Here is a 57,671-nt window from a genome sequence, read left to right as displayed (position 1 = left end):
TCGAATTACTGTGGCAGCAGAAAAAACAGATTTATCTGCCGGTACTTCATCCTTTCTGCTCCGGCCATTTGTTGTTTCTCCACTATCGTCCTGATAGCCAGCTCATTCGTAATCGCCTGAACATTCTGGAGCCTCAATTAGATGTGCGCGATGTCTTGCCATTGAAACGACTGGATGTAGTGATAACGCCGCTGGTGGCGTTTGATGAAGATGGACAACGTTTAGGTATGGGGGGCGGATTCTATGACCGTACGTTGCAAAACTGGCAGCAGAGTGGCCCCTATCCTATTGGTTTAGCTCATGATTGTCAGCAGGTAGAGCACTTACCGAGTGAACATTGGGATGTGCCGTTACCAGAGATTGTGACACCGACAAAGGTGTGGCGGTGGTGAGAAGGCCTACGCAACGGTATAAAAAATAACAAAAAACCCAGCATCAGCAGATACCGGGTTGTCAGTTACTATCCACGCTACCAATACAATAAATATTAGTACAATAGGCGCGAGCGGATAGTCCCCGGAATCGCTTTCATTGCCTGTAAGGCTTTTTCTGCGTTTTCCGCATCATCAGTCTCAACGTCGATAACGACATAACCAATATCAGCGCTGGTTTGCAAATACTGTGCGGCAATGTTGACGTTCTGCTCAGCAAAGATTTTGTTGATGCTAGTCAGGATGCCTGGGCGGTTCTCATGGATATGCAGCAGGCGGCGAGTGTTATCACCGTGAGCTGGCAGAGAAACTTCCGGGAAGTTAACCGCAGACAGCGTAGAGCCGTTGTCGGAATACTTCGCCAGTTTACCAGCGACTTCATCACCGATATTTTCCTGCGCTTCTTGGGTTGAACCACCAATATGCGGGGTCAATAGCACATTATCAAACTCGCATAATGGTGAATTGAACGGGTCTTTATTGGACGCTGGTTCTTCAGGGAAAACATCGATTGCCGCCCCCGCCAAATGATTGCTTGCCAGCGCATCACAAAGTGCTGGGATATCAACCACCGTTCCGCGTGAGGCATTGATCAACATCGCGCCCGGTTTCATCAGAGCCAACTGCTCAGAGCCAATCATATTTTTGGTGGAGTGGTTCTCTGGCACATGCAAGCTAATCACATCACTCATATTCAGCAAGTCAGACAGATGACGTACCTGCTGTGCATTCCCCAGCGACAGTTTATTTTCAATGTCATAGAAGAATACTTTCATGCCGACACTTTCAGCCAAAATACCTAACTGAGTCCCGATATGGCCATAGCCGATAATGCCCAGTTTTTTACCGCGGGCTTCATAGGAACCGACTGCTAGTTTGTTCCACTCGCCACGGTGCGCTTTGGCATTGGCGGATGGTATACCGCGAAACATCAGCAATAACTCGCCCAGTACCATTTCGGCTACCGAACGGGTATTGGAGAAAGGTGCATTGAATACCGGCACACCACGTTTAGTCGCCGCTTTTAAATCAACCTGATTGGTACCGATACAGAAACAACCTACTGCAACCAACTTTTCTGCGGCTGCAAAGACTTCTTCGGACAGATGCGTGCGCGATCGAATGCCGATGAAGTGGGCATCACGAATAGATTCTTTCAGTGATTCGGTGTCTAAGGCACCTTTATGATATTCAATATTGCTATAACCGGCTGCACGCAGATTATCAACCGTGCTCTGGTGCACCCCTTCCACTAACAGAAACTTAATTCTGTCTTTCTCCAGTGATACTTTTGCCATGTCCCCGACCCTATTTTCAGACTTCAGATGTGGCTGCCGATATCGAATGAATCCGGTCAGCACCCAGTCAACATAACAAATATTTCGCCGGCAGCAATACAAACGATTGCCTGGCTATCAGCATAACAAACAGTGAAAATGTTAATTTACGGAATAAAAAACCAGCAGAAAGTGAGTTAATGGCAGGTTAAGAAAATGAAATGAGAAAATGTGATATATATCACTAAATTTAACCATTTTAAGAAAAGATATTTAAAAGCAAAAATTATCAGGATGAAGCAACCAAACCTCATCCTGAATACAGATTAGCTGATCACTTGAGTTCTACGGTTTTAACACCATCAGCAGTGCCAATTAGTGCAACATCAGCACCTCGATTGGCAAATAACCCCACAGTGACAACACCGGCAATATTATTAATTTTATTTTCAAGCGCAATGGCATCCAAAATAGTCAGATTATGGACATCCAAAATAACATTGCCGTTATCAGTCAAAACATTCTGGCGATATTCAGGTAATCCGCCTAATTTCACCAGTTCGCGAGCGACATAAGAACGCGCCATCGGGATAACCTCGACCGGCAGCGGAAATTTACCCAGCACATCAACCTGCTTGGAAGCATCGGCAATACAGATAAATTTACGTGCAATGGCCGCAATGATTTTCTCGCGGGTCAGAGCCGCGCCGCCGCCTTTAATCATCTGCATTTGGCCGTTAATTTCATCAGCTCCATCGACATAAATGTCCAACTCGTCGACTTCGTTGCAATCAAACACCTGAATGCCATAACTTTTCAGTTTAGCGGTAGAGGCATCAGAGCTAGAGACAGCTCCCTCGATCTGGCCTTTGATGGAAGCGAGAGCATCGATAAAATGTGCCGCAGTTGAGCCAGTACCGACCCCAACGATAGTGCCAGGTTTGACATACTGTAATGCTGCCCAGCCCACTGCTTTTTTAAGTTCATCCTGAGTCATGGTAAGTTCACGCCTTGATGTGAAAGAAAACCTGACGTCATTATAGAGCATATAAGTGATAAAACGTCGCAATAAAGCCAACTCATGTGATGGTTAATTTTAGCTGGATCACAGTCATGTTGGTTTATTTGTGGCGAGCCCTATGGCATTCCAACGTAGATAAATGATCAAAATGTGGCATAGTGCGGTATTAACTTAATATTTGGAGAGATGACTCCGATGAAACGCCCAGACTACCGTACGCTACAAGCGCTGGACGCGGTGATCCGTGAACGCGGCTTTGAACGCGCTGCACAAAAACTTTGCATCACCCAATCGGCGGTATCTCAACGCATTAAGCAGTTGGAGAATCTGTTCGGTCAACCACTGTTGGTGCGCACTGTGCCCCCCCGGCCAACGGAGCAAGGGCAGAAATTACTCGCCTTGCTGCATCAAGTCGAATTGCTGGAAGAAGAGTGGCTCGGCAATGATAACGGTGGTGATACACCGCTGCTACTATCATTGGCAGTCAACGCCGACAGCCTGGCAACCTGGCTCCTGCCAGCATTAAAACCGGTATTGGCAGACTCGCCTATCCGGCTGAATTTACAAGTCGAAGATGAAACCCGAACTCAAGAACGGTTACGCCGTGGCGAAGTGGTGGGTGCGGTCAGTATCCAGCCGCAACCGCTGCCAAGTTGCCTGGTCGATCAGCTCGGCGCACTGGATTACCTGTTTGTTGCCTCAAAACCCTTTGCAGAACGTTATTTCCCCAATGGGGTGACCCGCTCGGCATTGCTGAAAGCACCTGCGGTCGCCTTTGACCATCTGGATGATATGCATCAGGCGTTTTTACAGCAGAATTTCGATTTGTCGCCGGGCAGCGTGCCCTGCCACATCGTTAACTCATCAGAAGCGTTTGTACAGTTGGCAAGACAAGGCACCACCTGCTGTATGATCCCGCATCTGCAAATTGAAAAAGAGTTAGCATCCGGTGAGTTGATTAATCTGACGCCGGGATTATTGCAACGGCGGATGCTGTTCTGGCATCGATTCGCGCCAGAAAGTCGGACGATGAGAAAGGTAACTGACGCCCTGTTATCTTACGGGCGTCAGGTATTACGGCAAGACTAGCTTATTTGGCAGCAGAGGCTGGCGTGTTAGAGTTAGTTTTCAGCTCAAATACCACATCAACCTGATCATCGAAATGAATAGTCTGCTGTTCGTAAGTTTGGGCAGCATCAGTGGCTGGTGCTGCTTCAGCACTTTTGAACATACGCGCTACCGGCATTGGCTGGTAGTTAGCAACATGGTAGCGAATGCTGTATACCGGCCCTAATTTCACCTTAAATCCATCAGCCAATGCACCCGCCTGACTAATGGCATTTTCAATGGCTTTTTTACGCGCCTGTTCACGGTAAGTGTCCGGGTTGGCAACACCCAGTTCCACGGCACGAATCTCATTCAGGCCTGATTTTAACGCGCCATCCAGTAACTCATTTAACTTATCCAGTTGGCGCAGTGTCACCTGAACCTGCCGTACCGCACGATAACCCTTCAATACGGCTTCACCGGTTTTTTGGTAATCGTATTCAGGCTGGGTGCGAATATTAGCAGCATTGATATCTTTTTTCTCAATACCACTCTTACGCAGAAAATCAAAATATTGTGCGACGCGGATATCTGCCTGTTTTTTGGCATCTGCGGCATCTTTGGCTGAAACACTCACTTCAATGTCAATAGTAGCGATATCCGGTGTTGCATCAACACTGGCGGTGCCGGAGGTAACAACATGCGGCCCTTCTGGCACTTCGGCGGCCTGAACTTGTAGCGCCAAAGGTAACGTCCCTAATCCCATCATTGCGGCCAAAGCCAATGTCTTCAACTTCACGGAAGCCTCCTAAGATAATCATAATAAAACTATAAACTAAATAATTCGAGTTGCATGAAGGCGGCAACTGAGCGAATCCCCAAGAGCTTACACAAGTCAGTAACTGGGGTGAACGAAGGCAGCCAACACACATGCAGCTTGAAGTATGACGGGTATAAGACAACCGTAGCATATCTTACTGAATTAGGGATTCGGATTAATGATAAAACTTACAGGTTCAATCCTTGTCGTGCTAACTGAAAAGCGATAAACCACATCACTCCGCCCACCAACAAATTGATTATCCGCTGTGAGGTAGGCCGATTAAGCCACGGCGATAGCCACGCAGCCAGTAATGCCAGAGCAAAAAACCAGGCAACTGAGGCGCTTACGGCACCAAAAGCAAACCAAGGCCGAACATCCGGCAATAACTGGCCTCCCAAGCTCCCCAGCACCACAAAGGTATCCAGATAGACATGCGGGTTAAGCCAAGTCACTGCCAATAATGTCACGATAATGCGCCAGCGCCCTTGAGCACCAGCGGCAACTGCAGCAGATGAGCTATCTCCACGCCATGCGGCCATCAGCGCCCCCCAGCCATACCATAACAAAAACGCCACGCCGCCCCAGGTGACCAGAGCCAGCAGCAAGGGAGAGCGGTTCAGTAAGGCGCTACCGCCAAAAATACCGGCGCAAATCAAGATGATGTCACTAAGGGCGCACAGTGATGCACTCATCAAATGATGTTGCCGCTTAATTCCCTGATTCATCACAAAAGCATTTTGCGGCCCAAGGGGGAGGATCATGGCTGCACTCAGGGCAAAACCTTGCAAAAATACGGCTAACATACTGTTACCTTTAAATAATACTCAAGACTGGTTGAGATAATTGGAGAGGAATTAGCAGCATAGTACGGGGATAAAACCATCAGAGGAAATTGATATTTCTTATCTACTATAAGTAAAACTAATAATTAATAAACTGAAGCTCGCACGGGAGAAAAATAAATGAAAAAGAGAAAAAACGGGCTAAAAATAGCCCGTATTGACCGCTGGCCAAGTCAACTGAAGGGGAATCGTACCGTTGGGGTCGTAGCGACAGCGTCGCCGGAGCGCCCCTAGGTACGGTAACCCCTTCACTCACTGGCTATCAGCAGCTATGCTGTCGGAGCAGATTCTGCTTTATTAACCTGATGCAAATGCACGTCCATCTGTGGATATGGAATGCCGATTTTGTGAGCATCCAATGCACGTTTGAAGTTTTCCATCAGATCCCAATACACTTCCGTGGCATCGCCATTAGTGGTCCAGACTCGCACGGTAAAGTTTAATGACGAGGCAGCCATCTCATTCAGACGCACGGTAACCCCTTTGTCATGCATAATGCGTGAATCGGCTGCAATAATGTCACCCAGCACTTTCTTCACCACATCAATATCAGCATCGTAGGAAACACCGATAACCATATCTGTACGACGGTTCGGTTCACGGCTGGTATTGATTATATTGTTGGCGATAATTTTACCGTTCGGTACAACAATGATTTTGTCATCAACCGTCCGTAGCGTGGTTGAGAAAATCTGTACCTGCACCACGGTACCTGCTACACCACCCAGATCGACGTACTCACCCGCTTTAAAGGGACGGAAGGCCACCAGCAACACACCTGCGGCAAAGTTGGACAGAGAGCCTTGTAGCGCCAAACCAACGGCTAAACCCGCCGCACCGATGACCGCAATCACTGATGCGGTTTGCACCCCAAGACGCCCTAGAACCGCCACGATTGTGAAAGCCAGAATGCTGTAACGCACCATTGCTGCCAAAAAATCCGCAACAGTGATATCAATTCCGCGCAATTTCATCACTCGGCCAAGCATGCCAGAAACCACTTTGGCAATGATCGAACCCACAATCAGAATCAATAAGGCTGCGATTAGATTAACCGCATACTGAATCAGTAACTCCTGATTATTCACCAACCAGGTACTCGCTTCATTGATTCCATCAACTACGTTTAATTCTTCCATTTAAACCACCCTACAAAAAAGCCCCCGCTGGGGAGATTAAGCAAAAATTACCGCCATTGTTAACCAATATGACAGCCATGCCTGTTTAGGGTAACCAACAATAGGTCGTGTTGCCAATTTTGATCGCAGGCAAACGAACGAAAATAGATACCCACTATCACTTCGTCATTATCTCTATGCAGCCAGCGCAATAAACGAAAAAAGGCCCCGCAGGGCCTTTTCAATCAGTCAAAGTGAGACTGAATTACAGTACGTCGATTGCGTTCAGTTCTTTGAATGCCAGTTCCAGACGGGCAATCATTGAAGTCTGAGCAGCACGCAGCCATACGCGTGGATCGTAGTATTTCTTGTTCGGCTTATCAGCACCTTCTGGGTTACCCAGTTGGCCTTGCAGATAGCCTTCGTTCTTTTTGTAGTAGTTCAGAATACCTTCCCATGTTGCCCATTGGGTATCGGTGTCGATATTCATTTTCACTACGCCGTAGCTAACTGCTTCTTTGATTTCAGCAGCAGTTGAACCTGAACCACCGTGGAACACGAAGTTCAGGCTGTTGTGTGGCAGATTGTGTTTCTTAGAAACATAATCCTGAGAATCACGCAGAATAGTTGGGGTCAGTTTCACGTTACCTGGTTTGTAAACACCGTGCACGTTACCGAAAGAGGCCGCAATAGTGAAACGCGGGCTGATTGCGTTCAGTTTTTCGTACGCGTAATCAACATCTTGTGGCTGAGTGTACAGAGAAGAAGCGTCCATGTGGCTGTTGTCCACGCCATCTTCTTCACCGCCGGTGCAACCCAGTTCGATTTCCAGCGTCATACCCAGTTTTGACATACGAGTCAGGTACTTGCTACAAATTTCGATGTTTTCTTCCAGGGACTCTTCAGACAGGTCGATCATGTGAGAAGAGAACAGTGGTTTGCCGGTTGCAGCGAAGTGTTTTTCGCCCGCATCCAACAAGCCGTCTAACCACGGTAGCAATTTCTTGGCGCAATGGTCGGTATGCAGAATGACTGGAACACCGTAGTGTTCAGCCATCTGATGCACATGGTGCGCACCAGAGATAGCGCCCAAGATTGCCGCACCTTGTGGTACGTCAGTCTTAACGCCTTTACCTGCGATAAATGCTGCACCACCGTTAGAGAACTGAACGATAACTGGCGCACCCACTTTGGCTGCTGTTTCCAGCACTGCGTTGATAGAGTCGGTGCCTACACAGTTAACCGCTGGCAGAGCAAATTTGTTTTCTTTTGCTACTGCGAACACTTTCTGAACGTCATCACCTGTGATGACACCTGGTTTTACGAAATCAAAAATTTTAGACATGTACGTTGTCCTGTTTCGTCGACTGAAGATAGCAGCTATCCGAAAGGATAGGCCCTAAATGTAAATCGGTTTTCGCCAGCCTAAAGCCCACGAGCTTCATTAGCTAAAAGCGAAACATTGGCTAAAAACGAAACGGGCGGCTCTCGCCCCCCGTTATCTAAATTACTGCTTAGCGCGCTCTTCCAGCATCACAACTGCTGGTAGTTTTTTCCCTTCTACGAACTCAAGGAAAGCACCACCGCCGGTGGAGATGTAGGAGATTTTGTCAGCAATACCGAACAGATCGATAGCTGCCAGAGTGTCACCACCGCCCGCGATTGAGAATGCTTCGCTCTCTGCGATGGCGCGAGCCACTATCTCGGTCCCTTTACGGAAGTTAGGGAACTCGAACACACCAACTGGGCCATTCCACAGAATAGTTTTGGCATTTTTCAAGATCTCAGCCAGACGCTCTGCAGATTCGTCGCCCAAGTCCAGAATTTGTTCGTCATCTTTGATTTGGTTAGCTGGTTTCAGCGTTGCAGTGGCAGTTTCAGAGAACTCGGTCGCAACACGCACATCTGTAGGTACTGGGATATCACAAGTTTCCAGCAGACGTTTTGCTTCTGGAATCAGGTCTGCTTCATACAGAGATTTACCGACGTTGTTGCCTTGAGCGGCAACGAAGGTATTGGCGATACCGCCACCAACAATCAGTTGGTCTGCAATTTTAGACAGAGCACCCAATACAGTCAGCTTGGTTGAAACTTTAGAACCACCTACGATGGCAACCATTGGACGCGCTGGGTTACCCAGTGCTTTGCCCAAGGCTTCAAGTTCTGCTGATAACAGCGGGCCAGCACACGCGATAGGGGCAAATTTACCTACGCCGTGAGTAGAAGCCTGTGCGCGGTGAGCAGTACCAAAAGCATCCATCACATAGACATCACACAGTGCTGCATATTTCTTGGACAGCGTTTCGTCGTCTTTCTTTTCGCCTTTGTTAAAGCGAACGTTTTCCAGAACAACCAACTCGCCAGCTGCAATTTCAACGCCGTCCAGATAGTCTTTCGCCAAACGTACCGGAGCAGACAATTTGTCTTTCAGGTAATTAACCACTGGCAGCAAGGAGAACTCTTCGTTGTACTCGCCTTCGGTCGGACGACCCAAGTGAGAGGTAACCATTACTTTAGCGCCTTGCTTCAATGCCGCTTCAATTGTCGGCAGAGATGCACGGATACGCGCATCAGAAGTCACTTTGCCATCTTTTACCGGAACATTGAGGTCCGCACGGATCAGCACGCGTTTGCCAGCCAGATCCAGATCGGTCATCTTAATTACAGACATGGTGAATCCTCTTGTTGATTCTCTTTAAAGTTGCATAAGCTGCACATCAACGTTGATAAAACCGCAGTAAAACACGGAAAAAACAATACGTTAGCATGCCATACTAGAAACCACTTCTGGCCATCGCCAATGTCGTATCCAACATTCTATTGGCGAAACCCCATTCGTTATCGCACCATACCAACGTCTTAATCAGGTGCTGCCCACTAACCCGCGTCTGGGTGCAATCGACAATCGCACTGTGCGGATCATGGTTAAAATCGGTCGACACCAATGGTAATTCCGTATAGTCAACTATACCACGAAATGAACCTCTTGCTGCCTTTTGCAAAAGCTGGTTAACCTCGCTCACACCAACCGGGCTTGTAACGCTGACGCTTAAATCGATAGCCGTTACATTGATCGTTGGCACTCGTACCGAGATAGCTTCAAACCTGTCACAAAACTTCGGAAAAATACGGGTAATCCCTGCCGCCAGTTTGGTATCAACGGGGATAATGGACTGGCTTGCTGCTCGGGTACGGCGTAAATCCTGATGATAAGCATCAATAACAGGCTGGTCATTCATTGATGAATGAATGGTGGTGACAGTGCCGGATTCGATGCCAAAGGCTACATCCAACAACTGAATAATAGGAATAATACAGTTCGTAGTACAGGAGGCGTTGGAAACAATTCGGTGGTCCGCCTGTAAGTCCTGATGGTTAACACCATAAACCACTGTAGCGTCCAAATCATGTCCACCGGGATGAGCAAACAGTACCTTTTTGGCACCGGAGGTTAAATGCGCCTCGCCATCTGCACGGCTACCATAAACACCGCTACAATCCAGAACTACATCAATTCCTAACTCACCCCAGGGTAACTGCCCTATTTCTGGCTGATGTATCAGCCGGATAATATCGTCCCCGACGTATAATTTGTCACATTCCTGACGAACATCCCAGGCAAACCGGCCATGGCTAGAGTCATACTTCAGCAGATGGGCCATCCCTTCTGCATTAGCTAACTCATTAATTGCAACGACTGAAATCTCGGCCCGACGACCTGACTCATACAATGCGCGTAAAACGCTACGACCAATACGGCCAAAGCCATTTATCGCTATGCGGATTGTCATGTTACTTCCTATTTCTGGTTATTATCATGCAACCCCATAGCGTACTTCAGCGCACCCTTAGATGTTAATCGTCTTATCACAATTCAGCCAGAATACTCCCGGCTTTTTCCTCAGCGAAATCGTCTGAAATGGAAAATGAATCATGACTGAAACGCTTCAGCCAGAATAAACCAAACTAATCATAAAAGGAATATCTGCCTGATAAAGGGCACAATTCATCCATCAACTGGTGAAAAAAAAGACCGCCGAAGCGGTCTTTTAACAGGTGCATTACTGAGATTCTCATCACCATTTACAGTGATTCATCGCATTGGTAACGTCATGCTGTTTGAGCAAAAACTATTTCAACAACGCCTGAGCTTTGGCCACTACGTTTTCTACGGTGAAACCAAACTCTTTGAACAACAATTCAGCTGGAGCAGACTCACCAAAGCTGTGCATCCCCACCACTGCGCCATTCAGACCGACGTATTTGTACCAGTAATCAGCAATGCCCGCTTCAACTGCAACGCGCGCGCTAACCGCAGATGGCAATACAGATTCACGGTAAGCCGCATCTTGTTTGTCGAATGCATCTGTCGATGGCATAGACACAACCCGCACTTTACGACCAGCAGCAGTCAGTTGATCAGCAGCAGCAACCGCCAATTCAACTTCAGAACCAGTGGCAATAAAGATCAGTTCAGGCTGGCCCGCACAATCTTTCAGCACATATGCGCCTTTAGATATATTGGCTAACTGCTCAGCAGTACGTGGCTGTTGTGCCAGATTCTGACGAGAGAAGATAAGTGCGCTTGGGCCGTCTTTACGCTCCAGTGCATATTGCCATGCTACCGCAGACTCAACCTGGTCACATGGACGCCAAGTGCTCATATTGGGTGTCACACGCAAGCTTGCCATCTGCTCAACTGGCTGATGGGTTGGGCCATCTTCGCCCAGACCGATAGAGTCATGGGTGTAAACAAAGATGCTGCGGATTTTCATCAGCGCGGCCATGCGTACTGCGTTACGGGCATATTCCACAAACATCAGGAAGGTTGCGCCGTAAGGGATGAAACCACCGTGTAGAGCAATACCATTCATAATGGCGGACATACCAAACTCACGCACACCGTAGTGAATGTAGTTACCCGCTTGGTCATCGCTCAGAGATTTAGAGCCAGACCAGATAGTCAGGTTACTTGGAGCCAGGTCAGCAGAGCCACCGAGGAACTCAGGCAACACTTTACCGAAAGCTTCCAGCGCATTTTGCGATGCTTTACGACTAGCAATTTTGGCAGGATTGGCTTGTAACTCTTCGATAAATTTCTTGGATTCAGTCGCCCAGTTAGCTGGCAGCTCACCGCTGACGCGGCGTTTGAATTCAGCAGCCAGTTCCGGATACGCTTTAGCGTAAGCGGCGAACTTCTCATTCCAGGCAGCTTCTTTTGCTTTACCAGCTTCTTTAGCATCCCACGCGGCATAGATATCCTGTGGAATTTCGAATGCTGCGTATTTCCAACCCAATGCTTCACGGGTCGCGGCAACTTCATCAGCACCTAATGGTGCACCATGTGAATCATGGGTGCCGGCTTTCTTCGGTGAACCAAAACCGATAATGGTTTTGCACATCAGCAGTGATGGTTTGTCGGTCACTTTGTGTGCTTCTTCGATAGCCGCCTTGATGGAATCAGCGTTATGACCATCAACACCACGAACCACATGCCAGCCGTAAGCTTCGAAACGAGCAGCGGTGTCATCGGTGAACCAGCCTTCAACATGGCCGTCGATAGAGATACCGTTGTCATCATAGAATGCAGTCAGTTTACCCAGCTTCATGGTACCAGCCAGTGAGCAAACTTCATGAGAGATGCCTTCCATCATGCAGCCATCACCCATAAAGGCATAAGTGTGGTGATTGACGATGTCATGGCCTGGGCGGTTAAACTGTGCACCCAGTGTGCGTTCTGCAATCGCAAAACCCACCGCGTTGGCAATGCCCTGACCCAATGGGCCAGTGGTGGTTTCTACGCCAGCGGTATAACCATATTCAGGGTGACCTGGCGTTTTAGAGTGTAACTGACGGAAGTTTTTCAGTTCTTCCATTGGCAGATCATAACCAGTGAGATGCAGCAAGCTATAGATCAACATGGAGCCGTGACCATTCGACAAGACGAAACGGTCGCGGTCAGCCCAGTGCGGATTAGTTGGATTATGGTTCAGGTAATCACGCCACAGAACTTCGGCAATATCTGCCATGCCCATAGGGGCGCCGGGGTGGCCAGAATTCGCTTTTTGCACTGCGTCCATGCTTAGTGCGCGGATCGCGTTGGCAAGCTCTTTACGAGAGGACATGTTTTACTCCAGGTCGGATTAAAAAAATCGTTCAAGGTTACCATTTTCTCAGACTCAGCATTGAAACGGCAATCACTAAAACCAAATGAGCTATAACTTCCATATTTATAACCAATGGAATCTGCTGATTTTCAGAATAAAGCTATAGTACTCACGCTGACAGAGCATTAATCTCCACTACCCATTGTCAGTCATAGTGCGCAAGAGTAGTAGAAGTCGCGCTGACACAATAGCTATTAATGCAATTGCTGTAATGTAGCAATAAATACCACATAACCACAGGAAGAAAGTGTTATGAAAATTCGTACATCAATGATTGTACTGAGCCTTACCGCATTACTTAGCGGCTGCCAAAATATGAATACCGACGGCTTGATGCAGTCGGGTGCTCAGGCCTTTCAGGCGGCAACCCTGAGTGATGCTGATGTCAAAAACCTCAGTGAGAAATCATGTGCGGAAATGGATCAAAAGGCCCAGATAGCCTCCGCTGATAGTGCCTACGGCAAACGTCTGGCTAAAATCTCAGCCGCATTGGGTGATAATATCAATGGCACCCCAGCAAACTATAAGGTTTACGTCACTAAAGATGTGAACGCCTGGGCGATGGCAAATGGCTGTATCCGTGTTTACAGCGGCCTGATGGACATGATGACCGACAATGAAGTGGAAGGCGTACTCGGCCATGAAATGGGTCATGTAGCATTAGGCCATACCCGCAAAGCCATGCAAGTGGCCTACGGTACAACAGCACTACGCACAGCAGCTGCATCCGCGGGTGGGGTTGCAGGGCAACTGTCGCAGTCTCAGTTGGCTGACATTGGCGAGAAACTGGTGAATGCTCAATTCTCGCAAAAACAAGAAAGCGAAGCGGATGATTACTCATTCGATCTGCTGAAAAAACGCGGTATCGATCCAAACGGTTTAGTCACCAGCTTCGAAAAATTGGCGACCATGGAGGCAGGCCGTACTAGCAGCATGTTTGACGATCACCCATCCTCACAGGCCCGAGCCGACCATATCCGCCAACGCATTGCCACTGAAAAATAAGAGTTACCGCCATATAAATACGCACGTCCCACAACAGGGGCGTGCGTCCTATAATTCGTATATGAAAACGGCTACTCGTTATCCCCAGTCAGATTAATCTCGATCTGATCACCCTTGATCCGTACAGGATAGGTGTTCAAATCGCGATCCCCCGGCTCACGTAAGCATTGTCCGGTTCGAATATCAAACAGTGCGCCGTGCAATGGGCACTCGATAGTTTCACCATCCATGAAACCCTGACTTAACAATGCATTGGCGTGGGGGCAAATGTCTTCCATTGCGAAATATTCCCCCTCCACCAGATAGATACCTATCCTTTTACCCTCAGCCTGAGCAGAGAAAGGAAAGTCCGGCTTGACGTAATTGACCTTACAAACAGTTAACCACCCCATTGAATAGCCTCCACCAGCACAGTACAGATAAAATCACTTATATCAGTGTGGTTGAGATTGAGCCAATCGCCAGTAGGTGTAGCAACAAAAAGGGCAAACCTGAGTTTGCCCTTAAAGTGATGTTAATCAGCAGCTAATATCTATTCATCTTCAAGATAAGTATAACCATACAGACCGGCTTCAAACTCTTCCATAAACTGAGCTTGTAACTCGGCATCTAGATCGGTTTTTTCCACTTGACCACGGAATTGCTTCAGCAATTTCGCTGGATTCAATTGCACGTATTCCAGCATATCTGCGACGGTATCACCTTCGTCGGTCTGTTCAAACTCAACCGTGCCATCAGGGAAGACAAACACATCGACTGCCGCGGTATCGCCGAACAAGTTGTGCATATTACCCAGGATTTCCTGATAGGCTCCGACCATAAAGAAGCCCAGCAGTGGTGGGTTTTCTGCATCATACGGTGGCATCGGCATAGTCGTTGCCACACCATCGCCATCGATATAATGATCGATAGTCCCGTCGGAGTCACAGGTGATATCCAACAAGACAGCACGGCGCTCAGGTGGCTTATCTAAGCCCTCCAATGGCAACACCGGGAAGAGTTGATCGATACCCCACGCATCCGGCATTGACTGGAACAGCGAGAAATTCACATATAGCTTGTCAGCCATACGTTCTTGCAGCTCATCAATGATTGGTCGGTGTGCTCGGTTGCTCGGATCCAACTGCTTTTGGATCTCGTTGCAAATACTCAAATACAGTTCTTCAGCCCACGCCCGTTGCGTCAGTTCCAACATGCCGTGAGCATACTGGGTATGAACATCGTGCAAGTCCATCTGGCTATCGTGAAGCCATTCGCGCAGAGAGCGACGATTTTCTGGTTCTTGCATTTCCAACCAGGTGTCCCACAAGCTTTCCAGGGCGCGTGGCGCATCGGCTGCTGGCGGTTGTGGCTCATTGAACTCATTACGTTCCACGCCGATAACATTGGAAACCAGCACGGTATGATGTGCGGTAACTGCACGGCCCGACTCAGTAATTACAGTTGGGTGCGGCAAACCATGTTCATTACAAGCATCACCAATCCCCCAAATAACGTTATTGGCATATTCATTCAAGCCATAGTTAACTGAGCAATCTGATTGGGAACGGGTCCCTTCGTAATCCACGCCTAAACCACCGCCGACATCGAAACACTGAATATTGACGCCCAGTTTGTGGAGTTCCACATAGAAACGGGCAGATTCACGTACGCCAGTGGAGATATCACGGATGTTGGACAGTTGAGAGCCTAAATGGAAATGCAGCAGTTGCAGGCTTTCCAGACTATTGGCTTCACGTAGCATATCAACCAACTGCAACACTTGGGTCGCGGACAAACCGAATTTGGATTTCTCACCACCGCTCGCCTGCCATTTGCCGGAGCCTTGTGAAGCCAGACGCGCGCGAACACCCAAGCGCGGGACGACGTTCAGGCGCTCGGCTTCTTCCAGTACCATTTTGATTTCTGACATCTTTTCGATGACCAGATAAACCTTATGGCCCAGTTTTTCACCGATCAATGCCAAGCGGATATATTCACGGTCTTTATAGCCATTACAGACGATGACTGAGCGAGTCATACCAGCATGCGCCAGAACTGCCATCATTTCGGCTTTAGAACCCGCTTCCAGCCCTAACGGCTCACCAGAATTGACCAGTGACTCAATAACCCGGCGATGCTGATTGACCTTAATTGGGTAAACCAGGAAGTAATCGCCTTCATAACCAAACGACTCACGAGCACGTTTAAATGCATCATTAATTGAGCGTAGGCGATGTTGTAAAATTTGCGGGAAACAGAATAACGCAGGCAGGCGTTGCCCCTGCTCAAGCTGCATCTTTTTGACCAATTCAGCTAGATCGACACGTGCCTCACGGACATCCGGATCAGGACAAACACTGATATGACCGAGCTCATTGACGTCATAGTAGTTGCCACCCCAGTAGGCGACGTTATACGTGCTCAGCATCTTGCTGGCATTACGATCATTCATGGCAACCTCCTGCATGGAGCGTAAAGAAACATGTGCGCCCGCAGCTGACGGACGGCCAATCAAGTTATCATCAGACATAATTCGCCTCTATTGCGATACTGACGATAAAGTCAGCCACTATCGCAGCTACAACCAACAAGGACAACCCGCGTGAATGCCAAATTGGCAGAATATTACGCTGGAAAGCGCGATCCACGAGCGGTTTATCTCAGCTATTCATTACCCAAAACAGGGTAAAACACGTTTAAATGTAAAATACGTTTGACTGTAAATACGTATTGAGATTTTGTGAATCGGATTAGCCGCAAAGTCCTTAAGCTAGCCAGACTCAGTGCTGTAGGCGGTAATTAACCGGCCCGCGAATCCTGCGTCGCACCCATATGGGTGTAACATCGCCTTGATGGTGTACAAGAAAGGGAGGTTGCAAGGGGGGATTGAACGTCAGAACGACGCAGCTGTTGATGTGCAGCAACCAGTAGACAACGGATCATTAATCCAACCACCTCCACGCATGCCGTTCGTGATGAACGAACAAGACTCAATATAATAGACATAAGTAACAGTACGATGACGCCGCCATTTTAGTGGTCATTGTGATGATGCGCTCACAAGATTGAGTGCCCATCACTAAGCGCTAAACACTAAAAATCCCACAATGCGCTAATGTCATCTTCTGCCATCTTCATCATTGCGTATCAAATAAGCTGCGCGCGCAGTTTATACCTATTACACGAACAAAATGCAAAATGAAAATGGCCTGTATACCCTAAATAATTCGAGTTGCAGGAAGGCGGCAAGCAAGATAATCCCGATGAGCTTACCGTCGTAAGTGATTCGGGTTATTGAGTGTAGCCAACGTACATGCAGCTTGAAGTAGGATGGGCATAACTGTACCAAGCGGTAAATAAATCAAGTAACAACCAAAGTAAGAAATATCTTGATGCAAAAAGGGCTGGCATTAATATCAAAAGCTGACCTAAAATAGACGTCCAGATGTTAATACATCCATCCATTTTAATTGCTAGAATGTCTGTGTCGTTACAATAATTATGACGGACTTCTAAAGGGATAGACTGCTAAAGGCTTTGCCTAAAGGTGCGTTGTAAAGCGCAATGCAACAAAAAGCCCATTAAAACAACGGCTTTGGTTGCTTGACTTCAATGCTATGCAGTGACATTTCACTTGTATTCAAGGTAAAGAAAACAATGGCTAAACACCTATTTACGTCGGAATCGGTTTCCGAAGGGCACCCTGACAAAGTTGCCGATCAGATTTCCGATGCCGTACTTGACGCAATTCTTGAACAAGATCCAAAAGCACGTGTTGCCTGCGAGACCTATGTCAAAACGGGTATGGTATTAGTTGGCGGTGAAGTTACCACTAACGCGTGGGTAGATATCGAAGAGATCACCCGCCGTACTGTGCGCGAAATCGGTTATGTTAATTCTGAGATGGGTTTTGACGCTAACTCTTGTGCCGTTTTGAGCGCAATTGGTAAACAGTCTCCTGATATCAACCAGGGTGTTGACCGTGCCGATCCACTGGAGCAAGGCGCAGGTGACCAAGGTTTAATGTTCGGTTACGCTACCAACGAAACCAGCGTTTTAATGCCAGCGCCAATTACTTATGCTCATCGTTTGGTCGAGCGCCAGGCTGCTGTACGTAAAAATGGCACTTTGCCGTGGCTACGCCCAGATGCAAAGAGCCAGATTACCTTCCAATATGATGACGGTAAAATTGTTGGCATTGATGCGGTGGTTCTGTCAACTCAGCATTCAGATGATATTAGCCTGACAGATTTACAAGAAGCGGTGATGGAAGAAATCATCAAGCCGGTTCTGCCAGCAGAGTGGCTCATCAAAGAGACCAAATATCATATTAACCCAACCGGTCGTTTTGTTATCGGTGGCCCAATGGGTGACTGTGGTCTGACCGGTCGTAAAATTATCGTTGATACCTACGGCGGCATGGCACGTCATGGTGGCGGCGCGTTTTCGGGTAAAGATCCATCTAAAGTTGATCGTTCTGCTGCCTATGCTGCTCGCTATGTGGCAAAAAATATCGTTGCGGCTGGTTTGGCTGATCGTTGCGAAATTCAGGTTTCTTACGCTATCGGTGTTGCAGAGCCAACTTCTATCATGGTGGAAACATTTGGTACCGGCAAGATAGCGGAAGATAGATTGGTCGCACTGGTGCGTGAGTTCTTCGAACTGCGCCCTTATGGCCTGATTCAAATGCTGGATCTGTTGCATCCGATCTATCGCAAAACCGCCGCATATGGTCACTTTGGCCGTGAAGAATTCCCTTGGGAAAAAACTGACAAAGCGGCTTTGTTGCGTGATGCTGCTGGCCTGAAATAACTTTCAGTCGGTAAGATCTCAATCACAAAAACCCCGTCAGCCGGGGTTTTTTTATGCTTGATTTTTATGACTGCCGATAACGCTCAATCAAGCTGAATATAACCATTCCTGCCACCATCGCGGCGGCAAAGATAATACCTTTGTACATCCCCGCGCCCAGTAATACCAACGCCGGCCCTGGACATATCCCCGCCAGCCCCCAGCCAATACCAAATAACATACTGCCACCTATTAAACGGCGATCAATACGGGTGGATGTTGGTAATTGGAGAGGATATCCAAGCAAACTGGTTTTGCGCTTTTTCGCCCAACCAAAACCGAGAATCGCGACCCCCACTGCGGCGGCCATCACCAGCGCCAATGATGGGTCCCACAAGCCGCCAATATCCAAAAAACCAAGTACCTTAGCGGGATTCGCCATACCTGCGACTATCAATCCCAGACCAAAAACCAGCCCGGCAAGCAATGAAAAAAATAAATTCATATTCCCTTCCTAACGCCTAAGCGAACAGATTTCGAACCAGCCACACGGTTGCAAAACCGGTAAGCATAAAGCTCAGTGTCGCCAGCAATGAACGCGGTGAGAAACGCGCTAAGCCACAGACACCATGCCCACTGGTGCAACCAGCCCCGTAACGAGTCCCGATCCCGACCAATAATCCGGCCACTATCAGAACCGGCAAACCAGCATCAATCTGGATCACCGGCAGGGTCGTAAATAATGAATAAATGATAGGAGCCATAATCAAACCAAGGAGGAAAGCAACGCGCCAAGAAATATTCCCCGCTTTTGGCGGCAATAATCCACCTAAAATGCCACTAATACCGGCAATACGGCCAGTACAAAGCCATAAAATTGTCACGGCAATGCCTAATAGCGCGCCACCCGTCAGTGCACTGAGGGGAGTGAAATTAGCCCAATCGATAGTCATGCGCCCTCCTTCTCTTGTGGGCAATAAAGCTGATACAGCACCTCAAGCAGTGCCAATACTTTACTATCAGCGATCGAATAAAATATACGTTTCCCCTCTCGGCGCGTGTTCACCAGCCCATCACTACGTAGCACAGCAAGTTGTTGCGAGAGCGTCGGTTGGTGAATACCCAGAGCCTCTTCCAGTTCGCCGACCGCCTTTTCTCCCTGACTCAGTTGGCACAACAACAACAACCGATCTTCATTTGCTAATATTCTCAGCACATCGCAAGCCTGCCCTGCCGCATATCTCATCAGATCCATACTGATGATTTTATCGTTATTCATATGCCTCTCTAATGTTTCCGCTTCATTATATATTTTTATATTATATATATTTGCATAATGATCAATTGAAAATTGTCCGACCTAGTGGCTTGCATCTGGCTATCTGCCGTTTTATTCTTCCGCGATATGAGTTCATTAAGAATCCCCATCGCGCTACAGCAAGCAGTCATGCGCTGTTTGCGCCATAAATTACAGCTGGCTAATCAGCACCTTGGCACCGATTATCCGGAGCCGAAAATCAATTATCATCAACGTGGTACCAGCGCGGGCAGCGCTTATCTACAATCCTTCGAAATTCGTCTCAACCCAGTCTTATTACTGGAAAATCAACAGCCTTTTATTGATGAAGTTGTGCCTCACGAATTGGCCCACTTGCTGGTTTATCGCCAATTTGGCCGCGTTCCTCCGCATGGTAAAGAGTGGCGTTGGATGATGGAGCATGTCCTGCAAGTCCCAGCCAGCCGTACGCATCAGTTTGAAGTCACCTCTGTGCGCAGTAAGACTTTTAATTATCAGTGCAAATGCCAGCAACACGCCTTAACTATTCGCCGCCACAATAAAGTTCAGCGCGGTGAGAGCGAATACCGCTGTCGCGAATGCGGTGAAAAACTGCAATTCATCGCGAAAAAAGCGGTTAGAAATTAATGTTAGTTGTTATAAAACAGCAGGTTAATTTGCCATTTATAGCTATTATCTATAACCTGCCTGTTTTTCATTATCGGGCTGTTTTGAGATATGTTACGCAAACTTCTATTCCTGCTGGTTTTGTCCTCGCCACTATTTCCACTCTCCAGTTACAGCCAAAGCATCAATAACTTTTCTCAGGCCAAAGCCGTTGCTGCGAAAATTAATCAGGATGCACCCGGCAGCTTTTATTGTGGTTGCAAAATTGACTGGCAAGGTAAAAAAGGGGTTCCGGATCTGAGAAGTTGCGGCTATCAACCTCGTAAAAATGCTCAACGCGCCGCACGGATTGAATGGGAGCATGTCGTCCCAGCGTGGCAATTTGGCCACCAGCGCCAGTGCTGGCAGCAAGGCGGGCGTAAAAATTGCACCAAAGATCCGGTCTATCGCCAAATAGAAACTGACCTGCATAATCTGCAACCTGCTATTGGTGAGGTGAATGGTGACCGCAATAACTTCATGTATTCCCAGTGGAATGGCGGCAACGGTCAATATGGTCAGTGCGAGATGAAAGTCGACTTCAAAAATAAGCTGGCTGAACCCCCTGCGCGCTCACGTGGTGCAATTGCCCGTACCTACTTTTATATGCGCGACCAATATCAACTTCGGCTTTCCAGCCAACAAAGCAAACTGTTCGAGGTGTGGAATCGTCAATATCCGGTGACAAACTGGGAATGTCTGCGTGATGAACGGGTAGCAAAAGCACAAGGGAATCATAACCCTTATGTACAACACGCTTGCCAGCAGCAAAAAGGCTAATCTAGTATACTGGTCAAAGTTTTCGTTTCAGGGCTCAAACAACTCATGCGCATACCTCGCATTTATCACCCGCAGCCTTTGCAGGCAAATACCGAATTGGCGCTCAGTGATGAAGCAGCCAATCATGTCGGCCGCGTGCTGCGAATGACTGAAGGCCAAAGTCTGCAATTATTTGATGGCAGTAATCAGGTTTTTGCAGCTGAAATTATCCGTGTGGATAAAAAAAACCTGATTGTCCGGTTGGCCGAAGGGCAGTTGGAAGATCGTGAATCACCCTTGAATCTACATTTAGGCCAGGTCATTTCCCGTGGGGAAAAAATGGAGTTTACGGTTCAGAAATCCATTGAACTGGGTGTCAATGTGATTACTCCGCTATTTTCCGAGCGCTGCGGCGTTAAGCTAGATGGTGAACGTCTGGCAAAGAAAATTCAGCAGTGGCAGAAGATTGCTATTGCGGCCTGCGAACAATGCGGGCGCAATAAGATCCCGGAGATCCGCGAAGCAATGCAGCTATCTGAATGGTGTGCAGAGCAAGATGACAGCCTTAAGTTGAATCTGCATCCTCGAGCCAACAACAGCATTAACACCCTCCCCTCGTCACTCAACAAAGTGCGTCTGTTGATAGGCCCAGAAGGCGGCCTTTCTGCTGATGAAATTGCCATGACCTCACGCCTTGGATTTACTGATATCCTGCTAGGGCCGCGAGTGCTGCGTACTGAAACTACCGCTCTTACCGCAATCACTGCTTTGCAGGTGCGGTTTGGCGATCTGGGATAAAATTCGTTCCCGTTAGGAGAGAAGAATGATCAAGCTCGGCATCGTAATGGACCCAATCTCGTCCATCAATATCAAGAAAGACTCCAGCTTCGCTATGCTGTTGGAAGCACAGCGCCGTGGTTGGGAACTGCATTATATGGAGATGGGTGATCTTTATCTGCGTGGTGGTGATGGACGTGCCCGTACCCGCCTGCTAAGTGTGAAACAGGATAAAGACGACTGGTTCAGTTTTGGTACAGAGCAAGACATCCCGCTGCATGATCTTGATGTCATTCTGATGCGTAAAGATCCGCCGTTTGATACTGAGTTCATCTACGCTACCTATATTCTGGAACGTGCGGAAGATAAAGGCACGCTGGTGGTGAATAAACCACAGAGCCTACGCGACTGTAACGAAAAGCTGTTTACTGCGTGGTTCCCTGAATTAACGCCAGATACACTGGTCAGCCGTAGCAAAGACCACATCCGCAAGTTCCATCAGGAACATGGCGATATCATCCTAAAACCTCTGGATGGTATGGGCGGCACCTCAATATTCCGCGTGAAACAGGATGACCCTAACTTGTCGGTTATTATTGAAACACTGACCGAGTTGGGCAGCCGATTCTGTATGGCGCAAAACTTCCTGCCAGCGATTAAAGAAGGCGATAAACGCGTGTTAGTGGTGGATGGTGAACCCGTGCCTTACTGCCTGGCGCGTATTCCGGCTCAAGGTGAAACTCGCGGTAACCTGGTAGCCGGTGGACGTGGCGAAGCCCGTCCACTGAGTGAAAGCGATTGGAAAATTGCCCGCGCTGTTGCACCGGTACTGAAGCAAAAAGGCTTGGTTTTTGTCGGTTTGGATATCATCGGCGATCGCCTGACTGAAATTAACGTTACTAGCCCGACCTGTATACGTGAAATTGAAGCCGCTTTCCCAGATGTATCAATTACCGGCATGTTGATGGATGCCATTGAAGCTCGGTTAGCAAATAAATAACCTAAAAATGACTTGAACGCTGCTTACAGCGGCCTCATAGACGTAAGGCCCAGGGATCTGGGCCGAGTCATGAGCGCAACTAACACCCCTGCGGCTTCAAGGACGAAGGGGAGCCGTGACTTTATTCGCATTTATCCGCATACTGACAAGAGTTCATCCCTTAACTCAGCGAATCCTCTATATAACATAATGAATTTACAGCATCATTTTCTTATAGCTATGCCTTCACTTCAGGACCCACACTTTATGCGCTCAGTTATCTATATCTGTGAGCATAATAAAGAGGGTGCCATGGGTTTGGTGATTAACAAGCCGATGGAACAGTTCACTGTAGAAACTGTACTGAAAAAACTAAAAATCAGCCCAACACCACGAGATCCCTCCATTCGACTGGATAAGGCGGTATTGGCTGGTGGCCCGCTAGCAGAAGATCGTGGGTTTATCCTGCATTCGCCGCAGGAAGGTTTTGGCTCCAGTATTCCTATTTCACCAGAGACCATGATAACGACCTCTAAAGATGTACTGGAGACGTTAGGAACACCGGAGCAACCGAAAAACTTGTTGGTAGCCTTGGGCTATGCGGGTTGGCAGCAGGGGCAGTTAGAACAAGAACTGCTGGATAATGCCTGGCTGACCATTGAAGCAGATACGCATATCCTGTTTAACACCCCGATTGCTGAGCGCTGGCAAGCTGCGGCCAATAAACTGGGTATCAATATCTTTAATATCGCCCCGCAAGCAGGACACGCCTGATGGCTAATCGCACGATTGTCGCCTTTGATTTTGGTACTAAAAGTATCGGTGTCGCTATTGGTCAGGAAGTCACTGGCACCGCCCGAGCGCTAACCTCTTTTAAAGCTCAGGACGGCACGCCGGACTGGCAAAAAGTTGAAAAATTGCTGAAAGAGTGGCAACCAGATTTAGTCGTCGTTGGGCTACCACTGAATATGGATGGTACCGAACAGCCGCTAACGGCGCGCGCGCGCAGGTTTGCCAATCGACTGCATGGCCGTTTTGGTGTACAGATTGCCTTACAGGATGAACGTCTCAGTACTGTCGAGGCCCGCGCTAATTTGTTCGGCAGTGGCGGCTATCGCGCGCTGGACAAAGGCAGTGTCGACGCCGCCTCTGCGGTAATTATTCTGGAAAGTTGGTTTGATGAGCCAGCGGGCTAACTTCGCTGCGTGTGGCTTTCTGCAAGCAACTTCCTACGTTCTGTTTTCGCAATCCTACCCAGCATTACCTACGTGGCATGGCACCCATGCTTGCACAATTGTATACTAGATGGATGCCAATCAGCGGCTCAAAATATTGCACACCCTTCGCGGGTGTTTTTTACATTTATTGAGGTTTTCTCATGACAAAAGTAACTGTTGCTGCGACTCAAATGGCCTGTTCTTGGGACCTGCCTAAGAACATTGAAAATGCCGAGAAACTGGTACGTCAGGCTCATGCCAAGGGTGCACAAATCATCCTGATTCAAGAGCTGTTTGCCGCACCTTATTTCTGCATTGATCAAAGCCCCGAGCACTATGCACTGGCCCAAGAGCTGGATAATAGCCCACTTATCCAACATTTTTCCAAGCTAGCAGCCGAGCTGGAAGTGGTATTGCCATTGAGTTTCTTTGAGAAAGCCAACAATGCGTATTACAACTCACTGGTCATGATTGATGCTGATGGCTCTGTGTTAGATGTATACCGTAAAACCCACATTCCTAATGGCCCGGCTTATCAGGAAAAACAATTCTTTATCCCTGGTGATACCGGCTTTAAAGTCTGGCAGACCCGCTATGCCAAAGTTGGCGTCGGTATCTGTTGGGATCAGTGGTTCCCAGAAACTGCCCGTAGCCTGGCATTGCTGGGTGCAGAAATCATTTTCTATCCAACTGCTATTGGGTCTGAGCCTGCTTATCCTGATATCGACAGCCAGCCGCACTGGACTCGTGTTCAGCAAGGCCATGCAGCTGCGAACCTGGTACCCGTGATTGCTTCTAACCGCATTGGTACTGAGAAAAGTAAATATATCGATGGGTTGGAAATGACCTTCTACGGCTCTTCATTTATTGCAGACCAAACCGGCGCGCTGCTGGCTCAGGCCAACAAAACCGATGAAGCTGTGTTGGTTCACCAGTTCGATTTGCAGGAAATCGCTGCTCAGCGCGCGTCATGGGGCTTATTCCGCGATCGCCGTCCAGAAATGTATCAGGTACTTGCCACTTCTGACGGCAAAACCCGGAGATAATGTATGTCTGTTAAAAGCCCCGAGTTACAAAGCGCTGCGTCACAAGCCCTGCCGGGTACTCCGCAGCATGATGGTTTCTTTATGCCAGCCGAATGGGCCAAGCAAGATGCCGTCTGGATGTTATGGCCATATCGCCAAGATAACTGGCGCGGTAAGGGTATTCCCGCTCAGCAGACCTTTGCAAAAGTAGCGGAAGCCATCAGCCGCACAACTCCAGTATTTATGGGGGTTCCCGCCGAGTTTATGGCGCAGGCCAAAGCAACCCTATCAGCCAGTGTCACACGGGTAGAAATGGCAAGCGACGATGCCTGGATGCGTGATACTGGCCCGACTATGGTCATCAATGGTGCTGGCGAACGCCGCGCGGTTGACTGGCAGTTCAATGCCTGGGGCGGTCTTAACGGCGGTTTGTATGCCAATTGGCAGCAAGATGAAAAAATTGCCGTTCAAGTGAGTGACTTCTTGAATAATGCCCATTACAGCGCACCATTAGTACTGGAAGGTGGCTCTATTCATACCGATGGTGAAGGCACTTTACTGACTACCGCAGAGTGTTTGTTGAACCCTAACCGTAACCCGCACCTTAATCAGGCACAAATTGAACATCTGCTGCGTGAATATCTTGGCGTCACACATTTCATCTGGTTACAAGACGGCGTTTATAACGATGAGACCGATGGCCACATCGACAATATGTGCTGTTTTGTCCGCCCTGGTGAAGTCGCTCTGCATTGGACTGACGATCAGCAGGATCCGCAATACGCGCGTTCTGTTGCCGCCTTTGAAGTATTATCGAATGCCGTCGACGCCAAAGGCCGTAAGCTAAAAATCTGGAAGCTGCCCGCACCAGGTCCACTGTATAACACCGAAGCCGAGACTTTCGATGTGCTGTCTAGCGATGCCGTGCCACGCACCGCCGGTGAGCGGTTAGCCGGGTCTTACGTCAACTTCCTGATCAGCAATCAACAGATTATTTATCCGCTGTTGGATAGCCGCACTGATGGGCTGGCGCATGATCTGTTGCAGCAGATATTCCCTGACTATGCAATTGTTGGCGTCCCTGCTCGCGAGATTCTCTTAGGAGGCGGTAATATTCATTGTATTACCCAGCAGATCCCAGCCGCCTAGTTACAGTTGCCCTTCGTACTTGGAGCCGCAGCGGTGTTAGCGGCTCTCACTCACCCGAATCACTTACCAATGTAAGCTCATCGGGATGCATTCGTTTGCTGCCTTGCTGCAACATCAATTACTTTGGGTAACATCTTTTTAATGAGAGCCGCAGCGGTGTTAGCGGCTCTATCTCCACATTGACGATTAACATGCTTCATGGACTCACATGACGTTCAGCCAATACGCCCTGTTTTTGTCGCTGCGTCATGCCCTGCTCAAAAGTTTGCATCCCCCATTGTCTTCCGCTCTGTATCACCGAGGGGAGTTGGTAGGTTTTACCTTCACGAATCAAATGACTGGCCGCCGTGGTCTGTGTCAATATCTCAAATATGGCGATACGTCCACCTCCCACTTTATGACACAATTTCTGTGCAATAACTGCGCGCAAGCTGGCCGCTAATTGCGCCTGAATGACCGCCTTTTCTGCCACAGGAAAAACATCCACCAGCCGATCGATAGCTTGAGTCGCAGTGCGAGTGTGTAATGTCGCCAGTACCAAATGTCCGGTTTCAGCAGCAGTCAGTGCTAAACGAATCGTCTCTTGATCCCGCAACTCCCCCAATAAAATGATATCGGGATCTTGGCGCAATGCTCCAGTGAGCGCGCTACTGAAAGAATGAGTGTGACGGCCCAACTCCCGCTGCTGGATCAAACAGGATTTACTAATATGAATAAACTCGATCGGATCCTCTAGTGTGATGATATGGCGCGCCTGCTTCTGATTCATCGCACTGATCATCGCGCTCAATGTGGTGGATTTCCCACTACCTGTCGCTCCAGTCACCAGAATCAAACCATTATCTTGTTCGATGAGCTGATTAATAATGCTTGGAGTATCTAACTCATCTAGCGAGGGGCTAATTGCAGAAATCATACGGAAAGCTATCGATTTCCCCTGCTGTTGCTGAAAAATATTCGCCCGCAGCCGCTGCCCGGCACTCGTGGTACAAGCACAATCCACCTGCCCACTTTGCTGTAACTGCCGTTGTTGCACATCACTCAAGAAATATTGGCTTAAGCCGTTAAGCCAACTGGCATTGACGCGCGGCCAGTGAGTAAAGGTTTTCAGTTCACCATCAATGCGCAATACCGGATGATAACCAGTACAAAGGTGCAGATCCGATGCATTATGATTTACACTATCCGCCACCTTATTAGCGAAATCCTGTTCGTTGAAGCCACTATCGGCATGTTCAGGCTTTTCTAACGCAATGTATTTGGTGGAAACACCATTAAATTCAGGGTTATCCGAGTCTGTGTTTTTATCATCCAGACAAGTGAAATCCATATCAAACTCCTGGGTCCATATGAGCACAATTGAGCAGAATCTACAGGATGTCAGAGCGAAAATCGCAGCCGCTGCACGCAACTGCGGGCGCTCTCCAGAAGAAGTGACATTGCTTGCAGTCAGTAAAACCAAGCCTGTGACCGCTATCGAAGAAGCTATCGCCGTTGGACAATACGCTTTTGGCGAAAACTATGTGCAGGAAGGGGTAGATAAAATTCACTATTTCTCAGAAAGTGCCCATGCCTCGCAGCTTGAATGGCACTTTATCGGCCCGCTGCAATCCAATAAGAGCAGATTAGTCGCAGAGAATTTTGCCTGGTGCCATACCGTCGATAGGCTCAAGATTGCACAACGCCTAAGTGCTCAACGCCCGCCAGAAATGCCAGCACTGAATATCCTTATTCAGGTCAATATCAGTGATGAGCAGAGTAAGTCCGGTATTGTATTGGCGGAGCTACCCGCTTTGGCAGCCAGTATCAGTGAACTGCCTCATCTACATTTACGTGGGCTGATGGCCATTCCGGCACCTGAAACTGATTATCAACAGCAACTGGCGGTATTTGAGCAAATGAATCAGGCCTTCTTGACTTTAAAAACTAGCTACCCTCAGATGGATACACTTTCCATGGGGATGACGGATGATATGGCCGCAGCTATAGCGGCTGGCAGTACGTTGGTGCGCATTGGTACCGCGATTTTTGGCTCCCGCGCTTAACTCCCGGTGGCTTCAAATATAAAGAGGGCCCCAAAGTAGTTGGAGTCACGGTAAGGCAGCAAAGGAGCGACAAATCGGTCGAAGATCGGTTTGAACAGCATTTATGCTAGCCCGAAGGGTGAGCCTCAAAGAGGCTCATTAATCCCGATGAGCTTACTTATCTCTTAAGATCAAGACCAGTAAGTGATTCGGGTGAGTGAGAGATGCTAACACCGCTGTGGCTGCAAATACGCAGGGGATGAGGAGAACTGAATTAATGAAACATCGCAATATTACATTTATTGGTGCGGGCAATATGGCACGCGCAATTATCGCGGGCTTAGTGGCAGGTGGTTACCCCGCTAAAATGATCAGCGTTTGTGCACCTTCAACTAAAAACCGTGATGTACTTGCCGCCGAATTTGGCGTAATGAGTAGCGACGACAATATTACCGAAGCGAAAAAAGCAGAAGTCATTGTTCTAGCCGTTAAGCCGCAATTAATGGCTACGGTATGCCAACCCTTGCAGGAAAATATCGATTTCACCGGTAAGCTGGTGCTGTCTATTGCCGCAGGTGTACAGGTAGAGCGTTTCTATGCACTGTTGGGCGGTAATATCAATCTGGTGCGAATCATGCCCAACACACCATCGCTGGTGGGGAAAGGAATGAGCGGCCTTTATGCGCCTCAGCAAGTCTCGCAAGATGACCGTGATTTCACGGCTTCACTGATGAGCTCAGTGGGTAAAGTTTGTTGGGTAGATGATGAAAACGGCATTAATAACGTTATCGCCGCCGCAGGTAGCGCACCGGCCTATTTCTTCCTGTTTATGGAAGCGATGCAGCAAGAAGCCGAACGTTTAGGTTTTGACAGTGACACCGCCCGTATGCTGGTGCAGCAAGCGGCATCTGGTGCTACGGCATTAATGGAAGCCAACCCGCACTTACCACTTTCAACATTGCGTGAGCAGGTAACGTCTAAAGGGGGGACGACGGCCGAAGCAATCCGGGTATTTAACGAACAACACTTACCTCAAATTGTTTCCAGTGCCATGCAAGCTGCTATTGTGCGAGCAAAAGAAATGGAAAAGCTGTTCTAACAGCGGCAAAATTTACAAAACACGACACTGGTCCTGATACTTTCCCGTTAAGATAGGGGCCGAGAAAGTAGGCAAATAGGCGGTCTATTTACCTACACACCATATTGAATTAAGGATTAAGGCAACTCATGCTAACGCTGACTTTTCTGGCCAAAACGGTCATTGACCTGTATGTGATGGTACTGCTGTTGCGCATCTGGATGCAGTGGGTTCACAGCGATTTCTACAACCCATTCTCACAATTTGTGGTGAAAATAACCCAACCGATTGTCGGCCCGTTGCGCCGAGTCATCCCTTCTCTGGGGCCGATCGACAGTGCATCGCTGCTACTGGCATTCTTGCTGATGACCATCAAGTATCCGCTGCTAGTACTGATTCAGAGCGGTTCAATGTCACTCAGCTTATATAACTTGCTGTTTGGTATTATTTCATTAGTAAAAGCGGCCGGTTATCTGATTTTCTGGGTGATGATCATTCGTGCGCTAATGAGCTGGGTCAGTCAGGGCCGTAGCCCAATGGACTACCTGCTGTATCAGTTAACTGAACCTTTAATGGCACCGATTCGTCGTATTTTGCCCGCTATGGGCGGCATCGATTTCTCGGCGATGGTGGTTATTCTGATCCTGTATCTGATCAACTATTTAGGTATGGATCTGCTAGGCGAGCTTTGGTTCGTGCTGTGAGTGCAGTTACCCCATTGCTGGACGGGCTGGTTCTCAGGCTATATATTCAGCCGAAAGCCAGCCGTGACCAGATTGTCGGTTTACACGGCGATGAACTTAAAGTCGCCATTACCGCCCCACCGGTTGATGGTCAAGCTAATGCTCATTTGATCAAATTTATCGCTAAACAGTTCCGGGTAGCAAAAAGCCAAGTGATTATCGAAAAGGGCGAATTGGGGCGGCATAAACAGATCAAAATCGTTAACCCGCAACAGATCCCACCCGAAGTTGCGACACTGCTCGAATGATAAATACTTCCCGCTAGAATTGGGCGACAGATTGTCGACCTAAATGTAATTCAGGACTCTTCCATGCAAAAAGTAGTATTAGCCACCGGTAACCCCGGCAAAGTGCGTGAGCTGGCAACCTTGCTGGCCGATTTTGGTTTGAATGTTGTCGCGCAAACCGAACTGGGCGTCGAATCTGCCGAAGAGACCGGCTTAACCTTTATTGAAAATGCCATATTGAAAGCACGCCATGCCGCACAAGCCACCGGTCTACCGGCTATTGCTGATGACTCAGGCTTGGCCGTTGATGCTTTGGGTGGAGCGCCCGGGATTTATTCCGCCCGCTACGCCGGTGCTGATGCCAGTGATCAACAAAACCTTGAGAAACTGCTGGTCGCGTTGAAAGATATTCCTGATGAGCAGCGCGGTGCCCAATTCCATTGTGTACTGGTTTATATGCGCCATGCGGAAGATCCAACGCCGTTGGTGTTCCATGGGCAATGGCCAGGTGTGATTGCTCGCCAACCTTCTGGCACGGCTGGATTCGGTTATGACCCTATTTTTTATGTCTCGGAACTGGGTAAAACAGCCGCAGAGTTGACTCGTGAAGAAAAGCACGCGGTGTCCCATCGTGGTCAGGCACTGAAACTGATGTTGGATGCCCTGCGCAATGCTTAAATTACCCCCGCTTAGTCTCTACATTCACATTCCCTGGTGTGTACAGAAATGCCCTTACTGTGACTTTAATTCCCATGCACTGAAAGGCGATGTCCCACACCAGGAATATGTAGAACACTTGCTAGCGGATCTTGATGCCGACGTGCCTCTGGTCAAAGGTCGCGAGATTAGCACTATTTTTATTGGTGGTGGCACGCCAAGCTTACTCAGCGCCGAGGCGATGCAACAGTTACTTGATGGCGTTCGAGCCAAATTGCCACTGGCAATTGATGCTGAGATCACTATGGAAGCCAACCCCGGTGCCGTGGAAGCAGATCGCTTTAGCGGCTATCAGCGCGCCGGTATCAACCGTATCTCCATTGGGGTGCAAAGCTTCAGTGCCGAGAAATTAACACGGCTGGGGCGGATACATGGGCCGGATGAGGCCAAGCGTGCTGCAGAACTGGCAACCTCACTTGGGCTGCGCAGTTTTAATCTGGACCTAATGCACGGTTTGCCGGATCAGTCACTGGAAGAAGCACTGGATGATTTGCGCCAGGCCATTGCTTTAAATCCACCACACCTGTCTTGGTATCAGCTAACGATTGAGCCAAACACCGGCTTTAGTTCGCGCCCACCGACCCTGCCGGATGACGACGCACTGTGGGATATCTTCCAGCAAGGGCATCAGTTATTGAGTGCCGCCGGGTATCAGCAGTATGAAACCTCGGCCTATGCCAAACCGGGTTATCAATGTCAACATAACCTAAACTACTGGCGATTTGGCGATTATCTGGGCATTGGCTGTGGCGCGCACGGTAAAATCACTTTTCGTGATGGGCGAATATTACGCACGATAAAAACCAAACACCCGCGTGGTTTTATGCAGGGTAAATATCTCGATAAGCAGTACGAAGTAGAAGCAGCAGATCGGCCTTTTGAGTTCTTTATGAACCGTTTCCGCTTACTGGAAGCCGCACCACGGGCTGATTTCACCCATTTTACCGGATTAGCTGAAAGCACAATTCGCCCACAACTGGACGAGGCATTAGCGAAAGAATATTTAATCGAAACAGAGGAATACTGGCAGATTACCGAGAAAGGGAAGTTATTCCTTAACTCGCTGTTAGAACTGTTCTTGTAACGCTACCAGTTTTATAGAGATAAATGAGAAAAACGGGTTCAGACGACATCTTCCGTCTGAACCTGCCAAACCAAAATCACGTTATACCCAATAGATTTCGAGTTGCAGGTAGGCGGCAATAGAATGAACCCAAGGCGTTGAGATAACTCAATGACTTGGGTAAGTGATAGCGGCCAACAACCCTGCATCTTGAAAGATGACGGGGATATTAGTTTAATGCTTTGAGTAAATCCCTACGCTGCTGCTCCAGAGCCGTCACACGTCCACATACTTCGTGCCCAAATTGCTGGAAATCCTGTTCCTGATTATTCCATTCGTTTTGGATAGCCTGCTGCAGCCCACCCAGATTACCCATAATGGCCTGCAATGGATTATTACCGCCACTGCCGCTGGTCGCCTGCTTAACACCCATTTCATTGAGGCTGTCTTGCAACACACCCCCCATACTCTGTTGCACCAACTGACGACCGTCTTTTTCAACCTCATCAATAGCTTTATGATGGAAAGTTAAGCCGTCGCTGCGTTTCTCAATGATACGACTCATTTGTTGTTTAAGCTGTTCATTCAGCGTTGTCAGCCGGTTACGCACATTGCTGTTACTCCCCAATTGCTGAACAATCACTTTATCCAATGAAACCCGCGCTTTTTCCAGGCGCTGCTGCGCTCCCTGATCTATCCACGGTAAATCTTTGCGCAAGGCCGTCTGATAGCGGAAAGCCTGCTGGCGCTGCGCATCGGTCAGAGTTAATGTCTTACCATTACGTGTAACATCACCGTCGGGTGAAATCTGCAAATTACCGCTGGCACCCACCACCTGTACGGATTGCGGGCTGATAATTACATCATCCTGCGGCTTTACACTGCACTGATAATCAGCTTGTACCTGCCAGGCAGTCAGCATCAATACTGCGAGACCGACCGTTCGTAATGCTTTCAATTTAAGTAACATAAGACTCCTAAGAAGCTCTGTGCCATCGCGTATTTCTATGGCTTTATCGCTATTTATAACGTGCTAATCCCCACCCTGCCAGAATTTACTTTAGGCATGAAGGGGAGCTGTCCTAAAAAATAGAGCGGCCAATCCGCTGTGCCAATAGCTCTAAGGCGGCCGTTCCAGCCAGAGAGTTCCCCGCATGGTCTAATTCCGGTGACCAAACCGCAATACATAACTCATCAGGCACAATGGCGATAATTCCACCCCCGACCCCCGATTTACCCGGCATACCCACGCGGAAGGCAAACTCACCAGCACCATCATACATACCACTGGTAATCATCAGAGCATTGATTTGCCGCGCTTGCATTGGTGTGATAAGCGAGCCATGCCCACTAATACTGCGCCCCTGATTTGCCAGATAGACAAAGCAGCGAGCCAGTTCGACACAACTCATGCGCATGGCGCAATAGTGGAAATAGGTCTGAAGTACCGTCAGAACATCGTTGTTGAAATTACCAAACGACTTCATTAGATAGGCAATAGCAGCGTTGCGATCTGAATGTTCAAATTCCGAGCGCGCCACTCGCGGGTCGTAGCTAATGTTGTCGTCATTCACTAACTGACGCACCACTTCTAACATCCTTTGCTTTGGCGCACTCAGGCGGCTTTGTAGCATATCGCATACCACCAGCGCCCCGGGATTAATAAACGGGTTACGCGGCTTGCCCTTTTCTAACTCTAACTGCACCAGCGAGTTAAACGGCTGGCCTGATGGCTCTTTACCCACTCGCTGCCATATTTCCTGCTCCCCATAACGGGATAATGCCAGCGTCAAACTTAATACTTTTGAAATCGATTGAATAGAAAAGCGCTCATTAGCATCTCCGGCCTGATATATCGTGCCATCCAGTGTACAGACTGCGATACCCAATTTGTCAGCCGAAACTTCGGCCAAGGCTGGGATATAATCTGCCACTTTCCCTTGACCAATCAGCGGGCGCACCTGCTGCAAGATATCCAGCAGCAAGCTATTATCTAAACCTGTTGTTACCCCTAAAGCTGCTGCCACAACAATGCTCCCAATCAATTTCCGGTAACCGTTTCCGCTAACAGCTTCTGATAAAAACAAAGGCGCCTGCATTAGGCGCCCTTATCAATTATCTACCGTTAAAACGGAAGATCAATCCCACCAGATATCAAACAGCTCACTGGTTTCTACATTTTTCAATTTGCGAGCTTCCAGCCACTTAGTCACTAGTGCACGGTGTTCATCAGTGCAATGACCAATCTCTTGCAGGCAAATCAGACCTTCCCACTGCAAATAGCCGCTGCCATCAAATGCCAGGCCATTTGCCTCAATGACTTCATCGATAAAAGCATCGACAGTTTCATCAATAACATCAACACCAGTGCCTTCTGGGAAAGTCCACTGTACAGAAAAACCTAACTCCTGAAACTCGTCGATATGCATTTTTTTGCGTAAACGACGACTACGATTCTTAGCCATTATTCTTTCCTCTCAAACATCAGATCCCAAACGCCATGTCCCAGGCGCTGGCCGCGTAATTCAAATTTTGTCAGCGGACGTGAGTCCGGACGAGGCACATAATCATTCTGCTCTGAAAGATTGCGGTACCCGTTCGCACCTGACATCACCTCCAGCATATGTTCCGCATAATGCTGCCAGTCGGTCGCCATATGGAACACGCCACCTACTTTTAATTTACTTTTTACTAATTCGACAAAAGGTGCCTGGACGATACGACGTTTATTATGGCGCGCTTTGTGCCAAGGGTCAGGGAAAAACAGCTGAACCATGTCCAGTGAGGAATCCGGGATCATATTTTCCAGCACTTCGACCGCATCATGACACATAACCCGCAAGTTATTCAGGCCAGCTTCATTTGCTGAAGCCAGGCATGCGCCAACGCCCGGAGAATGTACTTCTATTCCGAGAAAATTCTGCTGTGGATTGGTGGCAGCCATAGTGACCAGCGAAGTTCCCATACCAAAGCCGATTTCCAATACCACTGGCGCTTCACGGCCAAACAAGGCAGTAAAATCAACAGGGGTCGGCTGATATTCTACGCCCATCACCGGCCAGTAGTTATCGAGCGCCAGTTGTTGGCCTTTGGTCAGGCGCCCCTGACGGCGGACAAAACTACGAATACGGCGCATCGCGCGACCGTTTTCATCAAATTCCGGAGATATGACGTCATTTATCATGGTGCTTTCTGTCTGTTGGTTGCGTATACGAACGCGCATTATGCAAAGATACGCCAGTTTATCAACTCTGGCGGCCATAAGTACAAAATTAAGCTGTAAATAACCTATTAATACGCATTAAAAGCAGCTAACACCGTTGTAGCGTCAGGAACGAAGGGGGTTTACAGTCTGAAGAGTCTATGCTGCAATCCAGCTCTAATTTATTTCTCTGCCGGATATCGATACCTGCTTATGATGCAAGCGCAACAATTCGCGCACGTGGTACTTGAGTGGTACCAACGCTTTGGCCGCAAAACATTGCCATGGCAATTGGATAAAACACCGTATCAAGTCTGGCTATCAGAAGTGATGTTGCAACAAACACAGGTTGCAACGGTCATTCCTTATTTCCAACGCTTTATGCTGCGTTTCCCTGATATTCGTGCTTTAGCCGCTGCTCCGTTGGATGAAGTTCTACATTTATGGACGGGTTTGGGTTACTACGCCCGCGCCAGAAATCTACATAAAGCTGCCCAAACGGTTGTTGAACGCCATCAAGGTGAATTCCCGACGACTTTTGACGAAATTCTCGCATTACCCGGCATAGGCCGATCCACGGCTGGTGCGATTTTATCGCTCTCTTTGGGGCAGCATTTCCCTATTTTGGACGGTAATGTTAAGCGAGTTCTGGCTCGTTGCTACGCCGTTGAGGGATGGCCGGGTAAAAAAGATGTCGAAGGGCGACTGTGGCAAATCAGTGAGGATGTGACCCCAGCAAAGGGAGTAGGCCAATTTAATCAGGCAATGATGGATTTAGGCGCTATTGTCTGCACACGCTCCAAGCCCAAGTGCGAACTTTGTCCATTGAATATAGGTTGTCTCGCTTATGCCAACCATAGTTGGGCGCGCTATCCAGGTAAGAAACCCAAGCAGACGATACCGGAAAAAACGGCCTATTTTCTGTTGCTGCAAAACGGCTCTCAGGTATGGCTCGAACAACGCCCACCCGTTGGGCTGTGGGGCGGGTTATTCTGTTTCCCACAGTTTGCCGAGCAAGATGATTTGGATAGTTGGTTGCAACAACGGGGTATGGCTGCCAGTAAGTTGCGGCAGTTAACCGCTTTTCGTCACACCTTCAGCCACTTCCATTTGGATATTGTTCCAATGTGGCTGGATACTGCATCAGCTCGTGGATACATGGATGATGGGGCAGGTCTCTGGTATAACTTAGCACAACCACCGTCGGTAGGATTGGCCGCCCCAGTTGAGCGTTTATTACTTCAGCTAGCAAAAGAAGAAATGGCAAAAACTAAGTTAGCAAAACCATAACGGGCAACACCGCCGTCTATCCAAACAGTTTTATTTGACGTCAGTCTTAGAAGAGGATTTAGCATGAGCAGAACGATTTTTTGCACCTTTTTAAAAAAGGAAGCTGAAGGACAAGATTTTCAGCTGTATCCAGGTGAAATTGGTAAACGTATCTATAACGAAATCTCGAAAGAAGCCTGGTCACAATGGATAACTAAACAAACCATGCTGATTAATGAGAAGAAGCTCAGCATGATGAATGTCGAAGACCGTAAATTGCTGGAACAGGAAATGGTCAATTTCCTGTTTGAAGGGCAGGATGTTCATATTGAAGGTTATACTCCGCCGAGTCAGTAATCACTCGGGGCCAACACACTGGTAACGTACCGTATGACGGGTATTACCCTAAATAGATCGAGTTACAAAAAGGCAGCTAACGCGCTGGTAACTTGATATATGACGGGTAAATTCCTCATCAAGATATGGCTTGTAAGATGAAGAAAATTTTAGCTTTGTTGGTCATTGCACCTTTGTTAGTGTCTTGCTCAGGCAATAAAAATCAGACAGATAACGAAGCCTTTATCAAAGACACGAACGGTTTCGAAATTTTAATGGGTCAGTTTGCCCATAACATTGAAAATATTTGGGGATTAAAAGAAGTCTTAATCGCGGGCCCCAAGGATTATGTTAAGTATACGGATCAATATCAAACCCGCAGCCATATCAACTTTGATGCCGGTACTATTACGGTTGAAACTATTGCCACGACTGATCCGGCCGCTCACTTACGTCAAGCCATCATTACCACATTATTAATGGGCGATGACCCAGGCTCTATCGATCTCTATTCTGATGCCAACGATATCCAAATCAGCAAAGAACCGTTCCTTTATGGACAGGTACTGGATAACAATGGTGAGCCTATTCGTTGGGAATGGAGGGCTGCACATTTTGCCGATTATTTACTGCAAAATAAAATGCAAAAACGCACGTCTGGTTTGCATGTTATCTGGTCGGTGACTTTGCAATTAGTCCCTAACCACTTGGATAAGCGAGCCCATAAATACCTGCCACTGGTACGGCAATCAGCCGAAAAATATGGTGTAGAAGAATCACTGATTCTGGCAATTATGCAAACAGAGTCGAGCTTCAACCCTTATGCAGTCAGTGGCTCTGATGCGCTAGGTCTGATGCAGGTTGTTCAGCATACTGCCGGGCGGGATGTGTTTAAAATGAAAGGTAAAAGTGGTCAACCTAGCCGCAGTTATCTATTTGATCCTGCTAATAATATCGATGCAGGCACAGCCTATCTATCCATTTTGCAAAATACCTATTTAGGCGGTATTCAAAATACCACTTCACGCCGTTATGCAGTTATTACTTCCTATAATGGCGGTGCTGGGAGCGTGTTGCGGGTATTCTCCAGCGACAAGAACCAGGCAGTAAATATTATTAACAATATGGCACCAGGTGATGTATTCCAAACGCTAACCACTAAACACCCATCAGGTGAATCTCGCCGTTATCTGGTGAAAGTGAATAGCGCTCAGAAGAGCTACCGCCGCCACTAATAACGCTGTAACCTTAGTCGAAAAGATATCTATGGCACAGTTCGCTGTGCCATTTTTTATGGCTAAAATTGTGATCAGCGGATAATTACGTACATTTGAATAGCAACCATTCGCAATAAAAAGATTATAGTATCGCTCACTATTTTCGATTCACTACTGGCAGATTGAACTAATGGACTTTGGACTTACCGCTTTTGAAATGGTGGCAATCTTCTCCACCATGGTCATTGCCTATATTATTTTTGGTATTACTGGTTTTGGTTCCGCGTTAATTGCCAGCCCGGTTTTAGCACTATTTATCCCCGTAGCAAAGATTGTCCCATTGTTAGCCATTATCGATATGGTTGCCGCAATCACCAACGTAGCGCGTCATAGCCGCCATGCAGATATTGCTGAGCTCAAGCGCCTGGTGCCATTGATGATTATTGGCAGCTTGATAGGAGCAACGGTACTTCTGCGAACCCGCCCCGATATTTTACTATTGGCGTTGGGCATATTTGTCATTCTATATGCAATTTATTCTCTCAGCCGACGCAAACCACAAAAGCAGTTCAAGCCTACAGCCGCCATTCCTCTTGGCTTAATTGGCGGTATCTTCAGTGCATTATTTGGTAGCGGCGGGTTTATCTATGCTATTTATTTATCTGGACGGATAGCCAGTAAAGACAATTTACGGATTACGCAGACGACACTTATTGGCCTAAGTACCCTGACCAGAGTGATTTTATTTGCGCTGGCCGGAGTTTATATGGACTTGTCAATTCTATGGATGGTATTGCTGTTAGCCCCTGGCATGTTAGTCGGATTGGCGATTGCCAATAAAATCAGCTTGGGGATCAGCCGCGAACAACTGATTAAGATCATAAACATCTTACTACTGCTTTCAGGTACTGTTTTATTGGTACGTTATTTCGGTTACTAATTATCCTTAGAGGGATAAGCTATAGTATGACAGCCGACATTCTCATCGGCTGTCTATTTGTTTTCAGATTACTGAGTAATGACATAACCCAAAATACGCCGCCGCTCCACATCACCTTTTTCGATATAAACACCCTGCAATTCCGGTGAGAAGCCCGGCAATAAATTGATCCCCTCCTCTAATGCAAGGAAATAGCGCTGCACCGCCCCACCCCACATTTCCCCCGGAACGACACACAACACGCCCGGCGGATAGGGCAATGCACCTTCAGCCGCAATACGCCCTTCCGCCTTAGCAATAGGGATCAGTTCAATATTGTCACGGATAAATTGAATATTGGCATCCTGAGGATTCATAACAACTTGCGGGAAGCTGGCTTTTCGGAACATATCCTTTTGCAGCTGCTTCACATCATAACGGGCATACAGGTCATGCATCTCTTGACATAACTGACGCAAGGTATAGCCGCGATAACGCTCTTCGTTTTTACGATAAATCGTCGGCAATACATCATACAGCAGTGCATCTTGCTCAATATAGCGCTCAAATTGCACTAACATATCAACCAGATGGGCCATTTTACTTGGGTTTTCCGCAGGCGTCAGCAGGAACAAGATCGAGTTCAGATCGCATTTTTCCGGCACAATGCCATTTTCTCGCAAGAAAGTCGCCAGTATCGCTGCTGGCACACCAAACTGGGTATATTGTCCAGTGCTGGCATCAATACCCGGCGTGGTCAGCAATAACTTACATGGGTCCACCAAATATTGGTCTTGGTTATATCCTTCAAACCCATGCCAGCTCTCGTTTGGCTCAAAATTAAAGAAGCTAGGATCATTGGCAATAATGTCCGTATCATAATCCTGCCAATTTACTCCCCTCACTGTAGGTGGAATAAATGGCCGCAACATTGAGCAACGCTCTAATAATAACTTTCGAGTCTCGATACCGAGTTTGACACAGTCCATCCACATACGGCGCCCACTATCGCCAGAGTGTATTTTGGCATTGACGTCCAATGCCGCAAATAAGGGATAAAACGGGCTGGTCGAGGCATGCAGCATAAATGCATTGTTAAAACGCTTATGGTTACAGTGGCGCTTTTGCCCTTTGATGTGGTTATCTTTTTTATGTACTTGCGAGGTTTGGGAAAAACCAGCCTGCTGCTTGTGTACCGACTGAGTCACAATAATCCCAGGATCGTTTTCATTGAGTTCCAGCAACAACGGCGAGAAATCTTTCATCATCGGGATAAATTGTTCATAACCCACCCACGCCGAATCAAACAAAATGTAATCACATAAATGACCAATACTATCAACCACCTGCCGTGCGTTATACACCGTGCCGTCATAGGTACCTAACTGAATGATAGCCAATCTGAATGGCCGTGCATCACCCGCACGTTCAGGAGCAATCTCACTTAATTGCTGGCGTAAATAACGTTCATCGAAACAGTGCGCATCGATACCGCCAATGAAACCAAACGGGTTACGGGCAGTTTCTAAGTAAACAGGCGTTGCCCCTGCTTGAATCAGTGCACCGTGGTGGTTAGATTTATGGTTATTTCGGTCAAATAACACCAAATCACCGCGGGTCAGTAAAGCATTAGTAACCACTTTATTGGCCGCTGAAGTCCCATTCAAAACAAAATAGGTTTTATCTGCATTAAAGACCTTAGCTGCATATTTCTGTGCCTCTTTTGCCGCACCTTCATGGATAAGCAGGTCGCCCAATTTGACATCAGCGTTACACATATCTGACCGGAAAATTGTCTCACCATAGAATTCAAAAAACTGACGACCAGCAGGGTGTTTACGGAAGAACTCACCGCCTTGATGGCCAGGGCAAGCAAAGGTCGAGTTTTTCATCTCGACATATTTCTTTAATGTTGAGAAGAAAGGCGGTAATAGATTTTTTTGATATTCGCTAGCGGCAACCTCTACCTGAGCATTATAAAATGCCTTATTTACCTCACCGAGTGTGATGACGCCTTTAATCAGGGGTAAATACTCCGCAGAAACCGTCTGTTCTGCTGTGACAGCAACAAAAATAGGAATAGCAAAGCCCAGGTCATATAGCTTTGACAATATACCGGCATTCGCATCTTCTATCGACATCACCACGGCGGCAACATCCGTAAAATCAGTCTGATTGAGATATACCATTCCGCGCTGACTTTCTATATAAGAAGCCAAACGAGCACTTGTTGCTATTTTTAATTGTGTCATGTCACTTACTCTCAAACGGTCAGGTATGAGGCTGCCACTTTGGCATATAGATAGCATCACATTGAGAAACTTTTGTGATACCGGCAAATTGATATCTTCGGTGTGCACTTCTCACAGCAAAAGAAAAGCCAGAATAGTGAATAAACTGGTATCAGCATCGACCAATAGACATCAGTAAAATCAGAGAGTTGGCTCTATTTTTAATAATGCCTAACAGTGAGCAACACGTAGCCTTACCGCATAGAAGGGATAATAGACTTAATAGAAATGGAGTAGAAGAAGTGGCTCGCGAGGCGCTGAATATGCATTAGATAGTGTGAAAATGCCATAACCGCCCCCTGCTTAAACTCTCAAAATGATATGGACTAGTCGAATGAATAGTAACGCTAAATTCGCGCAATAATTACATGTTTATGGGAGCGATTCAACCCTTAAAACTCAATAAAAATGCATATTTAGTGAATATCTAAGCCATTGTTATCTAACGACCTGAAAAATAAAAAAACTATAAATCAAACAGATGAAACAGTTCATTACGATGAAAAAATCATCGCACTAACATTTTTTAGCGAATTTCGCATGAAAAGAGAGCAACTGATCGCCTTTATATGAGAAACTCATTGACGATTTGGCGCCAATACGGTTTAATGCGCCCCGTAGCCCGGATAGCTCAGTCGGTAGAGCAGGGGATTGAAAATCCCCGTGTCCTTGGTTCGATTCCGAGTCCGGGCACCACTTTCACTTCTATGTACGTCTCCCAAACTCCACAAAACTCAAGTATAATCACTGCCATACATCATTTTCTGACATTTCGAACTCCACTGACCTCAACTCAACTCTCTCTAAATCAAGTTGCATCTGGGGGCTTTTCAGGGGGCTCTTCTTGTTCAATGAAATTTGAGGCCCCCATATGGCACTGACAGCCCGGCAGGTCGAGACCGCTAAGCCCAAAGAGAAGGACTATAAACTCTCTGACGAACGTGGTCTTTTTCTCCTGGTAACCACCACAGGAAAACGATACTGGCGTATGAAATACCGTATCGCCGGTAAAGAGAAAAAGTTATCTATTGGTGTTTACCCAGAGATATCCCTGGCTGATGCGCGTGTAAAACGTGATGAGGCCAGAAAGGTGATTGCTGAGGGTGGCGACCCGAGTGAGAAAAAGCAGCTCGAAAAACTCGCCAAAAAGATATCTGTCGTCAATACCTTCAGGGCGCTCGCTATGGAGTGGCACAAGCACAAGTGTATCTCATGGTCGGAAAGCTACGCTGAGAGCGTTATGGAAGCGCTGGAGAAGGATATCTTCCCACATGTGGGCAAACGTCCCGTTGCAGAGATCCTTCCTCTGGAGATGCTGGAGGTTTTACGCCTGATAGAAAAACGCGGTTCGCTGGAAAAATTACGTAAGGTCAGGCAGTACTGCAATCAGATCTTCCGCTACGCCATCGCAACAGGACGTGCGACGATTAACCCAGCAGCAGAACTGACCGGTACGCTGACCGCACCAAAAACCGAGCACTTCCCTCACCTACAGGCATCCGAGTTACCCGCATTTCTTGCCAGTCTGGCTGATTACCATGGCAGTTGCATTACACGCATGGCAACCAGCCTGCTGTTGCTCACAGGAGTGCGCACTATTGAACTACGCGCTGCAGAATGGCAAGAGTTTGATCTGGAGAATGCGTTATGGACAATCCCTGAAAGCCGCATGAAGAAGCGCCGTAAGCATCTGGTGCCTTTGTCAGGCCAGGTACTGGCGATACTGCAGGAGCTTCACACCTACACAGGTCAGTATCAACTGGTATTTCCTGGACGCTGCAATATCAACAAGCCGATGAGTGAAGCCAGTATTAACATGGTGATCAAACGTATCGGCTACGATGGCAAAGCTACCGGTCACGGTTTTCGGCACACGATGAGTACCATTTTGCATGAGCAGGGTTTTAATACAGCCTGGATCGAGATGCAGCTCGCTCATGTGGATAAAAACAGTATTCGTGGGACGTATAACCACGCTCAGTATTTGGATGGGAGGAGGGAGATGATGCAGTGGTATGCAAGCTACATCGACAGTCTTTATGCTCAGTAAAAGCGGATGACAAAATAGCCGATACTGACGAGGTACACCAGCTCAGCCTTTGTGGCTGGGCTGCCCGGCTATTTATTTTTTTGACAAAATATTGTCAGTGCAACCGTCTTTTTCGGAACGCAGCAGGATAATCGCATCTGAATCGATCACTGATTCGTTCGCATCACCATTGTAGTGATGTGATGAACACCCCTTCCTAAGGGCACTGTTCATTTTTTTGAAGAAATCACACAATGGTATTGTCCGATATGCATTACGACAATGAGTTTAAATACATAATCAACATACATGGAATATAAACGGACAAGAAAACAGCGCTTCGTTCGAAAACAGTAAGATGATTTCCTTTTTTAAAAAAGGAAATCAGGCCATTCAATCTAAAAAATACAATAATTTTATTGGCTGAACTCAATTTATTTACACATTCTTGAATTTTTATATAGATATACAGAGAAGCAATAAATGCCATAAGGATCGAAAATGCAGAGAGATGATAGTGTTCAAAGATCTCCCAACCACGGAATACAAACACTCCTTCCATAAAAATAAGAAATGAAAACCATCTTGTTTTTCTGTTATTCATGCATTTCCCTTATAAAACAACTGATAGTTCATAGTGTATATTAGGGGCTTACACACCGCGCCTTTATCTCTCAGGTGCATAAGCAGGACTCATATTTGAATACGTAACATCGTTATGGCCGAATATCAATAACAGTACCAGCCGGAACACGGGACCATATTTCCCGCATATCGCTTATTCACCGCAACACAACCATCTGTCCAGTCGAAATGCGGAAAGCAGGTCCGAGCCATCCCCAACCATTAGGCAGTCCGTAGATCATGATGTTTTCACCTGCCGGATAACGTTCTGCCTGACTGCATTGGATATCATGAGTATCAGGAGAGGAAATGTGCAAAACGAGCTACTTTTCTATGCTCTTTTATTACGGCCCTGGATTACAATTAATTCAACTAATCTTAATATGATTGGTTGATATTAATGGAGCCTCTAATTCGCTACACATGATTTGTATAGTGATGTTACCCTCTCCCTGAGATACAGGGATAACAGCAATACTTTCCAGGCTAATTTCTCTGGTATGAGGAAGTTTATGCTGTGCGATTTTTAGAATGTTATCATCTATATTCCCTGTGTTATTAGTATTGAGGAGTCGATTCAAATTTTTCAGCGATGAGAAAGGTCTTTCAATTTGATATGAGGATAAATGGCTATGTATACCGCCCAGCGCTGAAAATTGTGAGGAAATGCTCAGAAATTTATCACCGACAGAATTTTTCATCCGGTGTTTTTTTCGGGCCTTATCCACGGGCGATTCCAGCATGTCCATGCTAATATAGTTATAATCATCTATTTCATTTTTCCATATAACCTTCACAACATCAGGAAATGAAATCTTAATGTAAATGTCACTGGCTGGTTTTGTACCGTGGTTAAATACAATAGGTTTAATTAACAAAGAATTTTCTTTATTCTTAGCTATGTTATTATTATCCAACCATTCTTTGAATTTTTTATCACTTGGAAGTTTACTGTTATACTTATCAATCTCCTCTCTGGTAAGATACTCATGTAATTCACCGGGGATATCATTGAAATCGATCCATTCTGGACATTTAAAATGACGATCAGGAGTCCATGTCAAATTGATGTTGTCTTCATCAAAGATCTTGATCCCAAGATTTGGTGTACGATTGGAAAAGAGTTTTTCATATTCTGCAAGTTTTTGCTTTAATTTTCTGTTTTCTGCCGATAGCTCGGTAATCTCGGCCAGAACTTCAGGACCTGCTACTTCGCTTGCTCTCGCCCAGCCAGTTCTGGGAATACGTTTGAACGCTTTAGGTAAAGCAAGAGCAACCTGAGTTGCCAGCTCATCAGGTGTTGACCAGAAGTTGCACATTTTGTTAGCTTGCGCTTTGTTTATAAAATCATCAAGCTTTATTGCCAGTTCTGGATTAGTTTCCCTTTCTCCAGGTAATGTTGGGATATCCCGATTACGTATGAACGCAAGTACAGGAATACCTAATTCACGGGCATAATCATATTCTCTTTCGGTATAGCTGAACTCTTGCTCCGGAGACAACGAACCATATCTGTGCCCGATAATGACAACATAATAATCACTACCCTCTATAGTCTCCTTGATTACTTCCCATTGTTCAGCATCATCTGCGCCAAACATCTCCATCCCAACAGGAAAATGGTAAGCTACAAGTATTGTATCTATGACTTTTTTTCTGACTTCAACGAGATCTTTGTAGGTTGAACTGACAAAAATCTGATATTTTTTGGATTCCATAACGTTTCTTCTGCAAAATATTAATTGATTGTCTGTAAAACATATTCTGTGTCGTGATTGTTACACACCCTATTTTTCCTGCTGCAAAATCAAACTATACTTCGACATCTCAATCACCCGCTCGTCATCAGGTTCGAGGTCATAACGCATCAGCACCAGACGCCAATTATTCGTACGAATATTTGGCGTTCTGTAATATACAATATAGCAATACTCCACATCTTTTTATCCATTTTTAGATCAATGCTGACAGCCAGTAAAGAGAATGGACTAGTGCTTCCTGATTTTAGATATTTTTACAAGTGCGCCAATCAAAATTACCACCCCCTCTAAAATTGGTCATGACTCAAATGCGTTGTAATGGTGTCTTTCGATATAGGTGCCAATAACCTTCTCATGAAGTTCTACTGAGCGTGAATAGCATATTGTTTTACGTGCAAGCCGCTTAATATGTATACGTAAATTGAGATTATGTCTCTCAATTCGCTGGGTAAATATCTTTCCCACCAGATGGATTTCTGACGGGACTTCACGGCTATAACTTCCCCAGTCATCCGTCGTGATAAAACCCAAGCTAAAAGGCTGAAACAATGCCAGAAGGCGGCGACAAGTTTCATCGGTTCGCGGGCCAAAAACATGGGCAATAACCTGTTTTCTTTTTGTATCAAAGGCATACCATAACCAGTGGCGATTTTTCTTGTTACCGACAAAAGACCATTGTTCATCAACTTCACAAATGAGTGTCACATCTTCATAAGCAACAGCACGTGTTGTTACCTGTTTTGGCGAGAGTTTTTTAATGTACGCAGGACGGTATTCATACTGATATTCAGTACCCGGCCAGATTCACGAACACCCGAACCATTCATGGCCATATCGACAATCTGCTTTCTGACACCAGGCTTATGGGCGTTATAGCGATAATTAAGCTGAAAGGTTCGTCGACAATCCTGGCAGTAATACCGCGGGAACCCTGCTTTCCCCGAACCATGCTTACGGACAGGTTCAGTCTGATGACAATATCGGCAGGAAACTTCAATCGTGACGGTCATACAGCTCCTGAAAAAGCGGGGAGTTTACTAAATTAACGCTTTGGCGTCATGACCCTAAAATTCTGTTCAGGATAGTTATCAGGCAGTGTCAGGGCTTTTATGCCCGGGCGTCCGTTCTTTTTTGATCCTGTATGGCATTACCAAGTGGATTGAGTGACATCGGATTTCAATAGCGTAATAGGTCTACTCGTGCTCAGTCAGATATCCATGCTTTTTTAGCATATCGTCGCAACCCTTGTTTTTCGGCCTGCCGGTGAACCGAATTAACGGTCCTGCCTGGTAACATCGCGACAATTTTTCTCCCCTGCACCGGATAAAATTGTCGGAGAATGCTGAGTGCGTATTCCGACCCAAACCGACCATTGATTCCGATTTAATCCGATCGCACTTTCCGATTTAATTCGACCACGAATTCCGATTTGTTTCGGCCAGATTTGGCCTTCCGTCGGAATCCGTGATCCTGGCTCCGGAATCCGTGATCGGATTGTCGGAATCGGTGATCCTGTTGTCGGAATCCCGCGCTTTTCACTTTTAAAACAATGGACAACACTTCTTCCTGATAACGCATCTTCCGGAGGAGTGTCGCCATGGCAAGACTGAGAACGCGGATGAGTAAAATTAAAGAACTGCTGCGCCTGAAATTTGACTGTCACCTGCCCAACAGGAGCATATCGGCCTGTCTGAATATCGGGTGCAGCACCGTTTCGGATGTGGTCACCCGCTTCAGGGGGAGCCAGCTGGCGTGGCCCCTGCCGGAAGAGATGACGGAATCACAACTCGAGGCGTTGCTCTATACCGGACGCGCCAGCGACAGCCATAAACGGATGCCGGACTTCCCGCTGTGCCATCAGGAACTGAAGCGTAAGGGGATGACCAAGATCCTGCTCTGGCAGGAATATCAACGGGAAGCCGGTGAAAATGCCTACGGATACAGCCAGTTCTGTAACCTCTATGGTGAATGGCTGAAGCTACAGAAGCGCAGCATGCGTCAGCATCATGTCGCAGGAGAGAAGCTGTTCCTCGACTTCTGTGGGCCGACGATCCCGGTTATCAACCCGGATACGGGTGAGGTCCGGCAGGCACAGATCTTCGTCGCCACACTCGGTGCCTCGAACTACACCTATGTCGAAGCCTGTGAAAACCAGCGCCAGGAAAGCTGGCTGATGGCCCACGTCAGGGCGTTCGAGTTCTTCGGCGGTGTTCCTCAGCTTCTGGTGCCGGATAACCTGAAAGCGGCAGTCAGCCGCGCAGACCGCTATGAGCCGGTACTGAACGAAAACTACCGTAAGCTGGCCCGGCACTACAACACGGCGGTGATCCCGGCCCGACCGCGCAAACCAAAAGACAAACCCAAAGTCGAAAATGCCGTTCTGGTCGTGGAGCGCTGGATCCTGATGCGGCTGCGGCATGAGGTGTTCCATACGCTGGCTGCGCTGAATCTGGCCATCAGCGAGCTGCTGCAGGAGTTGAATGAGCGGCCGTTCCGTCGGTTACCGGGTTGCCGGAAAAGCCTGTACGAACAGCTGGACAAGCCCGCACTGAAGGCGCTCCCGCCATACCGGTATGAATACGTTGATATCCGCCGGGCGAAGGTCGGCCCGGACTATCACGTGCTGTACGGCAAACATGCGTACTCCGTCCCTCATCCACTGGTTGGCAGCCATATCGATATCGAGGCTGGCGCCCGACTGGTTCGCCTCTATCACCGGGGAGCACTGGTTGCCCAGCATCCGCGGGCACAGCAACAGGGTGGCTTCACCACGCAGGCAGAGCATATGCCGGAATCCCATCGCCGGCAGCGATGGAGCCCGGAAAGGCTGCTGTCCTGGGGAGAGAGCATCGGCAGCGCGACCCGTGCCGTGGTGGCCTGGCATCTGCACCACCGGGCACATCCGGAACAGGCTTACCGGACCTGCCTGGGGTTGCTCAATCTCAGTCGCGAATATGGTGATGCCCGGCTGGAGAATGCCTGCCAGCAGGCGCTGTTACTGGAGCGACCATGGCGGCAGGTGATCCTGAATCTGCTGACCAACCACCGGGACCGGCTGAAAGACGAAGCGCCGGATGAATCCCCTGTCGAGCACAGCAATGTACGCGGTGCCGGGTACTACCACTGAGGAAACCATAATGCACAATAACCTGCTGGAACAGATACGGGCCCTGCGGCTGGGGCATATGAGTAACGCGCTGGAGCTGCAATGGTCACAGCCGATGACTTACACCTCGCTGAGCTTCGAGGAGCGTCTGGGGCTCCTGCTGGAGCACGAACTGCTGCAGCGGGAGGTCTCGAAGGTCAATCGCCTGCGACGACAGTCGAAGCTGAGGCTGGATGCGCAGCCTTCACAGCTTGACTACCGGCCGGAACGGGGACTGAACCGGCAGTTGCTGGTACAGCTGCTGACCGGCGCTTATGTCCACCGTCATGAAAATGTGCTGATCACCGGGCCAACAGGGTGCGGGAAAACGTATGTTGCCTGTGCCCTGGGTGAGCAGGCCTGCCAGCAGCATATCCAGGTGGTGTACTACCGGCTGACGCGACTGCTTGATGACCTGAATATCGGCCATGCCGACGGGAGTTACCAGAAACAGCTGCTACAACTGTCGAAAAAGGAGCTGCTGATCCTTGACGACTGGGGTCTTGAAAAGCTGAACACCCGGCAGTCCTCAGACCTGCTGGAAGTGATGGAAGACAGATACCAGCGGGGAAGCACTATCATCATCAGCCAGCTACCGGTGAGTGAATGGTACAAACTGGTGGGTAACCCGACGGTTGCAGATGCGCTGATGGACCGCCTTCTGCATAACGGACATCGTGTTGAGCTCAGGGGAGAGTCAATGCGTAAACTGGCGCAAACCGATCAGACGAGTTAAAAACTAAAGTAAGAAATAACCAGCGCGGGAAGCGCGATCGAAATCACCGGAATCACTGACCGGAATCATCGGAATACGCACTGAGTTCTTCTGACGTCCATGCCTCTGCTCTTTTTAATCCTAATTTGGTCGCCTGCGTAGCAATAGCTCGTCTGGAACGATGAGGTAATAATGCATGAATTTCATTAAGATTATCTGAGTTAGCGTATTCAGAGGTTAATATCGCGTTCTCTTCAGGAGTCCATTTTCTGAGTCGCGCTTTCCCGAGTTTCAGAACAATAGCTCTGTTCCTCACAGCACTGACTGTTTTGTTGAGAGTAGTGGCGATATCCTCAACATCCATATGACCATAGTGCTCTTTCAAAAATTTAATTGCATCAGGATGCCAATCCCGGGCATCGGTAACACCGGCTTTAGCTGCCTGTTTTCTGATAGATTCCTTATCACGGTGCGGCAACAGAGTCTGCACCATGACAATACCAGCACCGTGTGAATAATATTTTTTCACTATCGCAATTTCAGCTGGCGACCATGGTTTAGCTCCCGTACGACCAATACCAAGTTTTAGCGCCATTGCTCTGACTGCCGGAATACCTCTCCCCAGGAAATCTGCTATCTGCTGCGTTGGGAGTTTGCCGTAGCTCTTTTCGACATACTCCATCTCACTGATACTCCAGCGAGAACAATGGTTTCGTCGGCGTAAATTTTTAACAGACATCTGTTATTACTCTAATCACTCAATGTTTTACATCAGTCACGCTGTTTTTCCTGTGCCAGCGTAGAGATTTGCGCCCGGAGGTGTTGCTCGACCTGCCGGACCTGCAGCTGACGCTGTTGCGAGTCTTCAGGGCGCAGCTTCAACTGCCGAAGCTGTTCTTCCACCGGCACGGTCTGTCGGAAGCTTGTCAGTATGCCAAAGACCTGCGATTTAAGTTCACTGACGGTAATGTATTTTCCTCTCTGACCATCAAGCGCATTCAGTTTATCAGCAAGTGCCTGAAGCTGCGTCATACCTTCATGCCAGCCATTCATTGTATCGAAAGGAAGTACTGAAACATTAATCTGTTGCTGCCACTGTTGTAGCAGAGGCTTTGCCTGTTCCGGCCGCAATGCCTGAACCTGTTCGATGAGTTTTCTGGCGTAAGTTATATTCCAGTCAGGAAGTAATTTATCCAGTCGGTCAAGCTGCGGTTGTGTCTGAGCGATAAGGTCCTTCGGTAACGAAGTTTGCTGACGCAACATGTCCAGTTGTTCAGGTGTGAGAGGTGCAGGTAATGGTGCCAGTGAGGCTGCAAGCTGGGTCTTTAGTGGATCAGGCTGGTGAAAATACTGCCAGCCCCACACTGCAACGGTGCTCATCACCAGCATAGTACACATCCCGGCAGCGAAAAATTTCCACTTTTTAACCGGAGCAGGCATTGCCGCCAGCACTTCCACGTTCGGCTGCGGTTCCGGCTGCGCAACATACACCCACTTCACTGCACTCTCTGGCGTATCTTCATCCGGACCACCTGCAAAGTCTCTCATGGATGCTGTCACAGCATTCATCACGGTGGCAGGCAACACAATACCTGGCTGAATGTTCGACCCGGTGCTGGTAATGCCATCGCTGTTTTCCAGCCGGACAGCACTGTTGTGCATCAAAGTACGCAACGTATCGAGCTGGCTGAGATGCTTAAGCTCCAGACGCTGCAGCACCTCTCCTAGGCCACTGAGCAGTTGCTCCGCCCGGTACAACTGGCTGAGGTCACTGTAATTGAGCGGGAGCGAACGCATCCGTTGCTGCAGACGCTGACTCAGACTGCTGAGGATTTCCATGCGGGCATGGACTGGCTGAGGCCACAGCGCCCCCCACTGATGGCTTATCAGCGCCTCGATTATCGTCAGACCTTCATTGAGGCCGAATAAGCCAGCCAGTTGCGTACGGGCCAGCGTGTACCAGGCCGCTGTCTGTAACTCCACGCCATTCTGCTCAAACAGTGAGAGACAGAGTTTTTCGACATAATGCCAGTTCACATCCGGACGCGCCGGATGGGTCAGCTTGCCCAGTTCATCACGCAGGACGGTATAATCCGGCAGCGCCCTGGGGTCGCCGCCGGTTTTGATTTTACGCGTGGGAATGTCATTCATGACCAGTTGTCCATTTGACGTATCAGGAGAGATTAAAGGTTATCGTTTATGCGGCTTCGCTTTCTGCATATTCGAGACTCTGCAGATACTGTAACGCTACCGGGTCAGCAATATATTCAACCTGCCCGTGGTGACGCTCAACCTCATCGATTATCCGACTGAGTTCAACCCGAAAAAATTCCTTACGCAGATTAATTCGGTTTATCCGGTAGCTTTCCAGATGGTCATGCAATGTCTTTTCAAGCGCAGGGGCGTCATCGCAGGAAATCATGGCGTGGACGTCAAAATCAAACGGCACGGCTGCCCCACTCAGTTCTTTCACACGCTCCATAGGCTCCAGCCGTCGGGTCATACCGATTTTAAATACGTTTTCACCAAAGGAGCCGATATTCGAAATCACATACACATGCCCCTGCTTCGTGAGCTGGGCCATAGATTTGGCGCGTTCATACTGCTGATGCACGTCCTGGATTTTCTGCTCCAGCTCCAGACGCTGTCGTTCCAGCTCTTCCCTGTGGGCACCTTCGGCAGCTAGAAGGGCTTCGTCCAGTAAACGCTGCTGCTCCGCAAGGCGTTGCTCTTCCTCTTCTGCTTCGCGCTGCTGCTGCTCCAGTTCATCCTGACGCTGTTTTTCTTCCCGCATCTGACGCTTGAGCTCAGCCTGGTATTCTTTTTCTTCCTGCGCTTTTTCCAGCAGGGCGACCTTATCCAGAAACTGCTGTTTTACGCTTTCCCAGTCGGCATTATCTTCAAGTTCCAGAAAGGTGATTTTCTCGCTGATAGCAGCGTAAGCATCTCCCTCCTTCATGAGCTGGTCATACCTGCTTTGCCAGTTATTCACCGTGGTGCCGGAAAGCAGGGTTTTAACCTTAAACTTATACGCGGAGTCCACAATACGCTGCAGTGCCCGTGAGGCTTTATTTCTGGCATTGTGAAAGTCATCCCACTGACCGGAAAGCTGTTTCTTTTCCTGATACAGGCCGCGAGCCACTTCAGTACTGACAGTTTCTTCAAAGGCTTTCTCTTTCTGTGCCAGGTCCGACATGGCCTGTTCGAGTTCTGCTGTTTTCTTCCGGAAACCCCGGTAAATGAAAATTCGTATTATCAACGCACCAGCTATCAGTAAACCAAAAAACAGACCGATTATTCCGGCCGGATTCGACACAGATTCAATAAATCGCTCATTAATATTGATTAATGCTTTTACCGCAACATAAATACCCCAGGCAATGACGCCAATAATAACCAGGATAATACCCGCTGCATTGTCATCTTTTTTTCTTCGTGCCATGCTTTATTTCTTTCCTTTCTTCTTACAATCTTAACTATTTAATCTGAATAACGGGCAAGAGCCTTTCCTGTACCCGATTAATACTGGTTCCCTGAGCAAATCGGTAAATGTGTGTATCCGGGCTTGCTGGCCATATAGAGGGGAGCGCATGTGGGCTGGCGGGGTTGGGTACTGACTGGTTCGTCGTTTTCTGCAACGGGTTGCGGCTCCTGCTTTTTCGCAGTTGTCACTTTTTTCGTCTTAGCTTTGCGAGCGGAAGTAGACTGTTTTACCGGATTGCTGGTTGCTGAGGAACCATACCCGGAACAAAATCGTTTCGACTGACTCAGACTCCCGTCATTACAGACAAAACGACCACCCGATGTGCAGTGCGCTATCCCACCTTTCGAACCCGAGCAGGGCTGCCTTCCACGCGCAGCATCAGCCTGCGCCGTAAAAAGAACTCCTGAGACCAGAAGGAAGATTAATTTTCTCATTTCCATATCCATGATTTATTTCGTTACTTTGGGGTGAAGTAATCCGAAAGCTATTAACCGTTTCGTAAGGAAAATTGGCAATGACTCAAAGCAAAAAAATAATGATTCATTTTTCAGCCCCCGCTATGGCAGAAGCGCCAGGATCAAACTAAAAAATGTGCTCTCATCAAAATCCTGCCCGGGACGGGATAAAGCACCAGGCGGAGTAAAGGTCCAGTCACTCACGGTACCTGACCGCATGAACAAACGCCCCAGTGGAATCACACGACCTCCATCATGAAAGGTCGCCTCCACGCACCCGGTCACGCCCTGACCGTACAAAAATACCGGCATAAATTTTACGGCCCGGTCGTCGACACGCAGGACGATACCGGAAATATCAAAAGTTCCGCCCTCCACCAGCAGGTCCGTGACGGATGCCGTGAACGTCTCCACACTCAGTCCGGTATCCACCAGCCACACGTCCATCTGCTCCTGAAGCTGGGTGATGCGCAGGCGAAATTCTGCGATATCGGCCAGAGTCTTGCTGGTAAACGAGACCGGGGCAGGCTGTCTGGCCTGCAGTTTTTTGAGGAACTGTGCTTTTACTGACATGGTGTTCTCTGGCCTTACAGACGGGTTGTCGTATCGAGATACTGCTGTTGCTTAAGGTGTCGCAGGAGAACCCGCCCTTCCGGCATAAACTCGGTTCCGTAACGCACCAGGCCGATACCCTTGAGTTCGGCATCGATGGCATAACGCAGCTCACCCGGAATGTCCTGCTCAAGCAGAACGACCACTATTTTCTTCAGACGGGGCTCATATTTCAGCAGCACCTCAGACAGGGTTCCCATCAGCTCATGGGCGGTACCCGGCATCCCCTGCAGGATTTTGGTCATATCCGGCAGGCCATAGTCCGGCAGATGCGCCAGCGTACCGGCGCGGCAGTTAAGTATCCGCTGCATGTTGTCAAGCACGGAGAGGATAACCTGGTTCTGCTCACTGACCTGTGACAGCGGAAGACCACCAGTAAAATGGCCGGTGAGCATTTCATACAACGAGGGTGTGTTGTGTCCCTGGGGCATCAGTCATCCTTAAGGGGTTGCAGCGTCAGATGGTTATTGCCCGCTTCCAGAATGCGCGGCTTATCCGGATCCAGATCGTCACGCTGAATCACCTGCTTCCAGGTGTTATTCACCATATCCGGGTGGCGGAACAGCCCCACCACGGCCACGAACTGAGCGTCTTCTTCCATTGGCATATTGAGGTTTGCATCACCGCCTGGTTTCACCACCACGTCACGACTGGCAAGCCAGTCGGCTTTCAGCACAGTGTCACCGTCTTTGAGCAACTGCTGATAGACCGTTTTGTCAAAAGTCTTACGGTCTTTGAGCTGGTAAACACGGACCACAACGGGTTCGGATAACGAGTTGCTTTCACGCGCATCGGTGTTCAGCGCTTCACGGGCGGTAAAATCCAGATGCAGCACCTTTATCTTCTTGTGAAAAATGGCGGTATAGGCTGATTTAGTGCCATCGGAGATGCCCTGCGTGACGCCACAACCGGTCAGGCTTAATGCCAGCAGGCAGCATGCAGATTTAATCAAACTTGTACGTAACACGTCGGTTTCCTTGTTGTGGTGTGGCGGGCTCCAGCCCCGTGTAATAACCCAACTCCGTGGTAAAGGTTTGCGGGATGTCGTCAGCCTGCTCCCCTTCTTCCGCGCCCAGCACGCCGTTCAACCCGAGCCAGAATGGCCCCTCACCCAGCGGCGGGACGGCTAACAGCCGGGTGCTGGTTGTCAGGGTGATTTTTGCCTTAAAGCGCCATCCCAGGTAGACGCGCAACATCACCAATAAATCCTGGTACAGCAGGCCGTTCGGCTTCCAGCCCTGCGATTCCTTCTCGTCGTCAGTGGCCAGCGCAATCAGCAGCTGGCTGTTGGCGTCCATCGCTTCATCGCCAAGCGGCGTATTGCCGTCCAGCAGAAAATCTTCATCGCCGTAAAAACCCAGCGGCTGGCTGATTTCCACCGGTCGCAGGCAGTACGGACTGACCTGTACCCGGGTATGCGGTGCCAGCAGGCTGACCAGTGCCTGCATGCCCTGCTGAGTTTTTCCGGGCTGCTGCAGCACACCGAGCAGCGCCAGAAATCGCGAGACGGGTGTGGCGATATTTTTAGCTGTTCCGGGAATGCCGAGCCCCACCAGACCCAGCAGCGACTGAGAGATGCTGTCCGTTCCGCCGGGCTCGAAGCTTGCCGGGTAAGAGTATTTACGCCAGATGCGGTAAAACTGCGTCAGGATGCGGTGACTGAAGATATCGAGAAAACCCTGCAGCGCTTCATGCCCATCGGCCCGCAGCGTAATGTCATCGAGATACGCGGTCGGCAGCGGTGAATCGACGCCGTACATCCCCATAAACGTGGTGCGGATAACCGGCGGTTTACGGTCATCATCCTCGTCGTATTCGACGGCCTTCATCTCACTGGCCGGAAAGCCCATCCCCGGATGCGGGGCAAAGCGCACCGGGTCATCCGCCGGATGGCTGGTTGAGCCCATCAGCGGTTTATCCGGATTCAGTTTCTCCAGCAGCTGACATAACCGGTAAAAGTTAATGCGGTGCAGGTCGGCTTCCAGCCGCGGGGTCAGCCGGGAATGCGGCGATTGTGCTTCTCTTCCCATTCCAGGCGCTCTCCGGTTGGTTGCAGTATGATAATCAGGCGATTAAACAGGTAGATGTCGGTGTAGAGCGCAAAGAAGCGGCTCAGCATTTCGCCAAACAGACAAATGTCGCCCCGTCCGGCAAAGCCATGGCTGTCGAGCGTCACTTCAATCTGTACGCCACGCACCAGGTAGCCCTGCTCAAAGCGCTCAGTTTCGCTATGTTTCACCTCGATGATGGCTTCGAGACGGCGGCGGTTCATCTCGCTGTTGGTCCACTCATACAGCGCCAGCGTGCCACGCAGCACTTCGGCGTTATCCATCATCGAGAGAAAACTGCTGCCGAGATGGCTCAGCACACGCCAGTGGAAACGGTCCTGCGCCGGCGGATAACAGGGCAATGTCGGGGCACAGAGATTACGCACGGTAATACTGGCGGAGGTGGTTTTCATCACCGTATCCAGCACCGTGCTCTGCAGAGCACGGCGCGGCAGCTGCCCGTTAGTGCCGGTCAGCGTCAGAGACAGGTGTTCGTCTTCCGGGACGGTGTGGTTATCAAAGGCTTCCCCTCCCAGGATAAGCCAGGTGTTGTGCAGCCCTGACGGGCCCCGCCGCACGCGGGTGTGATAGTAATACTCGGGGGCTTCATGACGCATCATGCCACCTTTGTGGCGGAAGCTTGAGAACGGCACGTAGGCATGCTGGCCTGAAGACATCACTGAATCCACAGCGTAAATCTCGGTATGGCCATCCTGTACGCGCATCGGACGCAGCATGTACTCCGTCTGCAGCGAGTTCAGTGTCAGCGGATCTGATTCCAGCGGGAACAGGTTAATCACCGGCACGCAGTTCATGCGCAGATGTTTTTCCGTAAAGCTGAAGTCATGCTCCCAGCGCTCCGCCAGCACCACGTCGATTTCAAACCAGGGGAGCTCAGCCGGGAAGGCCACGGTCTCCAGACCACGCAGGCCGGTGAACATGAATTTCTCGCGGAAGGTGAAGTACTCCAGCAGCAGCTGGTAGCCACTGAAGCTACTGTTTCCCGTCGGCCACAGCGCATCGTCATCACCAAACCCAAGTGCAGTAAAGTGACCATCAAACGGTCTTCTGTCCACATCGCCGGGAAGGCGCAGCCACATCCGGGCCACGTTCATGGTAAAAGCTTCGTGCATGGCACAGGCCAGCGGCGCATCAGCGTTAAGGTAGAGCGGTATATGGCTGAGGTCGACACGACTCCAGTCCGCAAGACTGCTGCAACTGAAGCGAAGCGTCACGATTGAGCGGCCATCCGGATCGGTTGCCAGACTCGCCCGCGCAAGCGACAGCGGCTGGAGGTTGATTTCTTTTGTGGTGGTATAGCGGCAGCGCGTGCCCTTCTCACCAATCGGCCGGGAATGGAC

56 protein-coding genes and 1 tRNA gene (2 of these 57 only partly in view) are annotated in these 57,671 nt (G+C 48.5%); 26 read left to right on the top strand and 31 right to left on the bottom strand.

The genetic code is table 11. From position 1 onward, the window contains the following. On the top strand, positions 1-392 hold the 3' portion of the coding sequence (locus tag ACF3VQ_RS03945) for a 5-formyltetrahydrofolate cyclo-ligase (protein WP_392433487.1). 205 nt of this gene lie to the left of the window's left edge; 392 of the gene's 597 nt are visible here — the last part of the coding sequence; its start codon lies off the left edge, out of view; its stop codon occupies positions 390-392. A gap of 95 nt (positions 393-487) precedes the next feature. Here the strand turns inward: ACF3VQ_RS03945 and serA are convergent, their stop codons facing one another. After that, positions 488-1,729 (bottom strand): phosphoglycerate dehydrogenase, encoded by a 1,242-nt coding sequence (gene serA, locus ACF3VQ_RS03940; protein ID WP_392433486.1) that lies wholly within the window; start codon positions 1,727-1,729, stop codon positions 488-490. A 313-nt stretch (positions 1,730-2,042) separates the two neighbouring features. Beyond that, positions 2,043-2,705: a ribose-5-phosphate isomerase RpiA gene (rpiA, locus tag ACF3VQ_RS03935; protein ID WP_392433485.1), complete on the bottom strand. Its 663-nt coding sequence runs from the start codon at positions 2,703-2,705 to the stop codon at positions 2,043-2,045. A 219-nt stretch (positions 2,706-2,924) separates the two neighbouring features. On the opposite strand from rpiA, the gene ACF3VQ_RS03930 reads away from it, so the two are divergent. Next, positions 2,925-3,818, top strand: coding sequence for a LysR family transcriptional regulator ArgP (locus tag ACF3VQ_RS03930; protein ID WP_005163344.1), 894 nt, complete (start codon positions 2,925-2,927; stop codon positions 3,816-3,818). 1 nt (position 3,819) lies between these two features. Here ACF3VQ_RS03930 and ACF3VQ_RS03925 read toward each other — a convergent pair whose 3' ends face one another. The 7 genes from ACF3VQ_RS03925 to tkt form a co-directional block, all read right to left on the bottom strand. Beyond that, on the bottom strand, positions 3,820-4,575 hold the full coding sequence (locus ACF3VQ_RS03925) for an oxidative stress defense protein (protein ID WP_392433484.1): 756 nt from the start codon (positions 4,573-4,575) through the stop codon (positions 3,820-3,822). A gap of 209 nt (positions 4,576-4,784) precedes the next feature. After that, a complete protein-coding gene (gene argO, locus ACF3VQ_RS03920; RefSeq protein WP_392433483.1) occupies positions 4,785-5,402 on the bottom strand; it encodes an arginine exporter ArgO in 618 nt (205 codons plus the stop codon). Between the two features lie 308 nt (positions 5,403-5,710). Beyond that, positions 5,711-6,580 (bottom strand): small-conductance mechanosensitive channel MscS, encoded by an 870-nt coding sequence (gene mscS, locus ACF3VQ_RS03915; protein WP_392433482.1) that lies wholly within the window; start codon positions 6,578-6,580, stop codon positions 5,711-5,713. Positions 6,581-6,824: 244 nt separating this feature from the next. Continuing rightward, a complete protein-coding gene (fbaA, locus tag ACF3VQ_RS03910) occupies positions 6,825-7,904 on the bottom strand; it encodes a class II fructose-bisphosphate aldolase (RefSeq protein WP_005173534.1) in 1,080 nt (359 codons plus the stop codon). Positions 7,905-8,066: 162 nt separating this feature from the next. Continuing rightward, entirely contained in the window at positions 8,067-9,230 is a 1,164-nt protein-coding gene (gene pgk, locus ACF3VQ_RS03905) for a phosphoglycerate kinase (protein ID WP_392433481.1), read from the bottom strand. A gap of 103 nt (positions 9,231-9,333) precedes the next feature. Then, positions 9,334-10,350 carry an erythrose-4-phosphate dehydrogenase gene (gene epd, locus ACF3VQ_RS03900; RefSeq protein ID WP_392433480.1) on the bottom strand — a complete coding sequence of 339 codons (1,017 nt, stop codon included), beginning with the start codon at positions 10,348-10,350 and terminating at the stop codon, positions 9,334-9,336. 339 nt (positions 10,351-10,689) lie between these two features. After that, positions 10,690-12,684, bottom strand: a complete 1,995-nt coding sequence (gene tkt, locus ACF3VQ_RS03895) for a transketolase (protein ID WP_005157073.1) — start codon at positions 12,682-12,684, stop codon at positions 10,690-10,692. 294 nt (positions 12,685-12,978) lie between these two features. Here tkt and ACF3VQ_RS03890 point away from each other — a divergent pair, with 294 nt between their 5' ends. Then, complete coding sequence (locus ACF3VQ_RS03890; RefSeq protein ID WP_392433479.1) at positions 12,979-13,731, top strand: M48 family metallopeptidase; 753 nt, start codon at positions 12,979-12,981, stop codon at positions 13,729-13,731. Positions 13,732-13,802: 71 nt separating this feature from the next. Here the strand turns inward: ACF3VQ_RS03890 and ACF3VQ_RS03885 are convergent, their stop codons facing one another. After that, a complete protein-coding gene (locus ACF3VQ_RS03885; protein ID WP_392433478.1) occupies positions 13,803-14,123 on the bottom strand; it encodes a non-heme iron oxygenase ferredoxin subunit in 321 nt (106 codons plus the stop codon). A 140-nt stretch (positions 14,124-14,263) separates the two neighbouring features. Then, positions 14,264-16,243, bottom strand: a complete 1,980-nt coding sequence (gene speA, locus ACF3VQ_RS03880) for a biosynthetic arginine decarboxylase (RefSeq protein WP_392433477.1) — start codon at positions 16,241-16,243, stop codon at positions 14,264-14,266. Between the two features lie 1,127 nt (positions 16,244-17,370). On the opposite strand from speA, the gene metK reads away from it, so the two are divergent. Then, positions 17,371-18,525, top strand: a complete 1,155-nt coding sequence (metK, locus tag ACF3VQ_RS03875; RefSeq protein WP_392433476.1) for a methionine adenosyltransferase — start codon at positions 17,371-17,373, stop codon at positions 18,523-18,525. Between the two features lie 64 nt (positions 18,526-18,589). On the opposite strand, the gene ACF3VQ_RS03870 is transcribed toward metK, so the two are convergent. From ACF3VQ_RS03870 to ACF3VQ_RS03860, 3 genes are read right to left on the bottom strand one after another with little or no spacing between them, the layout of a single operon-like run. Next, positions 18,590-19,009 carry a DUF6691 family protein gene (locus tag ACF3VQ_RS03870; RefSeq protein ID WP_392433475.1) on the bottom strand — a complete coding sequence of 140 codons (420 nt, stop codon included), beginning with the start codon at positions 19,007-19,009 and terminating at the stop codon, positions 18,590-18,592. 16 nt (positions 19,010-19,025) lie between these two features. Next, positions 19,026-19,457: a YeeE/YedE family protein gene (locus tag ACF3VQ_RS03865; RefSeq protein ID WP_392433474.1), complete on the bottom strand. Its 432-nt coding sequence runs from the start codon at positions 19,455-19,457 to the stop codon at positions 19,026-19,028. Continuing rightward, complete coding sequence (locus ACF3VQ_RS03860) at positions 19,454-19,783, bottom strand: metalloregulator ArsR/SmtB family transcription factor (protein WP_392433473.1); 330 nt, start codon at positions 19,781-19,783, stop codon at positions 19,454-19,456. The genes ACF3VQ_RS03865 and ACF3VQ_RS03860 overlap by 4 nt, the downstream gene beginning before the upstream one ends. Positions 19,784-19,909: 126 nt before the next feature. Here ACF3VQ_RS03860 and ACF3VQ_RS03855 point away from each other — a divergent pair, with 126 nt between their 5' ends. The 8 genes from ACF3VQ_RS03855 to aguA all read left to right on the top strand — a co-directional run bounded on the left by ACF3VQ_RS03855 (position 19,910) and on the right by aguA (position 26,352). After that, positions 19,910-20,428, top strand: coding sequence for a SprT family zinc-dependent metalloprotease (locus tag ACF3VQ_RS03855; RefSeq protein WP_219658085.1), 519 nt, complete (start codon positions 19,910-19,912; stop codon positions 20,426-20,428). A gap of 90 nt (positions 20,429-20,518) precedes the next feature. Further along, a complete protein-coding gene (gene endA / locus ACF3VQ_RS03850; protein WP_392433472.1) occupies positions 20,519-21,226 on the top strand; it encodes a deoxyribonuclease I in 708 nt (235 codons plus the stop codon). 45 nt (positions 21,227-21,271) lie between these two features. After that, positions 21,272-22,003, top strand: a complete 732-nt coding sequence (gene rsmE / locus ACF3VQ_RS03845) for a 16S rRNA (uracil(1498)-N(3))-methyltransferase (RefSeq protein WP_392433471.1) — start codon at positions 21,272-21,274, stop codon at positions 22,001-22,003. 25 nt (positions 22,004-22,028) lie between these two features. After that, positions 22,029-22,982, top strand: a complete 954-nt coding sequence (gene gshB / locus ACF3VQ_RS03840; RefSeq protein WP_392433470.1) for a glutathione synthase — start codon at positions 22,029-22,031, stop codon at positions 22,980-22,982. Positions 22,983-23,171: 189 nt separating this feature from the next. Beyond that, positions 23,172-23,735, top strand: a complete 564-nt coding sequence (locus tag ACF3VQ_RS03835; protein WP_392435438.1) for a YqgE/AlgH family protein — start codon at positions 23,172-23,174, stop codon at positions 23,733-23,735. Further along, positions 23,735-24,157 carry a Holliday junction resolvase RuvX gene (gene ruvX, locus ACF3VQ_RS03830; protein WP_392433469.1) on the top strand — a complete coding sequence of 141 codons (423 nt, stop codon included), beginning with the start codon at positions 23,735-23,737 and terminating at the stop codon, positions 24,155-24,157. Before ACF3VQ_RS03835 ends, ruvX begins: the two co-directional genes overlap by 1 nt. A gap of 182 nt (positions 24,158-24,339) precedes the next feature. Continuing rightward, entirely contained in the window at positions 24,340-25,224 is an 885-nt protein-coding gene (gene aguB / locus ACF3VQ_RS03825; RefSeq protein ID WP_005157118.1) for an N-carbamoylputrescine amidase, read from the top strand. A gap of 3 nt (positions 25,225-25,227) precedes the next feature. Continuing rightward, positions 25,228-26,352: an agmatine deiminase gene (gene aguA, locus ACF3VQ_RS03820; RefSeq protein ID WP_392433468.1), complete on the top strand. Its 1,125-nt coding sequence runs from the start codon at positions 25,228-25,230 to the stop codon at positions 26,350-26,352. Positions 26,353-26,548: 196 nt separating this feature from the next. Here the strand turns inward: aguA and ACF3VQ_RS03815 are convergent, their stop codons facing one another. Next, a complete protein-coding gene (locus tag ACF3VQ_RS03815) occupies positions 26,549-27,682 on the bottom strand; it encodes a type IV pilus twitching motility protein PilT (protein ID WP_392433467.1) in 1,134 nt (377 codons plus the stop codon). Positions 27,683-27,701: 19 nt separating this feature from the next. Here ACF3VQ_RS03815 and ACF3VQ_RS03810 point away from each other — a divergent pair, with 19 nt between their 5' ends. The 6 genes from ACF3VQ_RS03810 to hemW all read left to right on the top strand — a co-directional run bounded on the left by ACF3VQ_RS03810 (position 27,702) and on the right by hemW (position 32,225). Then, positions 27,702-28,397: a YggS family pyridoxal phosphate-dependent enzyme gene (locus ACF3VQ_RS03810; RefSeq protein ID WP_392433466.1), complete on the top strand. Its 696-nt coding sequence runs from the start codon at positions 27,702-27,704 to the stop codon at positions 28,395-28,397. Between the two features lie 256 nt (positions 28,398-28,653). Beyond that, positions 28,654-29,475 carry a pyrroline-5-carboxylate reductase gene (gene proC / locus ACF3VQ_RS03805; RefSeq protein WP_392433465.1) on the top strand — a complete coding sequence of 274 codons (822 nt, stop codon included), beginning with the start codon at positions 28,654-28,656 and terminating at the stop codon, positions 29,473-29,475. Positions 29,476-29,603: 128 nt separating this feature from the next. Continuing rightward, positions 29,604-30,158: a YggT family protein gene (locus ACF3VQ_RS03800; RefSeq protein WP_005157142.1), complete on the top strand. Its 555-nt coding sequence runs from the start codon at positions 29,604-29,606 to the stop codon at positions 30,156-30,158. Then, the gene (gene yggU, locus ACF3VQ_RS03795) at positions 30,155-30,445 is read left to right on the top strand and encodes a DUF167 family protein YggU (RefSeq protein WP_392433464.1); all 291 of its coding nucleotides are present in this window, start codon (positions 30,155-30,157) and stop codon (positions 30,443-30,445) included. Before ACF3VQ_RS03800 ends, yggU begins: the two co-directional genes overlap by 4 nt. A gap of 63 nt (positions 30,446-30,508) precedes the next feature. After that, the gene (locus tag ACF3VQ_RS03790) at positions 30,509-31,102 is read left to right on the top strand and encodes an XTP/dITP diphosphatase (protein WP_392433463.1); all 594 of its coding nucleotides are present in this window, start codon (positions 30,509-30,511) and stop codon (positions 31,100-31,102) included. Next, complete coding sequence (hemW, locus tag ACF3VQ_RS03785; RefSeq protein ID WP_392433462.1) at positions 31,095-32,225, top strand: radical SAM family heme chaperone HemW; 1,131 nt, start codon at positions 31,095-31,097, stop codon at positions 32,223-32,225. The genes ACF3VQ_RS03790 and hemW overlap by 8 nt, the downstream gene beginning before the upstream one ends. Positions 32,226-32,433: 208 nt before the next feature. On the opposite strand, the gene ACF3VQ_RS03780 is transcribed toward hemW, so the two are convergent. The 4 genes from ACF3VQ_RS03780 to trmB form a co-directional block, all read right to left on the bottom strand. Next, complete coding sequence (locus tag ACF3VQ_RS03780; RefSeq protein ID WP_392433461.1) at positions 32,434-33,174, bottom strand: DUF2884 domain-containing protein; 741 nt, start codon at positions 33,172-33,174, stop codon at positions 32,434-32,436. A gap of 112 nt (positions 33,175-33,286) precedes the next feature. Then, positions 33,287-34,303 (bottom strand): glutaminase B, encoded by a 1,017-nt coding sequence (gene glsB / locus ACF3VQ_RS03775; protein WP_392433460.1) that lies wholly within the window; start codon positions 34,301-34,303, stop codon positions 33,287-33,289. Positions 34,304-34,342: 39 nt separating this feature from the next. Then, a complete protein-coding gene (locus tag ACF3VQ_RS03770) occupies positions 34,343-34,669 on the bottom strand; it encodes a YggL family protein (protein WP_005173625.1) in 327 nt (108 codons plus the stop codon). Beyond that, a complete protein-coding gene (trmB, locus tag ACF3VQ_RS03765; RefSeq protein WP_392435436.1) occupies positions 34,669-35,388 on the bottom strand; it encodes a tRNA (guanosine(46)-N7)-methyltransferase TrmB in 720 nt (239 codons plus the stop codon). The genes ACF3VQ_RS03770 and trmB overlap by 1 nt, the downstream gene beginning before the upstream one ends. Positions 35,389-35,619: 231 nt before the next feature. On the opposite strand from trmB, the gene mutY reads away from it, so the two are divergent. From mutY to ACF3VQ_RS03745, 4 genes are all read left to right on the top strand, one after another. Further along, positions 35,620-36,696, top strand: a complete 1,077-nt coding sequence (gene mutY, locus ACF3VQ_RS03760; protein ID WP_392433459.1) for an A/G-specific adenine glycosylase — start codon at positions 35,620-35,622, stop codon at positions 36,694-36,696. Positions 36,697-36,759: 63 nt separating this feature from the next. Then, positions 36,760-37,032: an oxidative damage protection protein gene (locus ACF3VQ_RS03755; RefSeq protein WP_004703528.1), complete on the top strand. Its 273-nt coding sequence runs from the start codon at positions 36,760-36,762 to the stop codon at positions 37,030-37,032. Positions 37,033-37,169: 137 nt separating this feature from the next. Then, on the top strand, positions 37,170-38,246 hold the full coding sequence (gene mltC, locus ACF3VQ_RS03750; protein WP_392433458.1) for a membrane-bound lytic murein transglycosylase MltC: 1,077 nt from the start codon (positions 37,170-37,172) through the stop codon (positions 38,244-38,246). Between the two features lie 172 nt (positions 38,247-38,418). After that, positions 38,419-39,168 (top strand): sulfite exporter TauE/SafE family protein, encoded by a 750-nt coding sequence (locus ACF3VQ_RS03745; protein ID WP_392433457.1) that lies wholly within the window; start codon positions 38,419-38,421, stop codon positions 39,166-39,168. 68 nt (positions 39,169-39,236) lie between these two features. Here the strand turns inward: ACF3VQ_RS03745 and speF are convergent, their stop codons facing one another. Beyond that, the gene (gene speF, locus ACF3VQ_RS03740) at positions 39,237-41,399 is read right to left on the bottom strand and encodes an ornithine decarboxylase SpeF (protein ID WP_392433456.1); all 2,163 of its coding nucleotides are present in this window, start codon (positions 41,397-41,399) and stop codon (positions 39,237-39,239) included. Positions 41,400-42,058: 659 nt separating this feature from the next. Here speF and ACF3VQ_RS03735 point away from each other — a divergent pair. Together ACF3VQ_RS03735 and ACF3VQ_RS03730 are read left to right on the top strand one after the other, a co-directional pair. Further along, positions 42,059-42,134: transfer RNA gene (locus ACF3VQ_RS03735), tRNA-Phe, on the top strand. A 175-nt stretch (positions 42,135-42,309) separates the two neighbouring features. After that, positions 42,310-43,488, top strand: a complete 1,179-nt coding sequence (locus tag ACF3VQ_RS03730; RefSeq protein ID WP_392433455.1) for a tyrosine-type recombinase/integrase — start codon at positions 42,310-42,312, stop codon at positions 43,486-43,488. A 971-nt stretch (positions 43,489-44,459) separates the two neighbouring features. Here ACF3VQ_RS03730 and ACF3VQ_RS03725 read toward each other — a convergent pair. Both ACF3VQ_RS03725 and ACF3VQ_RS03720 read right to left on the bottom strand, forming a co-directional pair. Continuing rightward, on the bottom strand, positions 44,460-45,809 hold the full coding sequence (locus ACF3VQ_RS03725) for a DUF4062 domain-containing protein (protein WP_392433454.1): 1,350 nt from the start codon (positions 45,807-45,809) through the stop codon (positions 44,460-44,462). Between the two features lie 339 nt (positions 45,810-46,148). After that, positions 46,149-46,861, bottom strand: a protein-coding gene (locus tag ACF3VQ_RS03720; RefSeq protein ID WP_392433453.1) for an IS1 family transposase whose coding sequence is annotated in 2 segments (ribosomal slippage) — positions 46,149-46,609 and positions 46,609-46,861 — 714 coding nt in all. Because the reading frame shifts where the segments join, the coding sequence is not laid out codon by codon here. 587 nt (positions 46,862-47,448) lie between these two features. On the opposite strand from ACF3VQ_RS03720, the gene istA reads away from it, so the two are divergent. After that, a complete protein-coding gene (istA, locus tag ACF3VQ_RS03715; protein WP_392433452.1) occupies positions 47,449-48,978 on the top strand; it encodes an IS21 family transposase in 1,530 nt (509 codons plus the stop codon). A gap of 10 nt (positions 48,979-48,988) precedes the next feature. After that, entirely contained in the window at positions 48,989-49,732 is a 744-nt protein-coding gene (gene istB, locus ACF3VQ_RS03710; protein WP_020802959.1) for an IS21-like element helper ATPase IstB, read from the top strand. 52 nt (positions 49,733-49,784) lie between these two features. Here the strand turns inward: istB and ACF3VQ_RS03705 are convergent, their stop codons facing one another. From ACF3VQ_RS03705 to tssF, 9 genes are all read right to left on the bottom strand, one after another. Beyond that, positions 49,785-50,393 (bottom strand): hypothetical protein, encoded by a 609-nt coding sequence (locus tag ACF3VQ_RS03705; protein ID WP_392433451.1) that lies wholly within the window; start codon positions 50,391-50,393, stop codon positions 49,785-49,787. Positions 50,394-50,482: 89 nt separating this feature from the next. Further along, positions 50,483-51,862, bottom strand: coding sequence for a VasL domain-containing protein (locus tag ACF3VQ_RS03700; protein WP_392433450.1), 1,380 nt, complete (start codon positions 51,860-51,862; stop codon positions 50,483-50,485). A gap of 46 nt (positions 51,863-51,908) precedes the next feature. After that, positions 51,909-53,153 carry a GIY-YIG nuclease family protein gene (locus ACF3VQ_RS03695; RefSeq protein ID WP_392433449.1) on the bottom strand — a complete coding sequence of 415 codons (1,245 nt, stop codon included), beginning with the start codon at positions 53,151-53,153 and terminating at the stop codon, positions 51,909-51,911. 77 nt (positions 53,154-53,230) lie between these two features. Continuing rightward, complete coding sequence (locus ACF3VQ_RS03690) at positions 53,231-53,629, bottom strand: hypothetical protein (RefSeq protein ID WP_392435435.1); 399 nt, start codon at positions 53,627-53,629, stop codon at positions 53,231-53,233. Between the two features lie 123 nt (positions 53,630-53,752). Then, positions 53,753-54,223, bottom strand: coding sequence for a hypothetical protein (locus ACF3VQ_RS03685; protein WP_392433448.1), 471 nt, complete (start codon positions 54,221-54,223; stop codon positions 53,753-53,755). 14 nt (positions 54,224-54,237) lie between these two features. Next, positions 54,238-54,693: a type VI secretion system baseplate subunit TssE gene (gene tssE, locus ACF3VQ_RS03680; protein ID WP_392433447.1), complete on the bottom strand. Its 456-nt coding sequence runs from the start codon at positions 54,691-54,693 to the stop codon at positions 54,238-54,240. Further along, positions 54,693-55,229, bottom strand: a complete 537-nt coding sequence (tssJ, locus tag ACF3VQ_RS03675) for a type VI secretion system lipoprotein TssJ (RefSeq protein WP_392433446.1) — start codon at positions 55,227-55,229, stop codon at positions 54,693-54,695. The genes tssE and tssJ overlap by 1 nt, the downstream gene beginning before the upstream one ends. Further along, the gene (tssG, locus tag ACF3VQ_RS03670; RefSeq protein ID WP_392433445.1) at positions 55,207-56,292 is read right to left on the bottom strand and encodes a type VI secretion system baseplate subunit TssG; all 1,086 of its coding nucleotides are present in this window, start codon (positions 56,290-56,292) and stop codon (positions 55,207-55,209) included. The genes tssJ and tssG overlap by 23 nt, the downstream gene beginning before the upstream one ends. After that, on the bottom strand, positions 56,256-57,671 hold the 3' portion of the coding sequence (gene tssF / locus ACF3VQ_RS03665; protein WP_392433444.1) for a type VI secretion system baseplate subunit TssF. 339 nt of this gene lie beyond the right edge of the window; only the last 1,416 of its 1,755 coding nucleotides appear in the window; the start codon falls outside the window, past its right edge — the gene reads right to left on this strand; it ends in the stop codon at positions 56,256-56,258. The genes tssG and tssF overlap by 37 nt, the downstream gene beginning before the upstream one ends.

It is taken from the genome of Yersinia fenwicki (assembly GCF_043099325.1).
Lineage (GTDB): Bacteria > Pseudomonadota > Gammaproteobacteria > Enterobacterales > Enterobacteriaceae > Yersinia.
Note: the sequence above shows the minus strand (reverse complement) of the source record. Positions and strands in the feature narration are given on the sequence as shown.

Excerpts from the sequence above, each read along its gene's own strand:
- metK (WP_392433476.1), top strand. The coding sequence starts at position 17,371 with ATGGCTAAACACCTATTTACGTCGGAATCGGTTTCCGAAGGGCACCCT.
- ACF3VQ_RS03755 (WP_004703528.1), top strand. The coding sequence starts at position 36,760 with ATGAGCAGAACGATTTTTTGCACCTTTTTAAAAAAGGAAGCTGAAGGA.
- ACF3VQ_RS03745 (WP_392433457.1), top strand. The coding sequence starts at position 38,419 with ATGGACTTTGGACTTACCGCTTTTGAAATGGTGGCAATCTTCTCCACC.
- ACF3VQ_RS03700 (WP_392433450.1), bottom strand. The coding sequence starts at position 51,862 with ATGAATGACATTCCCACGCGTAAAATCAAAACCGGCGGCGACCCCAGG.
- ACF3VQ_RS03865 (WP_392433474.1), bottom strand. The coding sequence starts at position 19,457 with ATGACTATCGATTGGGCTAATTTCACTCCCCTCAGTGCACTGACGGGT.
- tkt (WP_005157073.1), bottom strand. The coding sequence starts at position 12,684 with ATGTCCTCTCGTAAAGAGCTTGCCAACGCGATCCGCGCACTAAGCATG.
- ruvX (WP_392433469.1), top strand. The coding sequence starts at position 23,735 with ATGGCTAATCGCACGATTGTCGCCTTTGATTTTGGTACTAAAAGTATC.
- speF (WP_392433456.1), bottom strand. The coding sequence starts at position 41,399 with ATGACACAATTAAAAATAGCAACAAGTGCTCGTTTGGCTTCTTATATA.
- ACF3VQ_RS03815 (WP_392433467.1), bottom strand. The coding sequence starts at position 27,682 with ATGGATTTCACTTGTCTGGATGATAAAAACACAGACTCGGATAACCCT.
- ACF3VQ_RS03705 (WP_392433451.1), bottom strand. The coding sequence starts at position 50,393 with ATGGAGTATGTCGAAAAGAGCTACGGCAAACTCCCAACGCAGCAGATA.
- rpiA (WP_392433485.1), bottom strand. The coding sequence starts at position 2,705 with ATGACTCAGGATGAACTTAAAAAAGCAGTGGGCTGGGCAGCATTACAG.
- mltC (WP_392433458.1), top strand. The coding sequence starts at position 37,170 with ATGAAGAAAATTTTAGCTTTGTTGGTCATTGCACCTTTGTTAGTGTCT.
- ACF3VQ_RS03890 (WP_392433479.1), top strand. The coding sequence starts at position 12,979 with ATGAAAATTCGTACATCAATGATTGTACTGAGCCTTACCGCATTACTT.
- ACF3VQ_RS03855 (WP_219658085.1), top strand. The coding sequence starts at position 19,910 with ATGAGTTCATTAAGAATCCCCATCGCGCTACAGCAAGCAGTCATGCGC.
- trmB (WP_392435436.1), bottom strand. The coding sequence starts at position 35,388 with ATGATAAATGACGTCATATCTCCGGAATTTGATGAAAACGGTCGCGCG.
- ACF3VQ_RS03810 (WP_392433466.1), top strand. The coding sequence starts at position 27,702 with ATGAGCACAATTGAGCAGAATCTACAGGATGTCAGAGCGAAAATCGCA.
- ACF3VQ_RS03690 (WP_392435435.1), bottom strand. The coding sequence starts at position 53,629 with ATGAGAAAATTAATCTTCCTTCTGGTCTCAGGAGTTCTTTTTACGGCG.
- ACF3VQ_RS03885 (WP_392433478.1), bottom strand. The coding sequence starts at position 14,123 with ATGGGGTGGTTAACTGTTTGTAAGGTCAATTACGTCAAGCCGGACTTT.
- proC (WP_392433465.1), top strand. The coding sequence starts at position 28,654 with ATGAAACATCGCAATATTACATTTATTGGTGCGGGCAATATGGCACGC.
- fbaA (WP_005173534.1), bottom strand. The coding sequence starts at position 7,904 with ATGTCTAAAATTTTTGATTTCGTAAAACCAGGTGTCATCACAGGTGAT.
- ACF3VQ_RS03685 (WP_392433448.1), bottom strand. The coding sequence starts at position 54,223 with ATGTCAGTAAAAGCACAGTTCCTCAAAAAACTGCAGGCCAGACAGCCT.
- ACF3VQ_RS03870 (WP_392433475.1), bottom strand. The coding sequence starts at position 19,009 with ATGAATTTATTTTTTTCATTGCTTGCCGGGCTGGTTTTTGGTCTGGGA.
- tssE (WP_392433447.1), bottom strand. The coding sequence starts at position 54,693 with ATGCCCCAGGGACACAACACACCCTCGTTGTATGAAATGCTCACCGGC.
- argO (WP_392433483.1), bottom strand. The coding sequence starts at position 5,402 with ATGTTAGCCGTATTTTTGCAAGGTTTTGCCCTGAGTGCAGCCATGATC.
- aguB (WP_005157118.1), top strand. The coding sequence starts at position 24,340 with ATGACAAAAGTAACTGTTGCTGCGACTCAAATGGCCTGTTCTTGGGAC.
- istA (WP_392433452.1), top strand. The coding sequence starts at position 47,449 with ATGGCAAGACTGAGAACGCGGATGAGTAAAATTAAAGAACTGCTGCGC.
- ACF3VQ_RS03730 (WP_392433455.1), top strand. The coding sequence starts at position 42,310 with ATGGCACTGACAGCCCGGCAGGTCGAGACCGCTAAGCCCAAAGAGAAG.
- epd (WP_392433480.1), bottom strand. The coding sequence starts at position 10,350 with ATGACAATCCGCATAGCGATAAATGGCTTTGGCCGTATTGGTCGTAGC.
- endA (WP_392433472.1), top strand. The coding sequence starts at position 20,519 with ATGTTACGCAAACTTCTATTCCTGCTGGTTTTGTCCTCGCCACTATTT.
- ACF3VQ_RS03835 (WP_392435438.1), top strand. The coding sequence starts at position 23,172 with ATGAATTTACAGCATCATTTTCTTATAGCTATGCCTTCACTTCAGGAC.
- ACF3VQ_RS03770 (WP_005173625.1), bottom strand. The coding sequence starts at position 34,669 with ATGGCTAAGAATCGTAGTCGTCGTTTACGCAAAAAAATGCATATCGAC.
- hemW (WP_392433462.1), top strand. The coding sequence starts at position 31,095 with ATGCTTAAATTACCCCCGCTTAGTCTCTACATTCACATTCCCTGGTGT.
- ACF3VQ_RS03860 (WP_392433473.1), bottom strand. The coding sequence starts at position 19,783 with ATGAATAACGATAAAATCATCAGTATGGATCTGATGAGATATGCGGCA.
- mutY (WP_392433459.1), top strand. The coding sequence starts at position 35,620 with ATGATGCAAGCGCAACAATTCGCGCACGTGGTACTTGAGTGGTACCAA.
- rsmE (WP_392433471.1), top strand. The coding sequence starts at position 21,272 with ATGCGCATACCTCGCATTTATCACCCGCAGCCTTTGCAGGCAAATACC.
- ACF3VQ_RS03725 (WP_392433454.1), bottom strand. The coding sequence starts at position 45,809 with ATGGAATCCAAAAAATATCAGATTTTTGTCAGTTCAACCTACAAAGAT.
- mscS (WP_392433482.1), bottom strand. The coding sequence starts at position 6,580 with ATGGAAGAATTAAACGTAGTTGATGGAATCAATGAAGCGAGTACCTGG.
- ACF3VQ_RS03930 (WP_005163344.1), top strand. The coding sequence starts at position 2,925 with ATGAAACGCCCAGACTACCGTACGCTACAAGCGCTGGACGCGGTGATC.
- gshB (WP_392433470.1), top strand. The coding sequence starts at position 22,029 with ATGATCAAGCTCGGCATCGTAATGGACCCAATCTCGTCCATCAATATC.
- pgk (WP_392433481.1), bottom strand. The coding sequence starts at position 9,230 with ATGTCTGTAATTAAGATGACCGATCTGGATCTGGCTGGCAAACGCGTG.
- speA (WP_392433477.1), bottom strand. The coding sequence starts at position 16,243 with ATGTCTGATGATAACTTGATTGGCCGTCCGTCAGCTGCGGGCGCACAT.
- aguA (WP_392433468.1), top strand. The coding sequence starts at position 25,228 with ATGTCTGTTAAAAGCCCCGAGTTACAAAGCGCTGCGTCACAAGCCCTG.
- istB (WP_020802959.1), top strand. The coding sequence starts at position 48,989 with ATGCACAATAACCTGCTGGAACAGATACGGGCCCTGCGGCTGGGGCAT.
- ACF3VQ_RS03695 (WP_392433449.1), bottom strand. The coding sequence starts at position 53,153 with ATGGCACGAAGAAAAAAAGATGACAATGCAGCGGGTATTATCCTGGTT.
- ACF3VQ_RS03780 (WP_392433461.1), bottom strand. The coding sequence starts at position 33,174 with ATGTTACTTAAATTGAAAGCATTACGAACGGTCGGTCTCGCAGTATTG.
- glsB (WP_392433460.1), bottom strand. The coding sequence starts at position 34,303 with ATGCAGGCGCCTTTGTTTTTATCAGAAGCTGTTAGCGGAAACGGTTAC.
- serA (WP_392433486.1), bottom strand. The coding sequence starts at position 1,729 with ATGGCAAAAGTATCACTGGAGAAAGACAGAATTAAGTTTCTGTTAGTG.
- tssG (WP_392433445.1), bottom strand. The coding sequence starts at position 56,292 with ATGGGAAGAGAAGCACAATCGCCGCATTCCCGGCTGACCCCGCGGCTG.
- ACF3VQ_RS03800 (WP_005157142.1), top strand. The coding sequence starts at position 29,604 with ATGCTAACGCTGACTTTTCTGGCCAAAACGGTCATTGACCTGTATGTG.
- ACF3VQ_RS03790 (WP_392433463.1), top strand. The coding sequence starts at position 30,509 with ATGCAAAAAGTAGTATTAGCCACCGGTAACCCCGGCAAAGTGCGTGAG.